The organism is Thalassospira sp., assembly GCF_040218635.1.
In the GTDB taxonomy this organism is placed as follows: Bacteria; Pseudomonadota; Alphaproteobacteria; order Rhodospirillales; family Thalassospiraceae; genus Thalassospira.
Map to the genome: position 1 here is coordinate 519,043 of NZ_JAVJRB010000011.1, position 57,671 is coordinate 576,713.

53 protein-coding genes (1 of these 53 running past the window's edge) are annotated in these 57,671 nt (G+C 52.6%); 28 read left to right on the forward strand and 25 right to left on the reverse strand.

Annotated elements, in window-relative coordinates; translation table 11 throughout:
- Nucleotides 1–51 precede the first annotated feature (51 nt).
- Genes RIC05_RS13600 through RIC05_RS13610 form a run of 3 tightly spaced genes read left to right on the forward strand, consistent with a single transcriptional unit; the run spans nt 52 to nt 1,972 of the window.
- Nucleotides 52–765 (forward strand): DUF6134 family protein, encoded by a 714-nt coding sequence (locus RIC05_RS13600; RefSeq protein WP_350048154.1) that lies wholly within the window; start codon nt 52–54, stop codon nt 763–765.
- Nucleotides 762–1,529 carry an SDR family NAD(P)-dependent oxidoreductase gene (locus RIC05_RS13605; protein ID WP_350048152.1) on the forward strand — a complete coding sequence of 256 codons (768 nt, stop codon included), beginning with the start codon at nt 762–764 and terminating at the stop codon, nt 1,527–1,529. Before RIC05_RS13600 ends, RIC05_RS13605 begins: the two co-directional genes overlap by 4 nt.
- Nucleotides 1,526–1,972 (forward strand): nuclear transport factor 2 family protein, encoded by a 447-nt coding sequence (locus tag RIC05_RS13610; RefSeq protein ID WP_350048150.1) that lies wholly within the window; start codon nt 1,526–1,528, stop codon nt 1,970–1,972. Before RIC05_RS13605 ends, RIC05_RS13610 begins: the two co-directional genes overlap by 4 nt.
- On the opposite strand, the gene RIC05_RS13615 is transcribed toward RIC05_RS13610, so the two are convergent.
- From RIC05_RS13615 to RIC05_RS13635, 5 genes are all read right to left on the reverse strand, one after another.
- On the reverse strand, nt 1,935–2,426 hold the full coding sequence (locus RIC05_RS13615; RefSeq protein ID WP_350048148.1) for a DUF3833 domain-containing protein: 492 nt from the start codon (nt 2,424–2,426) through the stop codon (nt 1,935–1,937). The genes RIC05_RS13610 and RIC05_RS13615 overlap by 38 nt on opposite strands.
- A gap of 85 nt (nt 2,427–2,511) precedes the next feature.
- Nucleotides 2,512–3,846, reverse strand: a complete 1,335-nt coding sequence (locus RIC05_RS13620; RefSeq protein WP_350048146.1) for an MFS transporter — start codon at nt 3,844–3,846, stop codon at nt 2,512–2,514.
- Nucleotides 3,833–5,110 carry a class I SAM-dependent methyltransferase gene (locus tag RIC05_RS13625; protein WP_350048144.1) on the reverse strand — a complete coding sequence of 426 codons (1,278 nt, stop codon included), beginning with the start codon at nt 5,108–5,110 and terminating at the stop codon, nt 3,833–3,835. The genes RIC05_RS13620 and RIC05_RS13625 overlap by 14 nt, the downstream gene beginning before the upstream one ends.
- A gap of 5 nt (nt 5,111–5,115) precedes the next feature.
- Complete coding sequence (locus tag RIC05_RS13630) at nt 5,116–5,952, reverse strand: DUF1365 domain-containing protein (RefSeq protein ID WP_350048142.1); 837 nt, start codon at nt 5,950–5,952, stop codon at nt 5,116–5,118.
- Nucleotides 5,949–7,292 (reverse strand): NAD(P)/FAD-dependent oxidoreductase, encoded by a 1,344-nt coding sequence (locus tag RIC05_RS13635; RefSeq protein ID WP_350048140.1) that lies wholly within the window; start codon nt 7,290–7,292, stop codon nt 5,949–5,951. The genes RIC05_RS13630 and RIC05_RS13635 overlap by 4 nt, the downstream gene beginning before the upstream one ends.
- 212 nt (nt 7,293–7,504) lie before the next feature.
- Between RIC05_RS13635 and RIC05_RS13640 the strand changes: the two genes are divergently transcribed.
- Nucleotides 7,505–8,095, forward strand: coding sequence for a sigma-70 family RNA polymerase sigma factor (locus RIC05_RS13640; RefSeq protein WP_350048138.1), 591 nt, complete (start codon nt 7,505–7,507; stop codon nt 8,093–8,095).
- Nucleotides 8,092–8,796, forward strand: coding sequence for a ChrR family anti-sigma-E factor (locus RIC05_RS13645; protein ID WP_350048136.1), 705 nt, complete (start codon nt 8,092–8,094; stop codon nt 8,794–8,796). The genes RIC05_RS13640 and RIC05_RS13645 overlap by 4 nt, the downstream gene beginning before the upstream one ends.
- Before the next feature lie 70 nt (nt 8,797–8,866).
- Here the strand turns inward: RIC05_RS13645 and RIC05_RS13650 are convergent, their stop codons facing one another.
- From RIC05_RS13650 to RIC05_RS13660, 3 genes are all read right to left on the reverse strand, one after another.
- Complete coding sequence (locus RIC05_RS13650) at nt 8,867–9,769, reverse strand: 23S rRNA (adenine(2030)-N(6))-methyltransferase RlmJ (RefSeq protein ID WP_350048134.1); 903 nt, start codon at nt 9,767–9,769, stop codon at nt 8,867–8,869.
- 6 nt (nt 9,770–9,775) lie between these two features.
- Nucleotides 9,776–10,660 (reverse strand): rRNA large subunit pseudouridine synthase E, encoded by an 885-nt coding sequence (locus RIC05_RS13655; protein WP_350048132.1) that lies wholly within the window; start codon nt 10,658–10,660, stop codon nt 9,776–9,778.
- A 73-nt stretch (nt 10,661–10,733) separates the two neighbouring features.
- Entirely contained in the window at nt 10,734–11,468 is a 735-nt protein-coding gene (locus tag RIC05_RS13660; protein WP_350041244.1) for an SIMPL domain-containing protein, read from the reverse strand.
- Nucleotides 11,469–11,738: 270 nt separating this feature from the next.
- On the opposite strand from RIC05_RS13660, the gene RIC05_RS13665 reads away from it, so the two are divergent.
- Nucleotides 11,739–12,416 (forward strand): D-lyxose/D-mannose family sugar isomerase, encoded by a 678-nt coding sequence (locus RIC05_RS13665; protein ID WP_350048130.1) that lies wholly within the window; start codon nt 11,739–11,741, stop codon nt 12,414–12,416.
- Between the two features lie 96 nt (nt 12,417–12,512).
- Here RIC05_RS13665 and RIC05_RS13670 read toward each other — a convergent pair whose 3' ends face one another.
- Nucleotides 12,513–13,475 (reverse strand): tetratricopeptide repeat protein, encoded by a 963-nt coding sequence (locus RIC05_RS13670; protein ID WP_350048128.1) that lies wholly within the window; start codon nt 13,473–13,475, stop codon nt 12,513–12,515.
- 213 nt (nt 13,476–13,688) lie between these two features.
- Between RIC05_RS13670 and RIC05_RS13675 the strand changes: the two genes are divergently transcribed.
- The 3 genes from RIC05_RS13675 (at nt 13,689) to RIC05_RS13685 (ending at nt 16,336) form a co-directional block, all read left to right on the forward strand.
- The gene (locus RIC05_RS13675; RefSeq protein WP_350048126.1) at nt 13,689–14,702 is read left to right on the forward strand and encodes a GGDEF domain-containing protein; all 1,014 of its coding nucleotides are present in this window, start codon (nt 13,689–13,691) and stop codon (nt 14,700–14,702) included.
- 119 nt (nt 14,703–14,821) lie between these two features.
- On the forward strand, nt 14,822–16,006 hold the full coding sequence (locus RIC05_RS13680) for a BaiN/RdsA family NAD(P)/FAD-dependent oxidoreductase (protein ID WP_350048124.1): 1,185 nt from the start codon (nt 14,822–14,824) through the stop codon (nt 16,004–16,006).
- A gap of 144 nt (nt 16,007–16,150) precedes the next feature.
- On the forward strand, nt 16,151–16,336 hold the full coding sequence (locus RIC05_RS13685) for a PLDc N-terminal domain-containing protein (RefSeq protein ID WP_350041239.1): 186 nt from the start codon (nt 16,151–16,153) through the stop codon (nt 16,334–16,336).
- A 99-nt stretch (nt 16,337–16,435) separates the two neighbouring features.
- On the opposite strand, the gene RIC05_RS13690 is transcribed toward RIC05_RS13685, so the two are convergent.
- Nucleotides 16,436–18,202 carry a TRAP transporter permease gene (locus tag RIC05_RS13690; protein ID WP_350048122.1) on the reverse strand — a complete coding sequence of 589 codons (1,767 nt, stop codon included), beginning with the start codon at nt 18,200–18,202 and terminating at the stop codon, nt 16,436–16,438.
- A 74-nt stretch (nt 18,203–18,276) separates the two neighbouring features.
- Nucleotides 18,277–19,239 carry a TAXI family TRAP transporter solute-binding subunit gene (locus tag RIC05_RS13695; protein ID WP_350048120.1) on the reverse strand — a complete coding sequence of 321 codons (963 nt, stop codon included), beginning with the start codon at nt 19,237–19,239 and terminating at the stop codon, nt 18,277–18,279.
- Between the two features lie 441 nt (nt 19,240–19,680).
- On the opposite strand from RIC05_RS13695, the gene RIC05_RS13700 reads away from it, so the two are divergent.
- The gene (locus tag RIC05_RS13700) at nt 19,681–21,096 is read left to right on the forward strand and encodes an MFS transporter (RefSeq protein WP_350048118.1); all 1,416 of its coding nucleotides are present in this window, start codon (nt 19,681–19,683) and stop codon (nt 21,094–21,096) included.
- Nucleotides 21,097–21,160: 64 nt separating this feature from the next.
- Here RIC05_RS13700 and RIC05_RS13705 read toward each other — a convergent pair whose 3' ends face one another.
- The gene (locus RIC05_RS13705; protein WP_350048116.1) at nt 21,161–22,132 is read right to left on the reverse strand and encodes an alpha/beta hydrolase family protein; all 972 of its coding nucleotides are present in this window, start codon (nt 22,130–22,132) and stop codon (nt 21,161–21,163) included.
- A gap of 224 nt (nt 22,133–22,356) precedes the next feature.
- On the opposite strand from RIC05_RS13705, the gene RIC05_RS13710 reads away from it, so the two are divergent.
- Complete coding sequence (locus RIC05_RS13710) at nt 22,357–22,935, forward strand: TetR/AcrR family transcriptional regulator (RefSeq protein WP_350048114.1); 579 nt, start codon at nt 22,357–22,359, stop codon at nt 22,933–22,935.
- A 253-nt stretch (nt 22,936–23,188) separates the two neighbouring features.
- Nucleotides 23,189–25,381, forward strand: a complete 2,193-nt coding sequence (locus tag RIC05_RS13715) for a malate synthase G (protein ID WP_350048112.1) — start codon at nt 23,189–23,191, stop codon at nt 25,379–25,381.
- Between the two features lie 106 nt (nt 25,382–25,487).
- Here the strand turns inward: RIC05_RS13715 and map are convergent, their stop codons facing one another.
- Both map and RIC05_RS13725 read right to left on the reverse strand, forming a co-directional pair.
- Nucleotides 25,488–26,237 (reverse strand): type I methionyl aminopeptidase, encoded by a 750-nt coding sequence (gene map, locus RIC05_RS13720; protein ID WP_350048110.1) that lies wholly within the window; start codon nt 26,235–26,237, stop codon nt 25,488–25,490.
- Between the two features lie 80 nt (nt 26,238–26,317).
- Complete coding sequence (locus tag RIC05_RS13725) at nt 26,318–27,988, reverse strand: diguanylate cyclase domain-containing protein (RefSeq protein ID WP_350048108.1); 1,671 nt, start codon at nt 27,986–27,988, stop codon at nt 26,318–26,320.
- A 330-nt stretch (nt 27,989–28,318) separates the two neighbouring features.
- Between RIC05_RS13725 and RIC05_RS13730 the strand changes: the two genes are divergently transcribed.
- Together RIC05_RS13730 and RIC05_RS13735 are read left to right on the forward strand one after the other, a co-directional pair.
- Entirely contained in the window at nt 28,319–28,954 is a 636-nt protein-coding gene (locus tag RIC05_RS13730) for a trimeric intracellular cation channel family protein (RefSeq protein WP_350048106.1), read from the forward strand.
- A 71-nt stretch (nt 28,955–29,025) separates the two neighbouring features.
- The gene (locus RIC05_RS13735; RefSeq protein WP_350048104.1) at nt 29,026–31,275 is read left to right on the forward strand and encodes a tetratricopeptide repeat protein; all 2,250 of its coding nucleotides are present in this window, start codon (nt 29,026–29,028) and stop codon (nt 31,273–31,275) included.
- A gap of 15 nt (nt 31,276–31,290) precedes the next feature.
- Here the strand turns inward: RIC05_RS13735 and phnF are convergent, their stop codons facing one another.
- Complete coding sequence (gene phnF / locus RIC05_RS13740) at nt 31,291–32,004, reverse strand: phosphonate metabolism transcriptional regulator PhnF (RefSeq protein WP_350048102.1); 714 nt, start codon at nt 32,002–32,004, stop codon at nt 31,291–31,293.
- 133 nt (nt 32,005–32,137) lie between these two features.
- On the opposite strand from phnF, the gene phnG reads away from it, so the two are divergent.
- The 8 genes from phnG to phnN are packed head-to-tail and all read left to right on the forward strand — an operon-like array spanning nt 32,138 to nt 38,549.
- Nucleotides 32,138–32,638: a phosphonate C-P lyase system protein PhnG gene (phnG, locus tag RIC05_RS13745; RefSeq protein WP_350048100.1), complete on the forward strand. Its 501-nt coding sequence runs from the start codon at nt 32,138–32,140 to the stop codon at nt 32,636–32,638.
- The gene (gene phnH / locus RIC05_RS13750; RefSeq protein ID WP_350048098.1) at nt 32,635–33,243 is read left to right on the forward strand and encodes a phosphonate C-P lyase system protein PhnH; all 609 of its coding nucleotides are present in this window, start codon (nt 32,635–32,637) and stop codon (nt 33,241–33,243) included. The genes phnG and phnH overlap by 4 nt, the downstream gene beginning before the upstream one ends.
- Nucleotides 33,244–33,245: 2 nt before the next feature.
- Nucleotides 33,246–34,379 (forward strand): carbon-phosphorus lyase complex subunit, encoded by a 1,134-nt coding sequence (locus RIC05_RS13755; RefSeq protein ID WP_350048096.1) that lies wholly within the window; start codon nt 33,246–33,248, stop codon nt 34,377–34,379.
- A 4-nt stretch (nt 34,380–34,383) separates the two neighbouring features.
- A complete protein-coding gene (locus tag RIC05_RS13760; RefSeq protein ID WP_350048094.1) occupies nt 34,384–35,310 on the forward strand; it encodes an alpha-D-ribose 1-methylphosphonate 5-phosphate C-P-lyase PhnJ in 927 nt (308 codons plus the stop codon).
- Nucleotides 35,310–36,092 (forward strand): phosphonate C-P lyase system protein PhnK, encoded by a 783-nt coding sequence (gene phnK, locus RIC05_RS13765; protein ID WP_350041223.1) that lies wholly within the window; start codon nt 35,310–35,312, stop codon nt 36,090–36,092. Before RIC05_RS13760 ends, phnK begins: the two co-directional genes overlap by 1 nt.
- Nucleotides 36,093–36,107: 15 nt before the next feature.
- Nucleotides 36,108–36,812: a phosphonate C-P lyase system protein PhnL gene (gene phnL, locus RIC05_RS13770; protein ID WP_350048092.1), complete on the forward strand. Its 705-nt coding sequence runs from the start codon at nt 36,108–36,110 to the stop codon at nt 36,810–36,812.
- Complete coding sequence (locus RIC05_RS13775) at nt 36,805–37,947, forward strand: alpha-D-ribose 1-methylphosphonate 5-triphosphate diphosphatase (protein ID WP_350048090.1); 1,143 nt, start codon at nt 36,805–36,807, stop codon at nt 37,945–37,947. Before phnL ends, RIC05_RS13775 begins: the two co-directional genes overlap by 8 nt.
- Entirely contained in the window at nt 37,944–38,549 is a 606-nt protein-coding gene (gene phnN / locus RIC05_RS13780; protein WP_350048088.1) for a phosphonate metabolism protein/1,5-bisphosphokinase (PRPP-forming) PhnN, read from the forward strand. The genes RIC05_RS13775 and phnN overlap by 4 nt, the downstream gene beginning before the upstream one ends.
- Nucleotides 38,550–38,611: 62 nt before the next feature.
- On the opposite strand, the gene RIC05_RS13785 is transcribed toward phnN, so the two are convergent.
- The 6 genes from RIC05_RS13785 to RIC05_RS13810 form a co-directional block, all read right to left on the reverse strand.
- Nucleotides 38,612–39,310, reverse strand: a complete 699-nt coding sequence (locus tag RIC05_RS13785) for a DUF1045 domain-containing protein (RefSeq protein WP_350048086.1) — start codon at nt 39,308–39,310, stop codon at nt 38,612–38,614.
- 146 nt (nt 39,311–39,456) lie between these two features.
- Nucleotides 39,457–40,104: an LbetaH domain-containing protein gene (locus tag RIC05_RS13790; protein ID WP_350048084.1), complete on the reverse strand. Its 648-nt coding sequence runs from the start codon at nt 40,102–40,104 to the stop codon at nt 39,457–39,459.
- Between the two features lie 3 nt (nt 40,105–40,107).
- Nucleotides 40,108–40,920, reverse strand: a complete 813-nt coding sequence (phnE, locus tag RIC05_RS13795) for a phosphonate ABC transporter, permease protein PhnE (RefSeq protein WP_350041217.1) — start codon at nt 40,918–40,920, stop codon at nt 40,108–40,110.
- Nucleotides 40,921–40,989: 69 nt separating this feature from the next.
- Nucleotides 40,990–42,006, reverse strand: coding sequence for a phosphonate ABC transporter substrate-binding protein (phnD, locus tag RIC05_RS13800; protein WP_350041216.1), 1,017 nt, complete (start codon nt 42,004–42,006; stop codon nt 40,990–40,992).
- A 70-nt stretch (nt 42,007–42,076) separates the two neighbouring features.
- Nucleotides 42,077–42,922, reverse strand: a complete 846-nt coding sequence (gene phnC, locus RIC05_RS13805) for a phosphonate ABC transporter ATP-binding protein (RefSeq protein ID WP_350041215.1) — start codon at nt 42,920–42,922, stop codon at nt 42,077–42,079.
- A 301-nt stretch (nt 42,923–43,223) separates the two neighbouring features.
- Nucleotides 43,224–44,303 (reverse strand): Ldh family oxidoreductase, encoded by a 1,080-nt coding sequence (locus RIC05_RS13810; RefSeq protein WP_350048082.1) that lies wholly within the window; start codon nt 44,301–44,303, stop codon nt 43,224–43,226.
- A gap of 226 nt (nt 44,304–44,529) precedes the next feature.
- On the opposite strand from RIC05_RS13810, the gene RIC05_RS13815 reads away from it, so the two are divergent.
- A complete protein-coding gene (locus tag RIC05_RS13815; protein ID WP_350048080.1) occupies nt 44,530–44,985 on the forward strand; it encodes an META domain-containing protein in 456 nt (151 codons plus the stop codon).
- Between the two features lie 97 nt (nt 44,986–45,082).
- Here the strand turns inward: RIC05_RS13815 and RIC05_RS13820 are convergent, their stop codons facing one another.
- Together RIC05_RS13820 and RIC05_RS13825 are read right to left on the reverse strand one after the other, a co-directional pair.
- Nucleotides 45,083–46,753, reverse strand: a complete 1,671-nt coding sequence (locus RIC05_RS13820) for a BCCT family transporter (RefSeq protein WP_350048078.1) — start codon at nt 46,751–46,753, stop codon at nt 45,083–45,085.
- Nucleotides 46,754–46,863: 110 nt separating this feature from the next.
- The gene (locus RIC05_RS13825; RefSeq protein WP_350048076.1) at nt 46,864–47,166 is read right to left on the reverse strand and encodes a universal stress protein; all 303 of its coding nucleotides are present in this window, start codon (nt 47,164–47,166) and stop codon (nt 46,864–46,866) included.
- Between the two features lie 864 nt (nt 47,167–48,030).
- Here RIC05_RS13825 and RIC05_RS13830 point away from each other — a divergent pair.
- From RIC05_RS13830 to RIC05_RS13850, 5 genes are all read left to right on the forward strand, one after another.
- Nucleotides 48,031–49,620 carry an ABC transporter substrate-binding protein gene (locus tag RIC05_RS13830; protein ID WP_350048074.1) on the forward strand — a complete coding sequence of 530 codons (1,590 nt, stop codon included), beginning with the start codon at nt 48,031–48,033 and terminating at the stop codon, nt 49,618–49,620.
- 200 nt (nt 49,621–49,820) lie between these two features.
- On the forward strand, nt 49,821–50,828 hold the full coding sequence (locus RIC05_RS13835) for an ABC transporter permease (protein WP_350048072.1): 1,008 nt from the start codon (nt 49,821–49,823) through the stop codon (nt 50,826–50,828).
- Entirely contained in the window at nt 50,825–51,652 is an 828-nt protein-coding gene (locus RIC05_RS13840) for an ABC transporter permease (RefSeq protein WP_350041208.1), read from the forward strand. Before RIC05_RS13835 ends, RIC05_RS13840 begins: the two co-directional genes overlap by 4 nt.
- Nucleotides 51,645–53,276, forward strand: coding sequence for an ABC transporter ATP-binding protein (locus RIC05_RS13845; RefSeq protein ID WP_350048070.1), 1,632 nt, complete (start codon nt 51,645–51,647; stop codon nt 53,274–53,276). Before RIC05_RS13840 ends, RIC05_RS13845 begins: the two co-directional genes overlap by 8 nt.
- A gap of 102 nt (nt 53,277–53,378) precedes the next feature.
- Entirely contained in the window at nt 53,379–55,385 is a 2,007-nt protein-coding gene (locus RIC05_RS13850) for a CocE/NonD family hydrolase (protein ID WP_350048068.1), read from the forward strand.
- Between the two features lie 90 nt (nt 55,386–55,475).
- Here the strand turns inward: RIC05_RS13850 and RIC05_RS13855 are convergent, their stop codons facing one another.
- Together RIC05_RS13855 and RIC05_RS13860 are read right to left on the reverse strand one after the other, a co-directional pair.
- Complete coding sequence (locus RIC05_RS13855; protein WP_350041205.1) at nt 55,476–56,420, reverse strand: alpha/beta hydrolase; 945 nt, start codon at nt 56,418–56,420, stop codon at nt 55,476–55,478.
- 114 nt (nt 56,421–56,534) lie between these two features.
- Nucleotides 56,535–57,671, reverse strand: partial view of a carnitine 3-dehydrogenase gene (locus RIC05_RS13860; RefSeq protein WP_350048066.1) — the 3' portion only. Its footprint extends 309 nt past the window's final position; 1,137 of the gene's 1,446 nt are visible here — the last part of the coding sequence; the start codon falls outside the window, past its right edge; its stop codon occupies nt 56,535–56,537.

The following is a 57,671-nucleotide window of genomic DNA, read 5'->3' on the forward strand; positions in this document are numbered from 1 at the left end:
GCAACAGTGGCCCTAACTTTGCCCCCACATGGGACCGCGAACGCCACCCCCATGAGCCAAAGCCATCCCGTTTCCTTGGAACATGAACCCAGCGACGTATCGGTTTTCCCCGCAGCATTTGGCGATCCTGCCACCTGTCAGGAATTTGATCCGATCAAACGATATGGCCCTGTTTTGCAGTTTCAAATCCGGCGGAATGATTCACCCGTTGGCAGCCACACCGTAAACTTTAACCGTGGCCGTGATGGACTTCAGGTAATTGCCCAAACTGCCATCGATATCAGTTTCTTTGGCTTTAACGCCTATAGCTTTCGCTATCGGTCAGAAAGCCTGTGGCGAGACGGCGAACTTAGCGCCCTTTCAGTGAAGGTTGATGATGACGGCGAAATGTCGAACGTAGAGGCCTCGCGCGATCAAAGCGGGCTTTTGGTAAGCGGCCCGGACGGCGAGGAAACATTACCGTCTGGCATTTTTCCAACAGATCATTGGCATTGCGGGGTTCTGGGCAGCACGTCGGTTCTCAATACCATCACTGGCAAGCCCAACGATGTTGATATCACGGCCAAACCCAGTGCAATGCTCAGCACAACGAACGGGGAGCTTCGTGCGACCCAGTTTACCTATGACGGCGAACTGCAAACCAATGCATGGTATGATCGTGATGGCCGTTGGGTCGGGTTGCAATTCAAGGCGCGTGATGGATCAGAAATCACCTATCGCTGCATGAATTGTATGGCCCAAACAGCATTTGAGGATCGCGGATGAAAAAGCAGTTCGAAACCATCTGGATCGTCGGTGCATCCGCCGGGATCGGCGCAGCATTGGCACAGAAATTTCACGAAAACCCGACATCACCCAATCAAAAAATCATCATTTCTGCCCGAAATGCCGATAAATTGCGCGCTTTCGCAGATGAAATGCCCGGAATCACCCCTGTTTCTGTCAATGTGACCGATCCAAATGCGGTTAAAATGGCCATAACTAGCATTGAAGATCAATTTGGCCTGCCTGACTTGGTGGTTTTGGCTGCTGGTATCTATTCACCGATGAAGGTTGCCGGGTTTTCGGCTGAAACCATCCGCAGTCACATGGATACCAATTACATGGGTATTGTGAATTGTCTGGAACCGTTACTGGCCAAAATGCGCGCGCGTAAATCGGGTGAAATTGCCGTTGTTGCCTCGGTCGCGGGGTATCGTGGCCTGCCCAATGCGGCGGCCTATGGCCCGACCAAGGCCGCTTTGATTAATCTGTGTGAAACGCTGCATACGGAATTAACCAACAGTGGTGTTTTGCTGCGCGTGATTAATCCGGGTTTCGTTAAAACCAGACTGACCGACAAGAACGATTTTGCCATGCCCTATTTACTTACCCCCGATGAGGCGGCCGGTTTCATGTACCGGAATTTATGCGGAAATAACGGGTTCGAGATTGCCTTTCCGCCACCCTTTGTCCGGCAGTTAAAACTGACGCGTATTTTGCCCTATGGGCTTTATTTCAAACTGATGCGCAAATTGGTGAGAGCATGAACGAAATTATCGACAGGCAGCAGAGTTTGCTTGCTGCATACGCCACTTATTTTGAAACGCTATCACCCGAAACAGTCGATCAGTTATCTTCAATGGTGAGTGATGATTTCGCGTTTCAGGATCCGTTTACGACATTGCATGGGCCAAGCGACGTTTGCGCCTATCTTGCCAAGGCCTTTAGCGATACAGAAAACCCCCGATTTATTGTCACGCACCGTGCAATTGATGGCGACATGGGTTTTTTGCGCTGGAAGTTCAGCGCAAAGGTCAAGGTCATCGGAAATTGGGAATTTACAGGAATGTCCGCAGTGACATTCACCGAAGATGGCGGTTTGCTGGCATCCCATATTGATCATTGGGATGCGGGGCAAAACTTTTATGGTAAATTACCCGTGCTGGGTTGGATTATTCGGCGGCTTGCGCGACGCGTGGGGACTTTGTGAAGAACAGGGTCACTTCACCAATTTCAAAGCCCCATTTTTTCACCCGTGCGCGATTGACCAGAACCCCGTCAGGTTGCAAAAACATCCAGTCGTTAAAGCCAACCCGCCAAGTCCCGTCACCAACCTTAAGGTCCATGTCATAGGACCAGTTCAGTGCATTGCCATACTGGCTTCCGACGGCACTGCCGACAATGTCATCTGCCTGACCGACATAGCTGTGCTCACCGGTTTTAGTAATCACCCAGACACGACGATCCGTTTCGCCATCGTCATAGATGAAATCTTCTTCAAGGGTCAGCACATCGTCCTGGATCGTGCCGGTGATATCGACGGTAAACTGCCGACGCAATTTACCAAACCGGTCTTCAAATATGCCCCACGCCCGACTGTTTCCTTCGAAATAATCAAAGACATCGAAGTAGGGTTCTTTTTGGGCAAAATCCTGCGGCTTCATCGACCCACATCCGGTTAAGACCATCAAAAAACACAACGCGATTAAGTTCCGCAGCATCAGCTTGCTCCTGCTTTCATGCCCAAGATCAAACGGTGCGGCGTGACAGGCGCCGACGAATGGCAACCTGATGCATGGCATCCAATGGAAACCGCCACATCATTCCGATTGCTCCTGCTTTTAATACGACGGGGATCACCGCATAGATCATTACAAGCACGACCAAAGCCGCAGAATTATCCGTTCCGGTTTCAGTGAGGCCAAAGGCCCCCAAAATCGGCAAGGCAATCCCGGCGGCAAGCGCCATGGCAAGCTTGTTGGCCATGTTCCAAAGGGCGAATAAAAGGGCGGTGCGTCTTTTGCCAAACCGGTAATGATCCCAGTCATCAACATCGGCCTGAATTGCGGGTGGCAGGGCAAGATCCGCGCCCAATGCCGCCCCGGTTACAAGACAAATGATCCCAAAGGCCATGGCATCGCCTGCCGCCAAAAACGGCACAAAGCAAAAGGCAATGATTGCCATCAGCATGGCACCACACCAAACCCGATGTTTCCCCATCCGCGCAGACAGAAACACCCACAACGGGATCGCCACAATTGCCGCAACGAAATACAAAAGGATCAATGTGTTTTCAGTGTCCTCATCGAGTTGCAGGTAGTAGCGAACAAAAAGCGGGAAACAGACCGCCGGAAATCCGGCAGCCAATCCATTGATCATCCAGGCTGAAAGCAAACGCACAAACAAACGGTTGTCGCGCAGGCTTCGCCACCCAAGGCGTACGTTTAGGGCAATGGTGTTTTTGTTTGATGCGATTGTGCGCTTTTGCTGCGCAACAGGATCTGGAACTTTCCAGATCAGAAGGCTTATGAAAACAGCGCCAAGAACAAGTGTAACCAAGGCAAGGGACCGGATTTCACCGGCCCGATCAGGCGCATTGATCAAAACCGGAATAGCCCCGGCAAGAACAATCCCGATCAACCCTGCCCCTTCACGAAGGGCGGTCAAGGATGTGCGTTTTTGATAGTCCCCTGACAGATCGGCACCCAAGGCCAGATAAGGCACCTGAAACATCGTCCAGCCCAGAAACAACACGCTGGCCCAGATAAAAAGGTAGCCCGCACTGGGTTGATCGGACGGTGTGAACAAATACCAAAGCCCGACCCCGGCAATCACCGCGCCAAACCCGATCCAGATTTTGCGCATGCCAGATTTATCAGACAGCCAGCCGATCAGCGGATCGGTCAGCATATCAATCATGCGGACCAGTAAAAGAACAACCCCCGTCAGCGCCAATCCAAGGCCAAGGTCATCACCATAATAACTTGGCAACAACACATAGGCCGGAATGGTCGGCACAGCCGCCGCCATTGCCGGAAGGGCGTAAAAAACCGTCGTGTTTGGGGGGTAATTAGGCGCTTGCATTTTGGGGATGTTCGATCACGAACAGTCCAACATCGATTGATCCATGATCAAATCCGATTTCACAATAGGCCAGATAATATTCCCACATACGCTTGAATCGAAGATCAAAGCCCTGTTTGGCAATGTCATCCCATCCATGCTGAAAACGGCGCTGCCATTCTGCCAATGTCCGGGCATAGGATTTGCCGAAAAACTCAGAATGTTGCAGATACAATCCGGCATTTGCCACCGCACCGGCCAAAGCAGTTGGCGATGGCAACATGCCACCCGGGAAGATATAGCGCTGGATGAAATCCGCACCCTTGCGATAGGTTTCAAACCGGTCATCATCAATTGTGATGATCTGCAAAACAGCTTTGCCGCCGGGTTTAAGACATTTGCGGATCATGTCGAAATAAGTCGGCCAATGTTCTTCGCCGACGGCTTCGAACATCTCGATCGAAACGATTTTGTCAAACTGGCCTTCCTGATCGCGATAATCGCGCAACACGATATCGGTGCGATCATTAAGCCCCTGCATCAGCAAACGGCGACGGGCAAGGGCATGCTGTTCTTGTGACAAGGTAAGCCCGGTCACATTACAGCGATAGGTTCCGGCTGCCAGTTCGGCAAAGCCACCCCATCCACAGCCAACTTCAAGAACCTTCTCACCGGGTTGAAGTTCTGCCAGATCGCAAATGCGTTGATATTTGGCGGCCTGTGCGGATTCCAAAGACATATTGGTGCGGCGATAATACCCCGACGAATAGGTCATGCTTGGATCAAGCCACGCGCTGTAAAACTCGTTCCCCAGATCATAGTGATAAGAGATATTTCGTTTTGATCCCTCAAGCGTATTGGCGTTACGAAGATGGCCGATCCGCGCAATCGTCCGGGCCAAAAATCCACCAGCCAGTCGCGCCTTGACGATGGCTTCGTTTAGCATCGCGATACGCATGATCCGGGTAATGTCCGGGCTGCTCCAACTGCCATTCATATAGGCCTCGGCAAAGGCAACGTCACCGCCGGTCGCCAGTTTTCGGATGGCCTGCCAATCATGAATGTGAATGGCCGCCTGAAGATCGGTTTCCTGTTCACCGGTTACATACAGATTGTCGCCATCGGGCAGCACAATTGTCAGGCGCCCGTAATGCAGATGCGACAGCACCCGGCGCAGCATCGATTTCAAAAGGCTGCGGCTACCCGTCATGCTGCCCAGCATCGGCACAAGACGATCACGCAGGGGATTTGCAGTTCCAGAAACAGTACGATTGCGGTCGGGCATTTTTGTTATCTCTTTCCTGCTTGGGCCGCTGCAGTCCCAGATTCGAGCACATAAGTTACCGCCTCAAGTGGCGGGGTTGGCCTTTTGTGGAATTTCATTCCCTTGCGCCACAGAAGAAGTGCTTCCCAATGGATGCCCGCGACAACTTTTAAGGTCATCAGCGGGTAGCGAATGAAGGCTCCTATCAGTTTACGGTCCGAAAGCACGTTTCGATCACCAACAAAGGCCGCATTTAAAAATGGGCCGTTTTCATCGGTTTCGCGGATGGTGACCGCAACAGTGTCGCCCGGCACCTTGATGCAGAAATGATAATCCGCAACCATGTCGACAAACGGGGAAACATAAAGTCCCTTCGCACAGGATTGGCGCAAAACACCCTTGTCATCGACCGCCGCATCGCCAACTGGAATGAGATAGCTGTGCCGGTCCCCAAAGGTGTTGGAAACTTCATACAGGACCGCACCAATTGCCCCGTCTGCGCGATAACAGAAATACACAGACAGCGGGTTGAACACGAAACCCAACAGGCGCGGATAGCACAGCAATTGAATATTGTGCGCACAATCGCCGAGATCATGCTGGGCCAAAATGGCTTCCAGCCGGGTGCGTAAATTTACAGCCCCGCCATCGGCGTGATCGCGATCATGAAAGGAAAACAGGTTAAACCGGTTGCGGCTGAACAGACGAAGCTTTGCCGCAAGGTCGTCAATCTCATCAAGATCAAGCAGAAAGGAAAATACAGAATAGCGCAGCTTGTGCTTTTTCGGGCGCAAGCGATGATGGGTAACCACCCCTTCATAAAGGGCTGATGCCCAATTGGCTGAGGCAGGCTGTTTGCTCATGCTGCCTCACTTGGATTTTGCGAAAGGCGTTCTGTCACATGGATACGACCACTTTCATCCTGGACATTCCAAGGACGACGGACACCGCCAAGTGCCTCTGCCACGGCAAGACCAGATTGGATGCCGTCTTCGTGGAAGCCATAGCCAAAGTAACTGCCGCAATACCAAATGTTATCAAGCCCCTGGATCGACCAAAGGTCTTTTTGCGCCGCCATGGCATCGGCATCAAACAGTGGATGGTCATACAGGAATGAACGGATGACGCTGCCTTCTTTGGGCTGGCGCGGCGGATTAAGTGTGACAAACAGCGGCTTATTTTCATCAAGATGCTGCAGACGGTTCATCCAGTACGTCACACAGACTTTCTGTTCACCGTCATGTTCTTCGGCCAGATAGTTCCAGCTTGACCAGACTTTGCGATTTTGCGGCATCAGGCTTTGATCATTGTGCAGGATCGCCAGATTGCGTTCGTATTTAAACGCCGAAAGCAATTCTTCCACACGCTTATTTGGCGTTTCCTGAAGGGCCAAGGCCTGATCACCGTGACAGGCTAGGACAACGTGATCAAACGCCTCACGCTTGCCATACCGGTCTTCGATATAGGCCCCACCTTGCGGGTTGCGCCCGACTTTTGTAATCGCGCGGTCCAACACAACCCCGCCGGAAATACCCGCCGTCATGCGTTTCACATATTCGCGTGATCCACCATCGACCGTGCGCCATTGCGGGCGGTCCTTGATCTGTAAAAGTCCATGGTTCTGACAAAACCGGACAAACGCCGCCAACGGATAGGCCATCATGGTATCAACAGGTGTTGACCAGATCGCGGCCCCCATCGGCAGTAAATGATCATTTATAAACGGCTTGGAATATCGATTATCGCGCAGATAGTCGCCAAGACTGACATGTTCGGCCGTGCCATCTTCAAGAGCGGCGGGCGCTTCGCGGTAGAACCGCAAAATATCACGCACCATCTTTAGAAACCGTGGACGGAAAATATTGCGTTTTTGGGCAAAAAGCGCGGCAAGATCACTTCCGCCATATTCCAGCCCGCCCTTATCCATCGAGGCGGCAAAGGACATATCCGTCGCACTGGTTTTGACATCAAGATGATCAAACAGCGCACACAGGTTGGGATAACAACGGGTGTTATAAACAATAAAGCCTGTATCAACCGGGGTATCGCCAGCATCGACTGTATTGGAATGCCCGCCGGGACGGTCATCCTTTTCAAACAGCGTCACATTATGTGATTTGCTGAGCAGCCAAGCAGCGGACAAGCCCGAAATACCCGACCCGACAACCGCGATGTTAAGTTTCCCCGTAGTGACATTGTTCATATGGGTCTGGCCTGCTTGCAGTTATGATTTCAGAACTACATATGAATACGCATGACATATCCGTACGGATCACCGGACATTCTTTTACTATTGTCATCGTAAGTATCTGACAGAACCATAAAATTTTATTTGATCCAAATGCAAGCGGCCGCCGTACGATCTGTATGATGAACATGATCTTGGCACGGCCCCAAAGGGGACCAGAAATCAGAATGAGCGGCACAACAACAAGACGCCCCGGACCGACGGACCCTGTCGAGGCGAAAAAGTGTGCCGACTGGATCGTTGCTGTTGCGACGTCCCGTGATCGGGACGCATTTGCGCAACTTTTCGCGCATTTTGCACCACGCGTGAAAGCCTACATGTTCCGGTTCGGGGGCAACTCCGAAACGGCCGAGGAACTGGCACAGGAAGCAATGATGCAGGTTTGGCGCAAAGCCCATCTGTATGATCCGGCGAAGGCCGCTGCCAGCACATGGATTTTTACCATTGCCAGGAACCTGCGCATTGACAGGTTCCGGCAACGCAAACATATCGAGGTGGATGATTCTGACCCGACTTTGATCATTGACGAGGATCCGTTGGCCGACGAAGTGGTCAATCGCGATCAGGAAGCCGTCTTGGTCAAAGCAGCGATGCAGGATTTGCCCGCCGATCAGAAGGTAGTTGTAGAATTGTCGTTTTTTGAAGATTGCTCTCACAGCGAGATTTCCGAGCGGCTTGATATCCCGCTGGGAACAGTAAAGTCCCGCTTGCGGCTTGCCCTTGGCAAGCTGCGTGGCGGGCTGGAAGGTGTCGCATGAATATTAAACATCATCCAACCGACCAGACATTGATGGACTATGCCGGTGGTTCGCTGTCACAGGCCATGGAACTTCTGGTCGCGACCCACATGACCGTTTGCCCGCATTGCCGCGGCAAGGTAAGCGGGTTTGAAACCATGGCGGGTGCCGCACTTGAAACCACCAAAACGATGGAAATGGCGGATCATTCGCTTGATCACGTGATGGCGATGCTTGAACGCGATACCGCCAATGAAAACATCGTCGCCGAAGAAGTTGTCACGCCGCGCAAGATTGCTGTTGGCGAAAGCATCACCGGAAGTGCGATGACCGCCATCCCGCGTCCATTGGCAGAACTGCTGCCGGTCGGGGTCACATCGCTTGAAGATATTCCGTGGAAAACGCTGGCACCGGGTGTGAAGCATTTCCAACTGAAATCGATTGAAAGCAAGGGCACCGTGCGCCTGATGAAGATCGCACCGGGGGTTTCAATCCCCGATCACGGGCATCACGGCCATGAAATGACCTTGCTGATCAAAGGATCCTATATCGATGAAATCGGCCGGTTCCGGGCCGGTGATGTTGCCGATCTGGACGATGATGTTGATCATCAGCCGATTGCCGATACCGCCGAAGAATGCATCTGTCTGATCGCGACCGATGCCCCTATGAGATTTAATCGACTGTTGCCAAAATTGCTGCAACCGTTCTTTGGCATCTAAGGTCGATCACGATTTACCCTGCGTCCCAACGCAGAAAGCCTCGAAGGTCACTGGCCTTCGGGGCTTTTCTTTATTCAGCAGCAACCAGCCATTTGATTGTGTGTTTGCCCGGTCCGGGTAACTTACAGGTCTTGGCCAACCAGTTCCCGATATCGCCAAGCTGCTGATCAAACTGCCAGGGCGGGTTGATCACAAGCAACCCTGCCCCTCGCATCCGGCCTTTTGCACCGCCTTGATCACAGGAAAGCTCGGCGGCAAGAACCCCGCCCGATGCCTTGATCGCGCCGAACGCATTGCGAATTTCGGCATCAAATCCGTCTTCAAGGATCGGATACCACAGGATGAAAGTCCCGGTCGGCCAGCGTTCCCACGCGCGTTGCGTTGCATTGATCGCCTTTTGATAGTCCTGCTTTACATCGTAACTCGGGTCCATCAAGACCAACCCGCGACGAATGGCAGGCGGCATCATCGCAACCAATCCTTCATAGCCATCGCGCTTATGCAGGTGGATGCGTCCATCGCGTTTCACCCGGTGATACAGGGCGTCATATTCGCGCGGATGAAGTTCTATCAGGATCAACTCGTCCTCTTCGCGCAGCATTTCACGCACAATAAACGGCGAGCCCGGATAAAACGGCCCGGTATAGTCGACTTCATCCCCCTCGCGCACACCGTAATCCCGTCCCTTGGCGATAGGATCAAACGCCGCAACATGATCCAGATATTGCTTTAGCATGTCGGGCACATCTGAGGATGAAGATGCTGCCTTTGCCAGGGCATAGCCGCCTTTCCACTCGCCGGTTTTTGCCGCCTGCGCACTGCCAAGATCGTACCAGCCCGATCCGGCGTGGCTATCAATCACGCAGAATGGTTTATTCTTTTTGCGAAGATGGTTCAGGACCAACCACAATGCGGCATGCTTATGCATGTCGGCAAAGTTCCCGGCATGAAAACCGTGCAAATAACTTAACATTGCGGCTTATCCTTTCTTTGGGCGCGAACGATTGCGGCCCGCCTTTCCGGCATTTTGTTTGGCATGTGCGACACCGGGCTTGGCATTTGCGTTGCCACGCGCACCGGCATGCCGCTTTTTCCGCCCCGATGGGCTTTGTTCGCCACTGGTTTCCGCAGTCATATTTTGTGATCTGCTGCGCAGACGTGCCGGTTTATAGCCGCCGTGACGGCGCGGCTTTCGCGGTTGATCTTCGCGATCTGTGCCACCCTCTTTTGCATCAAGCCCGGTCGCATCTGGCAACTCATCCTTGCGCGGCGGCTTGGCCGATCCGGGGGACAAACGGCGATGGGTTGCCGGCGGGGCGTCAACTTCAATGACTTTCCATTCACCCGGCGCCAAGCCATCCAGATCCCAATCCCCAATCGCATGGCGGATCAGGCGCAAGGTCGGAAAGCCAACAGCGGCTGTCATGCGCCGCACCTGACGGTTTTTACCTTCGGTGATGCTAAGTTCGATCCAACTGGTCGGGATGGCCTTACGATAGCGCACCGGCGGATCGCGTTCCCAAAGATTTTCCGGTTCATCAATCAGGCGCACCTTGGCCGGAAGGGTCATGCCGTCCTTTAACGCAACCCCGGACCTTAAGGCTTCGAGGGCCTCCTGGGTCGGCTCGCCATCGATCTGTACCAGATAGGTTTTGGGTTTCTTGTATTTCGGATGAGCAATCTGGGCATTGAGCGGCCCATGATCGGTCAGCAGCAAAAGACCTTCGCTATCGCGATCAAGGCGACCGGCGGCATAGACACCGGGCAGGTTGATATAATCAGCCAAAGTCTCCCGACCGTTTTCACGGTCGGTAAACTGGGTCAAAACGCCGTACGGCTTGTTAAACAGGATCAATTGCGCCATGGCGCGCATAAAACCAACTTTGACGCGACTGTCAACAAATCGGTCGCGTGATGATCAGGACAGCTTCCAGATTTTAATCGCGGATCAGATATTCCATGGTGGTCACAACCCGGACTGTTTTGTTGATCTGACCGGCCTCGTTCATGTTGGGCGCACCGTCCGCGGCCAAAATCTGAAACAGCCCCTGTGTCGCACGGCGAATTCCGCCAAGCTGCCCCCCCGAATCCGTCGCAAATTGTAAGGCCGCTTCACGGGCGTTTTCGGTCGCCGCCGCAATCATACCGGGCTTGATATCGTTCAATCCGGTGAACAGGTAACTTGGACCGGGATTGTACCCCTGCCCGCCCAGAACAATGCCACCTTGCAGCAATTTGCCAATATCCTGTGACGCGCCAACCACCGCATCGACGTCATCGGAACGGACCTGAATGGTTTGATTGACGATATAGCGGCTTTCAATCGGCCCTGATCGATAGGATTGGGCAAGTTGATCGGTTACTTGCAGGTTTTGTAATTCGGTCTGTTCGCGGGCAATCCCGTGGGTGGCCAAGAAATCAAGCAGGGTCTTGGTATCTGCATCGATTTTGGCCTGTGCTGTTTGCAACGAGTCATCGGTGGCAACAAAGGTAATCGGCCAAACCGCTTTATCGGCCTTCACATCGCGTTCCGACAATCCCTTGACCGTTACAAAGCGATCCAGGGACCGCATATTTTCAAGACCATTGCCGACCAGCCAGCCCGATGCGGCAAGCCCGCCTCCGACAAGAAGTGCAGCAACAACTTTTGCAAAGCCTGATGATTGCGTCATATGTGACCCCTTATCCTTACATCCGTTGGATGAAAATCGCTGTGATAAAGCTTATCCTTGATTTGACTGTATCAACAGAAAAAGCGGCGATAGAGAGGCAGAAGATGATCAGTTCACATTGATTGATCACATCATTTGAATGCATTCAAAAACTGTCGCATTGTTGATCGGCCCATGTTAAAACCGCCGCCATCGTTTACCATAGCTTAAAGGTCAGGACATTCTGACCCCAACACCCCATATGCCAGCAAACGTCACAAGAGGTCATCCATGCTGCGTTCTGAAATCAATGCCTGCATCACGCACGCCAAAGAACTTTACGCATCCATCGCGTTCAAGCTTCCTGAATGGGCGCACTACAGCCCGGAACAGTGGGATAGCGAACCTGATCTTGCGAAATGGTGCCGGGGCCATCAGATGGGCTGGGACGTGACCGATTATGGCGAAGGCAATTTCAAAACCCGTGGCCTGATCCTTTTTTGCCTGCGCAATGGCATCCTTCGTCAGCCGGGCGAAGTGCCCTATGCTGAAAAAATCATGATCGTTGGCGAAAATCAGGAATGCCCGTGGCATTACCACAAGGTCAAAATGGAAGACATTATCGTCCGTGGTGGTGGCAATCTGGTGATTGAACTTTGCAATCTGACCGAAGACGGCCAGATGGACCGCGTGAACGACGTTCATGTTCGAACCGATGGTAAGCTTAATATCCTGCCCGCTGGCGGCAAGGTTGTCTTGGAGCCGGGCCAAAGTGTGACCCTGCCGCGCACCCTTGTGCATCGGTTCTATGGCCAAGAAGGTAAAGGCCCGGTGATTGTCGGTGAAGTCTCACAGGTCAATGATGATCTGGCGGATAACTATTTCTTTGATTGCGATGCGCGCTTTACCAAAATCGACGAAGACGTTGCACCAATCCACCCGCTTTGGAACGAACTGCCTGCTGAATAATTCAGCCGCCGTTCCGTTGCCAGATTAAGAAAAGGCCCCGCAGATCATGCTGCGGGGCCTTTTCACTTTTCAGACGAGATTACGCGCAGCAAAGCTTTATTCCGCTGGCGGCACTTCAGTGTGGTCGCCAAGGATTTGTTCGAATTCGGGCATATCGCGCAATGGTTCAAATTCTTCTTCGGTCCAAGCTGGATGACGCATGGATTCCGAAAGTTCCACCGCACGCTGCAAATCGGCAAGAGCCGCCTCGCGGAAGCCAAGACCGGCATTGGCACAGGCACGCTGGTAGTGGCCATTGGCACTCTCGGGTGCCTCGGCCAGCAACCTGTTGCACAGGCTAAGCGCCCAGTCACGATCGCCTAATTGCAGGGCAGCATCGGCTTTATAAGCCATGACTTCCGGGTCACCCGGTGCCAATTCCAAAATCTTGTCATAGGTTTCAATTTTAGCACGCGGATTGGACACCTGATTTGCCTGAAGCCACAGCGCATGAATGGTTTGGGTTCGCTCGATCTCGTGCTGATGTTCATTGATCACTTTGGATTTCAGTCGCAATTCATCTTCAAGCGAAGAAAGCCGTGCTTCAAATTCATCAGACAAACGTTGCAATTCGGTATTGGCCAGATTACGCACGCTGCCTTTTAGCTCCCGCAGGGATTGCCATCCCAGCATGGTCAAAAGCGCACCGACTGCGGCAACAAAATAGAAGAAATAAGTGACGGTATTCGATGAATAGGAAATGGCCTTGTCGATTGCTTCAAGCTGCCGGTTGACCACTTCGCGCAGAAGCTCCGCCCGCATGCCCTGCATTTCGGTTCGCAGGTTTTTCAACTCATCCAAAACATACCGTTCCATCAAAGGCGGCATGTTGGAACGTTCCTCTGCGGATAATGCGCGAAACTCAATCTGCGGCGGCGTTGCCGGGTCAGTGTCAACAGATTGCACGGTTACATTGCTGTCAGAGGACAAGTTCTGTTCCTGTGCCGTTGCCGTGTTTCCACACAGGAGCAAGCCAATCATGGCCGTAGCAATTGCAACCAAGCTCAGTTGTTTTGGCATTTTTCCGCCTTCCCTATCCGCATCAAATCCGCCTCAAATCCGCTTCCTAACGGACGAAACTATCGGACAAGCTTGAACAAACCAATAAATTTGGCCGCCAACAATTCTATACGTTTGGATGAGTTTCTGATACAAACCGGCGAGAACGCACCTGAGATGTTCTATTTTCGGGCAAAAATGACGACAAGATAGCTCCTCTTTTAGATAGGGCCAATGACTCAGCAAGCTGAATATCAACAAAAATCGCGTGTTTTATCGCGGCAAACACTGTCTTTGATTGAGGAGCTGGGGATCAGCGCGAGTCCTGTCAATTTCTCCGTTTTTTATAGTTATTTCGAAGAGACAAACGATGATCTTGTGACGGCCATCGACATTCTGCGCAGTAATAATCGCGCCTTTGATGACTTGCAATGTCACGAGCTTCATCAACGCTATGTTCAACAGCCGCGCGAACAAGAAACCATTGAAACACTCACTGCTGACTTACGGGATCAGATCGATCATGTTCTTGATCAGTTTTCCAAAGACGGTGACCAAGCATATCTTGCTGATGTCAAAAATGCTTTGAACGCGGTTCTGAGCGCAGCCAATCATTCGGATGATGCAAATGATCATCTGGAAAATCGACTTGATGAAATATCAAGCGAAGTCACCAGATTGCGCGATGATCTAGAAAAAATGAAAAACGAAGCCCTGACAGATGGCTTGACCGGAATTGCCAACCGCAAAGCGTTTGACGAACAATTGCGCAATGCCGCGATGACCACGATGGAAAGCGGTCAGGAGCTGAGCATGCTTTTGGTTGATGTCGATTTCTTCAAAAGAATTAACGACAGTTTTGGCCATCAGGCCGGCGATCAGGTCATCCGTTTAATGGCCAACACACTGACGCAAAATGTCAAAGGTCGTGATATCACCGCCCGATATGGCGGCGAAGAATTTGCCGTGATTTTGCCCGACACCAAACTTGAAGATGCTGAAACTCTTGCCGAAAACATCCGTCATACGGTTGAGGCACTTGATGTGATAAGCGAAAATCGCAGCGAAGTTATCGGCAAGATCACGGTTTCGGTCGGTGTTGCATGTTACCAACTCGGCGAACCGCTTGCACGCATGATCGAACGGGCTGATCAGGCGCTTTATCTTGCCAAATCAGGCGGCCGCAATCTGGTCATGACCGAGAATGATCTGTTGGTGCCTCTTAAAAAATCTGCGGCAAAGGCCTAGGGGCAGGACCAAGGGTCTGTATGTGGCGCATAGGGCCTTGCATTGTCAGACGCTGACAAGTGCTGCGTTTATCCGTATAAGGCAGGCCAAGTTATCAAATTCAAACTGGTCTGGTTTACGTGAAAAAAATTGATGTCCTTGTCATCGGTGCCGGTGCTGCTGGCCTGATGTGCGCGATCGAAGCAGGCAAACGCGGTCGGTCCGTCGTGGTCGTTGACCATTCAACAAAGCCCGCAGAGAAAATCCGTATTTCCGGCGGCGGACGGTGCAATTTCACCAACATCCACACCAGCCCGGAAAACTTCATCTCGCAAAACAAGCGGTTCTGCGTTTCCGCCTTAAAACGCTATACCCAGCATGATTTTCTTGATCTGGTGAACCGCTACGACATTGCCTGGCACGAAAAAACACTGGGCCAATTGTTCTGTGATGACTCATCATTCCAGATCATCGATATGCTGCTCGATGAATGCGATGCATCCGATGTCGAAATTCGCCTGAACACGGAAATTTCCAACATCATCCGCCGCGATGACAGCGGGTTTGACATCACCACCCGAACCGGCGCGCAATGGACGTGCGAATCCCTTGTTGTTGCCTGTGGCGGCCTTTCGATCCCGAAGATCGGCGCCACCGGATTTGGTTATCAGATCGCCCGTCAGTTTGGCATTGAAGTCATTCCGACCAAGGCGGCCTTGGTGCCGTTGGTGTTTGATCCTGACCTTCGGGCAAAAACGGGGGAACTTTCGGGTATCTCGGTAGATGCCGTGGTTCAGTGCAACAAGAAACAGTTCCGCGAAGGAATGCTGTTTACCCATCGTGGTTTGTCAGGCCCGTCGATCTTGCAAATTTCATCCTACTGGGATGAAGGCGACAACATTACGGTCAATCTCAATCCTGAAGAAGACGCGTTTGACCTTTTGAAAACTGCCAAGGGTGAAAGCCCGAAACAGGCTGTTCATAATGTGCTATCGCGCATCCTGCCCAACCGTCTTGCCCAGATGATTACGGCGCGCCACGATCTGGAACGCCCGATTGGCGAAACCGGCGATAAGGCACTTCGCAAACTTGCGATGGATGTCAATCAATGGGCGGTGATGCCCAGTGGCACCGAAGGATATCGCACGGCCGAGGTCACGGCAGGCGGAGTTGATACCAACGCCCTGTCATCCAAAACCATGGAAGCCCGCGATGTGCCGGGTCTTTATTTCATCGGCGAAGTTGTCGATGTGACCGGCCATCTGGGCGGATTTAATTTCCAGTGGGCATGGTCATCGGGTTGGTCTGCGGGACAGGTTGCCTAAGCAAACAAAACCATACACAGAATATCCATATTTCATGCTGTATATTAATCCGTGCATTTCACCGCACGGGAACAACTATGTCCTTCAACCGTTTATGGTGAAACGCGGTCTTCAATACCGCTGCAACAAACACGAGGTTGGAACATGTTTGAATATGGTGGAATTATCGGTCTTTTGATCCTGATTGCCGATATCTGGGCAATCGTCAATATTATGGGCAGCGGGGCAAGCACCGGGTCAAAAGTACTTTGGACCGTTCTTGTTCTTGTCTTGCCGGTTCTGGGTTTGATCATTTGGTTCTTTGCCGGTCCACGAAGCGGACGGGTTTAAGTTTAAACCATCACGACAGTACGAATAAACACAAAGGCCGACAGAAATCTGTCGGCCTTTGTGTTGTGCGCAAAACTGTTTGTCTTCAAACCAAAGGGCCTAGATACCCGCCGCAAAAATCATGACAGCCCCGACTGCGGCAAGCCCGATCCGCACCCAAACCGGACGCGGTGAAATCAGACCAAAGGAAATGGCTGTCAAACCAACGGCGACCTTGATCCCCGCAGCAATTGCCCAAACCGGATCATTGCCAAGATCAATCAGTGACGCATTGGCCACCATGGCCAGCGGAACGATATAAAGCCCGATGCCAAGTGCCATGGCGGTTCCGGCAACCTTAAGCCAGTTTTCTTCAACCATGCCTGCAGCAATAAACACCGCCCCGCAGACCGGCGGGGTGATGGTCGAAAGCAAGGCAAACCAGAAAACAAACAAATGTGCCTGCAACGGATCAAGACCAAGTTCGATCAAGGCAGGCCCGGCGACCGAAACACAGATCACATATGCTGCTGTGGTCGGGACTTCCATGCCCAAGATCAGACAGGCAAGTGCGGTTAGCAGCAATGCAGGCCACAACATCCCGCCAGAGCCCGATAGCAAAAGCGAGGTGATCTTGACCCCGAGCCCGGTCAGGCCAAGCACACCAATCACGATGGAAGCACATAAAATGATCGATCCGATCATTGCCACCTGTCGCCCGGCATTCAGGCAGACATCAGAAAACCGCCCCTTGGCCCGCATCAGGCTAAAGCTCAGATTACCATCAAAAAACAACAAGGCCGCCCCGGCGACCAAGGCAAGGCAGGCGGCATATTGCGGCGTATATCCCCCGCCAAACATGCCCCATAGCAAAATGGTAAACGGCACAAGGAAAAAGCAAGATGTAATGACGACAGCTCGAACAGTCGGCCGATCATTTTCAGGCACACCCGGAAGATCATAACGCTGGGCAAAGGCATTAATGCCAACCCAGACCGCCAGAAAATACAGGATCGCGGGCAAGATTGCCGCCACCATAATATCGACATAGGGCCGACCGGTCAGCTCGACCATGACAAAGGCCCCGGCCCCCATCAAAGGTGGCATGATCTGGCCCCCTGATGACGCCACGGCTTCGACTGCAGCGGCAAGGCGTTTGGGATATCCAAGGCGTGTCATGGCAGGCAAGGTAATGGCACCGGTGGAGGCAACATTGGCCGATGCGGACCCGGAGATCGAGCCAAACAACGCCGATGAAATCACCGACACCTTGGCAGCCCCGCCTTTAAGGCGACCTGCCGCCGCACCGGCAACATTCATAAAGCCCTGCCCGGCTTCACCGCCATTCAGCACAGCACCAAAAATAACAAAGATCGCAACGATGCTGACCGAAACACCGGTCAAACTGCCCCAAAGGCCGCCTTCGGCAATCGTCAATGTGCCCAACATGCTTTCGACCGGAAGGCCCCCATGGCCAAACTCGCCGGGGACATATTCGCCAAACAGCGCATATAGGAGTGCGATGGCCGCAACCATTGGCAAAGGCCAGCCAATTGCCCGCCGGGCCATTTCCAGAACCACGATCAGCAACGCACTTGCCATTGCGATCTGCCCATACCCCGTCAGGAACCCGTATTGATCAGACAGGGCTGAATGGTTCCAGACAAGCCAGCTACACCCCAGCAAACCGATCATGGTCAGGATCAAGCCCGATATGTATTGCGGTCGGGTTTTGGCAACAAAGATCAGCGCCCATGGCAGGGCAAGCGCCATATGAATGGGACGACTGACAAGATTGGGGACGAGGCCTGAAAAAATCAGCCAAAGATGGAATGCAATCGAAATTGCACCAAGAATAATCCAGAAGGGGCGAGAAATGGCCGACATGTTTGTTCAGTTTGTTTGATAAAGAATGGCCCGGCAAAACTGCCGGGCCTGTCATTTTCTGGATGGATCAGGCCTTAACGCTGATCATCACGGACCGGGAAGCCTGACTCGGCGTAATAACGCAGGGCACCAGCGTGGATTTTCCCACCGATATTGCCCAGCATTTCCGGTGCAACACCGTTCCACCAGGACGAGCTTTCACCCATCTTTGCTTTTTGCTGCCAAAAGGTTTTGGTCAACTGATAAGCAGTTTCGTCGTCCATCTGGGTGGTGGCAAAGGCCACAACCGAAAGCGATGCCGTGGTGATATCGGAATCCTGTCCGCTATAGGTGCCCGCCGGAATAACCGTCTTGTCGCGTTTGGTCAGGGCAAGCTGTTCATCTGACAAGGACAGAACAGTCACATCCGTTCCAGCCGCAGCTTCGATCACGTTCGGCGCAGGCCATGAACCGGCCGTTACGAAACCATCGATCTGACCGTTTTTAAGGGCAGCAACCGCATTGGAAAGTTCGGCATCGGCCAGTTCGACCTTACCTTCAAGACCAAACAGGTTGAGGTATTTTTCACCTTCGCTTGCACCAAAGGAACCCTTGCCCAACAGAATGGTTTTGCCTTCAAGACCGGCGAAATCGGTTGCGCCGGAATCCGCACGCATCACGAAATGCATCGTCAAAGACGGGATCGGGAACAGGGCGCGCACTTCCTGAAACTTTTCGGTCGGGCGACCTTCAAACGGACCTTTGGCATTTTGGGCCAAACCAACCAGACCGGGGGGAGATGTGAAAACATAATTGCCCGAACGCACCATGGCTTCCATGACGTTCTGAACCGAACCCTGACTTTCTTCGACCGTGACGATCACGTCACCATCGGTGCCGGTTTTCATTGCTTCGGCGAACTGGGCGGCCATCTGATAATAAGATGAAGCTGCTTTGGCCGATTTCAGGGTAACACGGGTTTCGGCCTGTGCTGCTGTTGCAACAGACAGGGCCATGATGCCGGCAGTGAGAACGCCGAATGTACGTAAGATTTTCAAGGTTTCCTCCCCTTGTGTGGTGGCTCGCAGGTCGGCTTTGACTACCGAACTTGGGGGCGAACCGGTCCGCTGATGGCGATAAACGCAAAATCCAACCATGTTGCAGGAAGGTTTTGGCAAAAAGAACCAATTTCCCAGACATAGAAAGCATCAAGCTGCCCAAGGTCAAGCGGCTTGTACCGATTTGCACGAGCCCGATGGCATAAAATACCGCAAAGCGGTCCGGTTTTCACATGCCAGTTGTGCAAAACCGACGCTGTTCGCGGGCAAGGTTCGGGCCTAAAGGAAGCCTACGAATTCGAATGGAACTTCTTATGCAGGACGGCGTTAGAGCCAAGATGCACGGTTAATCCTTCCACATCAAAGTGTTGTAAGGATTGACAGGTTTCACGCCATTGCCGCAGGGTAGACCTGCTTTACCGAAAACCTGACGAGGAAGCCATGCCGCGTTCGCCGGTCGCCATGATTATTGCATTGTCTGCAACGCTTTTTGCCGCCTTTGCACTTAACACGGGCTCATCCCTGCAATCATCACTGCTGGCACTGCGCGCCTCGGCCGAGGGGTTTGCACCGATCTATACCGGTATCATCATGGCATCCTATTATGTCGGTTTTGTCGCCGGGATCATCTGGGGCGCAAGCCTTGTGAACCGGGTTGGTCATATCCGGACCTTTGCCGCTCTTGCATCGACCGGCTCTGCCATCACATTGCTGCATGCGGTATTTGTTGATCCAATCACCTGGTCGCTTTTCCGCGCCATGACGGGGCTTTGCCTGTCGGGTTTGTATCTGGTGGTGGAAAGCTGGCTGAATGCACAGTCTGACAATACGTCGCGCGGAAGCACGATTGCGATTTACATGACCGTCTCACTTGGCGGTCTTGCGATTGGTCAGTTGATGCTTAACGTCTCGCCGATCAGCGGGTTTGAGCTATTTACCGTCGCATCTGTTTTGCTGTCACTTTCATTGGTGCCACTTGCCCTGACCCGTCAGCCACCGCCTGCCGCTGTGAGTGGCGAGCGCATGACATTCCGGCGCCTTTATAAAATTTCCCCGCTTGGTTTTGTTGCCGCATCCGGTGCGGGTGTACTTTCCGGTGCGATTTATGGTGTTGGTCCGGTCTTTGCCGCTGACCTTGGCCTTGCGACCAATGACGTTGCCTATTTCATGTTCTTTGTCATTCTGGGCGGCATGATCATGCAGTTCCCGATTGGCAAACTTTCGGACATGGTACCGCGCCAATATGTCATGATTGTCGTTTTGCTGGGTCTTGGTGTCTGTGGTCTGATCCCGCTTGCCATCCCGGAAATTGCCCGTGAAAACCTGACCCTTTGGGGCGGCATCACAGGCGTTTTCATCATGCCGATCTATGGATTGGCTGTGGCCTATGTGAATGACTACCTTAATCCCGAAGACATCGTTCCGGCGTCGGGTGGTCTGTTGATCATTTACGGTGGGTCTGCCGCATCTGGCCCGCTTTTGGGCGGTACGGCGATTGGGTATTTCGGGCCGTGGGCGATGCCGGTCTTCTTTTCGATCGTCGGTATCTCTGTTGCAAGTTTTGCCATTTACCGTGCTGGCTTTGGCCGTCGTATCAGCATCGAAGAACAAGGGCAGTTCGTTGCCGTTCCGCGAACAACGCCAATGGCGTTCGAGCTGTCCCCGATCACGGATGAAACCGATGAAGACGGCAACCCGATCGTCGCGACCAGCACGACAGACGAAAACACAGCCGCTGACAATCCTGACGCGTTTCTGACCCCTGATGGCACTGCCCATCCCGATGATTTTGGCCAAGTCCCCGTCGATGAAACAGATGGTCCGAACGAAACGACCGAACGATCCAAAAAGAACTAGGATCAAGCATTCAGGTTGCGATCCCATAAGCGATGCAGCCTGAATGCTTTTGATCTGATCGATCTTATGGTTTCAGATCAACATACGCATGGGCGTTGGCATGATCTTTAAGTGCCGCACACGCCAAAGGCCAAGATTGATCGCCATCATAAAGGGCCGAACGCAAATAGGCCCATGTCATCCGCTGCACGATGGCAAGACGATCAGGATCTTCATCATCTGTTTCCTTTGCGTCATACCCTGCGACACCGCCAAGGCCGTGCTTCCCCCCAATTAAGGTCAATAGCGCATCCGCCCCCGGACCAAGATGATAGGGATCCGTATGCCAAGCCGCACCGCGCGTGGTCAGGTTCGGGTTCACATCACTGTCACCCACAACAACCAGTGTCTTTGTGCTTAGATGTGAATAATCCGGGTTCAGCGCTGTATAGTTTTCACGCGCAAAATCACTAAGGCTGTCACCGCCATTGCCCGGTGCCGCCAAAAGAACCCCCGCGGTAATGCGCGGTTCAATCACATTCACATCAATAGCCGTATCATCGGATATGTCGGTTAGTCGGGTGCCCAGCAACATACCAACCGTTTGGCCACCCATTGAATGTCCGATTGCCGCGATCCGGCCATGATCCAGACGCCCTGCAATCGCCGGGACAGCGGCCTCAATTTCGTCAAGCTGATCAATGATCTGTTTCATGTCCGCCACTCTTGATCGCCAGAATAACGGACCACCCGGCGCGCTTGGATCAAGACCAGCGACCTTTGAATTCGCATGCGTTGGCTGGATCACAACAAACCCATGCGCCGCATAAAAATCCACCAGCGGCCCATACCCATCCTTTGACGGAATATAAAGCGACGGTCCATGACCATGAGACAGCAAAATAATCGGAAGCCGATCACCCGTGACTGGTGCCGTAATCCGCAATGCGATCGGCAATCCACGATTCGGCGCGTCAAGAATGACCGGACTGACAGAGATCGTTTGGCATGGCTCTGAACAAGGAATATGCGTCGCTGCTTTGATAAGATTGTTCAAGGGGAACTCCTGGTTTTCGTGGCAAAGAAATATAATTTCGCCTATAACGTCGAAGCGGAACACTGATCCATAAATAAATGGAACATCGATCCGTTTGTAAAATTCATATATGGAACACTGATCCGTTTATCAAGAGATAATGCGGAATGATGGCTGTTTGACTGCGCATGGAGAAGCATTTGGCCGAGGCAGAAAAAGGGGAAGTAACCCCACACGACATTGATATGTCACAAAAAAAACGTGTCCGCGCTGACGCACAGCGTAATGAAGATGCCGTGCTTGAAGCCGCCAAAGAGATCTTTGCAAAATCGGGTGTGGATGCGCCTGTGCGGGAAATTTCTGCGAAGGCCGGGGTTGGAGTCGGCACACTTTACCGCCGCTTCCCCAAGCGATCTGACCTTGTCGCCGCCGTTTTCCGCCGTGAGGTTGATGCTTGCACCGCCGAAGCCGATACCTTGGCCGCGAACAACACGCCGGGCGATGCGCTCATACTGTGGCTTCGTCGTTACACCGCCTTCTTGACGACCAAACGTGGTCTTGCCAGCGCCCTGCATTCTGGGGATCCGGCTTTTGATGCCTTACCCGCCTATTTTCGGGCCAATTTTGAACCTGCGCTTGAGACATTACTTAACGCCGCCGTCAATGCCGGTGAAATTCGCGCAGGCATTGCCCCATTTGATTTGCTTCGCGCAATTGGCAATCTTTCCGTTGCGGCAGACGCCGATGGTGCGGACCATACACGACGTATGGTAGACCTTTTGATTGACGGGTTGCGTTACAGACCCGCGAGTCCCGCGAAATAGTCGGATTTGCGTTTGGTGTAAGAACGCGCGTTGATCGGGAAATTCAGCGATCTTTCGCATGTGCAGCGCTTAATGGACTTCGTTCCATAATGCGGAAAACATCCCAAAATAACAAAACCTGCTGTGGACCCACCGGCATTCCTGCCCATATGTTGGGTCAAATGATAGCGCGGAAAAGTTCTATGGATACGCACCCCGTCGGTTGGGTGCATCCAGTCCCCCCGCGAAGGTTCCAAGTCTGGTGAGAGAAAACATGACCCAACGTATTCAAAAAGGCGGCCTTCAGATTGCTGCAGTTCTGCATGATCTGGTTGCCAACGAAATCATTCCGGGAACGGAGATCAATGCTGATCAGTTCTGGGCGTCGTTTGAAAAACTCGTCACCGACCTTGGCCCACGTAACAAAGCGCTTCTGGCCAAACGTGATGATCTTCAGGCCAAAATTGATCAATGGCATCTGTCACGTCAGGACCAGCCCCGCGATCCGGCTGCCTACAAAGAATTCCTGACCGAGATCGGGTATCTTCTGCCAGAAGGCGATGATTTCTATATCGGCACCACCAATGTTGACCCGGAAGTTGCCCGGGTTGCTGGCCCGCAGCTTGTCGTGCCGGTGATGAATGCCCGCTATGCCCTTAACGCCGCCAATGCCCGCTGGGGCAGCCTGTATGACGCGCTCTATGGCACGGACGTCATTGATGATGCCGACGGAAAGGAAAAGACCAAGGGCTTTAACCCCAAACGCGGTGCTGCCGTGGTTGCCTATGCCGCGAACTTCCTTGATGAAGCCGCACCGCTTGCAACCGGGCATCATTCCGACGTCACCAAATATGAAGTCCGCGACGATGGTTCAGGATGGTGGACGTTGGTTGTGACCTTGTCCGATGGCAGTGAAAGTGCGCTGGCACAGCCATCCCAATTCATTGGTTACAATGAAAAGAACGGCGCGCTTTCTGAAATCCTGCTTCGGAAACACAGCCTGCATATCGAAATCTGCATTGATCCAACCCACCCGATTGGTAAGGAACATGCTGCGGGCGTTTGCGATGTGATCATGGAATCGGCTGTCACAACCATTCAGGATTGCGAAGATTCCGTCGCCGCAGTCGATGCCGAAGACAAGGTTCTTGCCTATCGCAACTGGCTTGGCCTGATGAAAGGTACGCTCGAAGAAAAATTCGAGAAAGGTGGCAAGACCGTCACCCGTCGCCTGAACCCGGACCGCACCTATAAGGGTGTTGATGGTCACGAAGTTGTTCTGCCGGGGCGTAGCCTGATGCTGGTGCGCAATGTCGGACATCTGATGACGTCCGATGCGATTCTCGATGCCAATGGCAATGAAGTCCCTGAAGGCTTCCTTGATGCCATGATCACGGGCCTGATTGCCAAGCATGACGTCGAAGGCAAGAACGAACTGGCCAACTCGCGCCATGGCAGCGTCTATATCGTTAAACCGAAAATGCACGGCCCCGAAGAAGTCGAACTGACCACTGACCTGTTCGCCTTTGTCGAAGGTGCGATCAATGTTCCGGAAAACACGCTTAAGGTCGGCATCATGGATGAGGAACGCCGCACCACAGTGAACCTTAAAGAATGCATCCGTGCGGCCAAGGACCGCGTTGTGTTTATCAATACAGGCTTCCTTGACCGTACCGGCGATGAAATCCACACCAGCATGGAAGCAGGCCCGGTTGTTCGCAAAGAAGCAATGAAAGACCAATACTGGATTTCAGCCTATGAAAACTGGAATGTGGATGTCGGTCTTCAATGCGGCATGAAAGGCGTTGCCCAGATCGGTAAAGGCATGTGGGCCAAACCGGACCGCATGGCCGAAATGATGCAAGTCAAGATTGGCCATCCCAAAGCCGGTGCGAAATGCGCATGGGTTCCGTCCCCAACGGCCGCCACCCTGCACGCCATTCACTATCATCAGGTTGATGTCCGTGCGGTTCAGGATGAAATCGGCAAACGCGAACGTGCCAGCCTTGATGACATTCTGGCAATCCCGCGCCTTGGCGATATCAAACCGATGCCAAGCGAAATTCAGGAAGAGCTCGACAACAACGCCCAAGGTATTCTTGGCTATGTTGTCCGCTGGATTGATAGCGGCGTTGGCTGTTCCAAAGTGCCCGACATCAATGATGTTGGCCTGATGGAAGACCGTGCAACACTTCGCATTTCCAGTCAGCATATTGCCAACTGGCTGCATCATGGGCTTTGCACCGAAGAACAGGTGATGGAAACCCTGAAACGCATGGCAGCGGTTGTTGATAAACAAAATGCCGGTGATCCGACCTATCGCAATATGGCACCGAATTTTGACGGCAATGTTGCCTTTGCGGCGGCCTGTGATCTTGTGTTCAAAGGACGCGAACAGCCAAACGGCTATACCGAACCGGTCTTGCACGCACGTCGTCGCGAAGCAAAGGCAAAATACGGCGTCTGATCGATCTGTCGATTAAACTGACCCGAAATAAAAGCCGTCCGGTTGATCCGGGCGGCTTTTTCTTTACAAAAAATGCTGCAACATAAAGCGCAGCATATTATTTGGCTTATCCAGCCAGCGTCATGATCTCATAGCCATTATTGGTGACGACAAGAGTGTGTTCATACTGAACGGTTGCATCGCCGGTATCGGCAAACAGCGTCCAGCCATCTTCACTATCGACCGCCCATTTCGCGCCATAGGACAGAAACGGCTCAATCGTGATCACCTGCCCCTTTTTAAGGACGCGACGTTCTTTGGGGTCATCCCATGTCGGGATGGTGTGGGGATGTTCATGCAGGGATTTGCCAATCCCATGACTGGCCAGATTGCGGATCAGGGTGTAGCCACCTTTGCGGGCGAAACTTTCAACCTTAAGGCCGATTTCACGGATTGGTGCTTTGTCGCGCACCACCTTGATCCCTGCCCACATGGCCTTTTTTCCATCATCGCAAAGCTTGGCAATTTCCGGCTTTGCCGTCCCGCAGATGAAACTGGCCCCGGTATCGGAAAAATACCCATCCAAAGACGCCGATACATCAATATTGACCAGATCACCATCGGCCAGAACCTGATCGCCGGGAATGCCATGCGCGACAGCTTCGTTCACGCTGATACATGTTGCACCGGGGAATTTATATTCACTTTCCGGTGCAGAAATTGCGCCGGCATCCTCAAGAATTTTGCGGCCAATATGATCAAGTTCCGCCGTGGTAATTCCCGGAACCGCAGCAGCCCCCATTACATCACGGACACGTGCACAAATGCGCCCAATCCGGCGCATGTGGTCGAGTTCTTTTTCCGATGAAATTGTCATAAACTGCTTATTACGATGCCGATCCTTAAAGTCAAGAAAACCTGTTTCTTCAGCAGTCAGTGATATCTCGACATCGCGGTTTATGCCCGTGATGAACTATCATGGGAAATCATGTCCGTTTCCGAATACATCACATAGCCGTTTTTACCGCGCGCCTTGGCCGCATAAAGCGCGGTGTCCGCCTGCTCAAGAAGTTCTTCTGGATTGGTACCGTGCGCTGGGTAAAGGCTGATGCCGATGCTCATCTGGATCGAAACCCGACTACCGCCGGTAATGAAGGGCATCAGGATTTCATGAAGAATCCGTTCGGCCAGCATGGTTGCCTCGGTCGCACCATCACGCTCAATATTGCAGACAATTACCATTTCATCGCCACCTTGGCGCGCCACAAGGTCACCACCGCGCACACAGCGGCGCAATCGTTTTGCAACTTCGCGCAACACATCATCACCAGCCCCGTGACCATATTTGTCATTGATTGGTTTGAAGTCATCCAGATCCATCATCAGGATGGCGACTTCGGTTTCTTCGCGGTTTGCACGGGCAATGGCATGTTCGAAATAGGCATCCAGCGCCAAACGGTTGCCAAGCCCCGTCAGTTTGTCGTGATGGGCGATATGTTCCATCTCGCCAAGTGCAACATCCTTTTCAGTCAGCTTGGCCAAAAGGGCTTGCAAACTTTTCGACAGAATATTGATTTCACGTGCGCCATGCACGTCAGGCAACTGATCAATTTCACCGCGTTTCATCGCCTCGATCGAATTGGCAATCTGGCCAATCGGCCCGACAAAGAAACCAGCCCCCCACCACGCGATAACACTAAACACCACCGCAAGCATCAGCCCCCAAATAAGAATATCCCGACGCAAATTATGAACGGGTGCAAGGGCTTCTTCAACATGTTGACGGACCAGGATCGACCAGTTCAGCCCGGGATAATCAAGATGTCCGTCCGCCGGTGCATAGCCTGTCAGATATTCATTGCCATCCGGCCATGTATTGATTTTCCAGCCAATATGGCCACGTTGAGCTTCCTGAAGTGCATCAATATTCAATGACGTTCCTGCCGATGCGTCGTCCTCGCCCAACAAAACAGTCCCGTTTTCCGCGATCACGAAAATATCGACATTCCGGTGGATGCCTTGACCACTAAACAAGGTCCGACGAACCGTATCAGCCCATTCCCAACTAAGATGCGTGGCGAAAACGCCGGTAAGTTCCTCATCGTCATTGATCAGCGGAACTGCGATATCAACGAACTGGATTGGCTCGCCATTATAAAGCGGGAATTTCTCGGCAAGAAGTTTGGCATCGTGGACATCCCCGATGAACTGCCCGTTCTTTCCATACTGGAAAACAGGGCGCTGGGAGATATTGGCACCAACCAGCAAATCGCCGGTCGCGGCAACGACAGTACCTTCATGATCAAGAATCCCGATCCATGTAAAGATGGGCAATTCTCGGCGCAGCCTGTTGATAATATTTGAAATTTCGTGGGTATCTTCAAGTTCACGTATGGTGCTTAGCGTACTGAGAACAGAAACTTCACCACGATGGGTCCACATCGTGCGGTCTAGCTCGTCTGCCATCTGCAAGGCAATATCAGACACACCAAGACCGATCTGCTCTTGCAAATCTGTCCCTGATCTTTTGCCAATCACGAAACTCATGAGAACGGCCAGGCCAACAACCAGCAACGCTGTTGCCAAAGCGATCTGCACGCGAATTCCCACCCGCAGCCAATTCTTCACAACGAATTCCCTCACTCTCCTGACCACGGCCCCTTATTATTTTCGGTGGAACCTGTGGCACACAGCAATTTACCTGCCGCGTATATGTTCGAGCATATAAGCATCACACAGACGGTTTTGAAGAAGTCTAAAAACAAAAATGCCAAGGCTCCCGAAACGAACGATGAATCTTTAAATCGCACCATATCCCGGTGTGTTGGGCAAAACCACAGGACTTGAACTTGATGAAATGCTTGAAAATCAGACGATTGATCGTAACATCGGTTTCCCGGCAGGTCGTTTTGCCAACGCCGCCACATTTTGTACAGCAGACAAGCCAGACAGGACATCATGACCATTATCCAGATCATCTATTGGCTTGAACTGGCCGGAGTTGCTGTCTTTGCCATTACAGGTGCACTTGAAGCATCTCGCCGACAGATGGATGTCGTTGGTTTTGTCCTGATCGCGACCTTTACCGGAATTGGCGGCGGCACTGTCCGTGATGTGATTACCGGGGCAACGCCGGTTTTCTGGATCAAGGACCCGACCTGGCTTGTGACCTGTATCGGGGCTGCGATCTTTACCTATTTCACCGCCCATCTGGTTGAACGGCGCTACGTTGCCCTGATTTGGCTTGATGCGCTGGGACTGTCCCTGTTTGGTGTCACCGGGGCAGCGATTGGCCTTAACCTTGGCGTTTCACCATTGGTTGCCATCATTCTTGGCATGATCACCGCAACATTTGGCGGCATGGTGCGTGACGTTGTCTGTAATGAAATTCCACTTATCCTGCGGCCGGAAATTTACATCAGCTGCGCATTATTGGGCGCCAGCATCTATGTGCTTGGCACCGCCATTCTGGAATTGCCGCGTGGTCCGGTTGGCGCAATCGCATTCTTTGCGTCATTCATACTGCGCGCCAGCGCGATCAAGTTCCGCATCAGCTTCCCGGTTTATAAAGCCCGCCCCGGTCGTGAATATTAACTTTCAGACCTTAGGCTGAACAAATAACCAACGGATTTCACATGCTTCAGAATTAAAATAAGGCGGACGTTATGACGCATGAAGGCACCGGTGGATCGATGAATACGGATAGCTCGAAAACAGCCGAAGAACTGTTTGAACTCGCCACAATTGCGCAGAAAACAGGCCGTCTGGAAGATGCTAAAGCACTGTATAAGTCGGTCCTTGGTAAAGATCCGAAACATGTGGATGCTTTGCATTACCTTGGCTTATGCCTACGTCAGCAGAATGCCTTGTCAGACGCCGCCGGCTATATTCAAAGGTCGCTGGAAATAAACCCGAACAATCCGTCGGCACAAAATAGTCTTGGGGCCACACTTTGTTCACTTAATCGGTTCGACGAAGCTGAAATACATTTTCAGGCCGCGATAAAGCAGAAACCTGACAATGTAGAAGCCTACCGAAATCTGGGATTAATTTGTTTTAACCGGCAGAAATTTTCTGAGGCAATTGGCTATTTTCAAACCGCCCTTTCGCATGCACCCAAGCACGTTGAAGTCTTGAAATCCTATGGAAATGCTTTGCTCCATATGGATCAACCAGACAAGGCGCTTTTGATTTTCGAAAAGGCACTTTCGATCAATGCCAGAGATGCCAATCTGCAAACCGATACTGGCATCGCATTTCAGTTCCAGAACCGTTTTCGCGAGGCAATGGAATTCAATAGCCTCGCAATCTGTATCGAACCGGGTGAAAACCGCCACTGGGCAGCCTTTTGTGCATGTATTAACGGGTTACTCCCGACACCTGCTGGCAATGTGGAAGACAAGCTTGAAATCATAATGGCGAAAGGTGATCACGCCCCGCATGACCTTATGATGCCGATCGCAGGCGCCTTATTCCATAAGCCTGCCTTTCGCGAGATCATTAGTCGATATGCCCGACATGTCACCGCAGAAACAATCCCTGTTGCAACGATATCAAAAGATATCAACCAACTTGTGCAAATGCCTTTGCTGCTGCGACTGCTTTCAGACTACCCGGTTACCAATATTCTGATCGAAAAAGTTCTCACAACCTTACGACAGCATATCTTGCTTAGCTCTACTCCAATTGACGAGATCAAGATTCCGTTTGTTTGCGCCCTTGCCCTGCAATGCTTCAATACGGAATATACTTATCTCGTTTCACAAGAAGAAGAAACGCAACTAGAAAAACTGAAACAGCATCTTCGCGACGAAATTAACGAAGGTCATTCAGTCGACCCTGCCAAACTCGCATTGCTTGGCTGTTACGAACCACTCTTTAAGGTATTTGAAGCCAACGATTTCTTAGACAGCGCTTTTTCACCAGACATGGAAAAAGTGCTTACCCGGCAAGTTCGAGAACCATGTGAAGAACAATCAATACGCAACAGCATTCCTGATTGGACAGGAAGCTCAAACGACGTTTCCAAAGCCGTCCGTTCCCAATATGAAGAAAACCCGTATCCACGCTGGATTCATACGACGACGGTCACCAATCCAAGATCCGTTTCTGAATGCCTCCAATCAGCGCCACTAAACATGAATTTGGCAGATTACAAAGCCCCTGCTTCCCCTGAGATTCTTGTTGCCGGATGCGGGACCGGGCAACACGCGCTTCAACCTGCAACGCGCCTTTCCAATGCGCGCGTTACAGCAATAGACCTAAGCACAAGCAGCCTTGCCTATGCGCAACGCCAAAGTAAAAAACTTGGTGTCACCAACATAGAATTTGGTCGTGCAGACATCCTTGAGCTTTCCGCCTTGAACCGAAGCTTTGACGTCGTCGAATGTGTTGGCGTTTTGCATCATCTGGAAGACCCTATGGCGGGTTGGCAAGTTTTGACCAAGCTGCTTCGTCCAGGTGGACTCATGAAAATTGGTCTATATAGCGAACTTGCACGCAAAGATGTCGTCGCAGGCCGACAAATTGTCAAAGAACAAGGTTTCTCCGCAACGACCGACGATATGCGCAAGTGTCGACAGTTTGTGATTGAAGAGGCTACCAAAGGAAACCCGGACTTGCAGCAGCTAAGCCGTCGCAGCGATTTCTTCAGCCTGAGCGCATTTCGCGACTTGATCTTTCATGTGCAAGAACACCGGTTCAGCCTTCCGATGGTCCAAAAGCATCTTGAAAAGCTACAGCTTGAATTTCTGGATTTTGAGATGGCCTTCGCCGGCGATCTGATCAGGTTCAGGGACTCAATTTCCGGCCGGCCATCAAATGAAAAGCTTCTGCTTTGGCACGATTACGAAACACAGCGCCCGGACACCTTCCGCGGCATGTATCAGTTCTGGTGCAGAAAACCGGCAAATTGACAACAAACCACCGACCTACTCGACGATCAACTGAACCCGGTCGCTTGAAAAGGCAGTCACGCCGTATTCAATTGGCACGCCTGCAGAATCAACATCGACACTTTCGGTCGAGATCACCGGGCGGTTCTTGGCCTGTTTAAGCAGGCTTGCCACCCGTGAAGACGGCAAGGTGGCCGAAATGCGCGTGGTTTTACGGCTATAGTCATCAATCCCGAAACGCTTCAATGCCTCGGTCAGTGATTTGGTTTCCATGAAAATCTCGACAATGCCGTCAAATCGCCCCGCAGGCAGATAGCTTGTCGACACGGCAAGGGGCACGCCATCAGCTTCGGAAACGGAAAAAAGCTCGATCACACGCGTGCCGGGTTTAACATCAAGATGTTGCGCAACGGCGGCACTGGCTTTTAGCACTTCGTGCGACACCAATCTTTTGTCTGGCAAACGATGACGACCTGAAACGATCTGGGAAAACCGTGTTTTTGAACCCAGCGGATAATCAAGGATCTGTTCCTGTACAAAGGCACCGCGGCCCTGTTCGACCCGGACAACGTTCGAATCGACAAGTGCGGACATGGCGCGTCGCACTGTGTGGCGGTTTACCCCAAAGCGCCGGACCATTTCCATTTCGGTCGGCATCTTGTCACCGGGGGCAAACACACCTTCCGAGATGTCGCTTAGAAGCTGCTTTTCAATTTGCTTCCAGATAGATAGCCCCGGTTCCCAATCCATTACATTCCCCGTTCACAAAACTTTCACCGCAAGACCTTTGCCAAGGTCGATGGATCGTCTTATAACGTCAATATGTATAGATGTCTAGACAAATTTAACATTTGTCGAGTTGTAGGAAAGAAGGATCAGATTGATGACGGTGCAAACCGCCCCGACCGACCGGCCCGGCCAAGGTCAAAACCCAAATGAGACTACCGATGCAGCAACTGTCGCGCGGCAACGCTGGATGTCTGTTCTTGGCCGCACACCACGCATCACTCTTGAAACCCAGTGGTCTGCGCAATACGGCAACGAGAACTGGACCCATCTGCGTGAGCCCCAGATCGGTATGGTGATGGTTCGCGGTCGTGCCGGCGGGGCCGGACAACGTTTTAACCTTGGCGAAATGACCGTGACACGCTGTGCCGTCACATTATCAGACGGAACAGTCGGCCATTCCTATGTCAAAGGTCGCGACCGGGTGCAGGCGCAATATGCCGCCCTGTTTGACGCGATCATGTTGCGTGATGGATCGGCAAGCAATTTCATCGATGATCTGGCCGAAACACAGGCAAACGCCAAACGCGATCATGCCCGCAAGGTTGCCGCCACCAAAGTTGATTTCTTTACCCTTGTCCGCGGAGAAGACGAATGACCGTACAGCTCCAGACAACTGAAGTGCTCCCGGGTTTTGAACACGCAGCATTTGATTCAAACGCGGTATTTCGGATCCTGCTTGATGCCATGTCGCGTCCGGGCCGCATTTATGACCTGCCACTTACAATTGCGTCCCCTGACGGGTTGAACGCAACCACCACGGCAACCCTGCTTGCCATGGCCGACATGGACACCACCATCTGGCTGTCTCCATCCTGCGCGGGCAAACCGGCAACCAGTCATTTGAAATTCCATTGCGGCTGTCCGATTACAACCGACGTCACACAGGCTGATTTTGCCGTCGCAAAGATTGAGGACGATTTATCTTTCATCACCGATCTTTCGGTGGGGAATGCCGAATATCCCGATCAATCCGCCACTTTGATCCTGATGGTCGACGATATCACCAATGCCCCCTCCATGACGCTTATGGGTCCGGGCATCAAAGACAGCCATGATCTTGAGGTCAAAGGTCTTACGGCAGATTTCCATGCCTGGCGGGCCGATAACCATCATCTTTTCCCCTGCGGTGTTGATGTGATCTTCGCAAGTCCCACCAAGATCGCCGCCCTTTCGCGCACCACCAAGGTTGAGGTCAATTAATCATGTATGTTGCCGTTAAAGGTGGCGAACGTGCCATCAACAATGCCCACCGGTTGCTGGCAGAACAGCGCCGGGGCGATAAAGACGTCACGGAAATCCAAACCGTTCAGATCGAACAACAACTTTCACTGTCGGTAACGCGCGTTATGGCCGAAGGGTCGCTTTATGACCGCGATCTTGCCGCCCTTGCCATCAAACAGGGCCGCGGTGACTTGATCGAGGCCATCTTCCTGATGCGTGCCTATCGCACGACCTTGCCGCGCTTTGCCTTTTCAAAGCCGATCAAAACCGCAGAAATGGACATATCGCGCCGTATTTCCGCAACCTTTAAAGACCTTCCGGGTGGGCAGATTTTGGGCCCGACCTTTGACTATACCCACCGACTTTTGGACTTCACCCTGATGGCCAATGGCCAAGAACCGGCCGACGCACCAAGCGGTGATTTCCCGGTTGATGAAAACATGCCGCGTGTTCTGGATGACATCCTGAATTACGAAGGCCTGATTCAGGATGAACCGACCCCGGTTGATGAAAATGCCCCGGTTGCCGATCTAACCCGTGAACCGGTTAAGTTCCCGGCAGGTCGCGATTTGCGCCTGCAAAACCTGTCGCGTGGCGACGAAGGGTTTGTTCTGGCATTGGGGTATTCCACCCAGCGCGGCTATGCCAACAGCCACGCCTTTGTCGGTGAAATCCGCTATGGCACGGTGTCGGTGGAAATCGAGCCCGAAGAACTGGGCTTTGCGATTGATATTGGCGATATCGAACTGACCGAATGTGAAACGGTCAACAAGTTCAAAGGATCGAAAACCAAACTGCCGCAATTCACCCGTGGATACGGGCTTGTATTTGGTCAAAACGAACGCAAATCCATTTCGATGGCACTGGTTGACCGGGCCATGCGCGCCAATGAAATGGGCGAACAGATCATGGGTCCGGCACAGGATAGCGAGTTCGTTATGGAACACAGCGACAATGTGCAATCCACCGGCTTTGTCGAACATATCAAGCTGCCACACTATGTCGATTTCCAGGGTGAACTTGAACTGGTGCGCCGCATGCGGGCCGAAGTCGAAGAACGCCTTGCCAAGCTTGACGACGAAGACGCCAAATCCCAACCCAAAGCCGCGGAGTAACCCCATGGAACAAACTGCACATAGTCCGGCGGATCGGGCAACGGCCTATAATTTCGCCTATCTTGATGAACAAACAAAACGCATGATCCGGCGTGCACTGCTTAAAGCCGTTGCAATTCCGGGATATCAGGTGCCGTTCGCGGGCCGCGAAATGCCAATGCCCTATGGCTGGGGCACCGGTGGCGTTCAAGTGACTGCCGCCGTCATTGGCCCGAATGATACATTGAAGGTGATTGATCAGGGTGCAGATGACACCACCAATGCAGTATCAATCCGCCAGTTTTTTGCCAAGACCGCCAATGTTGCCACCACGGAAAAAACCGCCGAGGCATCGATCATTCAGACCCGTCACCGCATTCCGGAAAAGGAACTGCGCGAAGATCAGATTCTTGTCTATCAGGTGCCAATCCCTGAACCGCTTCGTTTTCTGGAGCCGCGTGAAACCGAAACGCGCAAAATGCACGCGCTTGAAGAATATGGCCTGATGCATGTGAAATTGTATGAAGACATCGCGCGTCATGGCCACATCGCCACCACCTATGCCTATCCGGTGATGGTTGATGATCGCTATGTCATGGATCCGTCCCCGACACCCAAATTCGACAACCCGAAAATGAACGATATGGCGGCCTTGCAGTTATTTGGTGCCGGGCGTGAAAAACGCATCTATGCCCTCCCACCTTACACCAAGGTCAAAAGCCTCGATTTCGAAGATCATCCGTTTGACGTCCAGACCTGGGAAGATGAATGCGGCATGTGCGGTGCGCGTGACAGTTACCTTGATGAAGTCATCCTCGATGACAAGGGCAACCGCATGTTTGTCTGTTCCGACACCGATTACTGCGCAGAACGCCAGGAAGCAGGCCATCGCGGCCCGCAACATCATGACCAACCCCTTGGCAGCTCCCAGAGCGGAAAGGCAGCAGAATAATGACCAGCATGAATGATCCGCTTCTGCGTGTTGACAACCTGACCATGATGTATGGCGATCGGGTTGGCTGTAAGGATGTCAGCTTTGAACTCCGTCCGGGTGAAGTTCTTGGCATTGTTGGAGAATCCGGTTCAGGCAAGTCAACTTTGCTGCGCAGCATTTCCGCCCAGCAGGAACCGACCAAAGGCGTTGTTGAATATCAAACCCGCATTGATGGCACCCGCGATGTCTATCAGATGTCCGAAGCCCAGCGCCGCCTTTTGATGCGCACCGACTGGGCGTTCGTGCATCAGAACCCGCGCGACGGTCTTCGGATGAATGTCAGTGCCGGGGCCAATATCGGTGAACGCCTGATGGCCATCGGCGATCGTCATTACGGCAATATTCGCCAAAATGCCGATAACTGGCTGGGCAAGGTCGAAATCGCGTCAGAACGTCTTGATGATTTGCCGTCAACTTTTTCGGGGGGAATGCAGCAACGTCTGCAAATTGCCCGCAACCTCGTAACCAGCCCGCGCCTCGTCTTCATGGACGAACCCACGGGTGGCCTGGATGTTTCTGTTCAGGCCAGATTGCTCGATCTGCTGCGCGGGCTGGTTCACGACCTTAATCTGGCGGTGATTATTGTGACCCATGATTTGGCGGTCGCACGTCTTCTGTCGCACCGGCTGATGGTGATGCAACAGGGCAAGGTCATTGAACATGGCCTGACCGATCAGGTCCTTGATGACCCGCAGCATGCCTATACCCAGCTGCTTGTTTCTTCCATTCTTCAGAATTAGACCGGGGCGCAGAAAATGTCTGAAATGCTTCATGCTCATAACGTCGCCAAAAGCTTTACGCTCCATACCCAAGGCAGCGTGACAATTCCGGTTTTTGAAGGCGTGGAATTTGGCCTGTCGGCCGGGGAATGCATCGCGCTGACCGGGGAATCCGGATCGGGAAAAAGTACCTTCATGCGCATGCTTTATGCCAATTACACATGTTCACAAGGCTCCATCAAGGTTCTTCATGATGGCGGCTGGCTTGACCTAACGACCGCCAACCCGCATTCGATCCTTGATGTTCGCAAACGCACATTGGGCTATGTCAGCCAGTTCTTGCGCGTGATCCCGCGTGTTCCGACCCTTGAAATTGTCGCTGAACCGCTTGTCGCATTGGGCACATCACGCGAAGCGGCGATGGACAAGGCGCGTGATCTTTTAACCCGCCTGCGTATCCCCGAACGTCTGTGGCAGCTTTCCCCATTGACCTTTTCCGGTGGGGAGCAGCAACGTGTGAACATTGCACGCGGCTTCATTGCCGATTATCCCATCATGCTGCTTGATGAACCGACCGCATCGCTTGACGCCCAAAATCGTGCCACTGTTCTGGAATTGATTGAAGAAGCCAAGAAACGCGGTGCTGCCATTGCCGGCATTTTCCATGACCACGAGACCCGTGATGCCGTTTGCACCGGGTCGTTTGATGTGACTTCGTTTAAAGTTGGGGCCAATGACTGAACAGATTTTTACCAACGCCAAACTTGTTCTGGCCAATGAAGTCATTGACGGTTCGGTTCAGGTCAAAGACGGCCTGATCACGGATGTTTCCGACCGGCCCTCGAACCTTCCGGGAGCGGAAGACATGGGCGGGGATTACCTCATGCCCGGTCTGGTCGAACTTCATACCGATAATCTCGACAAACACCTGACCCCGCGCCCCAAAACCCGCTGGCCCGCAACGGCCGCCGTGGTTGCCCATGACAATCAGGTTGCCAGTGCCGGGATCACAACGGTGTTTGATGCTGTATCGATTGGTGATGTCAATGAAGGGTCCGAGCGGATTGTTCGGTTGGTTGAATCGGTCGAGGCCCTTGGCCATGCCCAGGACAATGATCTTTTGCGTGCCGACCATAAATTGCATCTGCGCTGTGAAACATCTTTCCCCGGCATGATCGAGGCCCTTGGCAAACTTGTCGATATGCCATTGGTCAAAATGCTGTCGGTGATGGATCACACCCCGGGCCAACGCCAGTTTGTCAGTCTGGATGCCTATTACACCTATTATCAGGGGAAATACGGCCTCAGCGACGATGATATGCGCAAATTCATTGCGACGCGCAAACGCGATGCCGAACTTTATTCGGTAAAGCATCGCCGTCATGTTGTCGAAACCGCCCATGCCAAGGGTCTTGCCCTTGCAAGTCATGATGACGCGACGACGGCCCATGTCGCCGAGGCCGTTGAAGATAAAATGACCGTGGCAGAGTTCCCGACAACCCTTGAAGCTGCCAAGGCATCTCATGAAGGAGGGCTTGGCGTCATGATGGGCGGACCGAACCTTGTGCGTGGCGGATCTCATAGCGGCAATGTTGCCGCCGGTGATCTGGCCAAAAACGGCTATCTTGACATTATTTCCAGCGACTATGTCCCGCACAGCTTGCTGCATGGCGCGATGAAGCTGTTTGATGACTTTGACGGGTATGATTTACCCCGCGCCATTCGCACCATTTCCCTCAACCCGGCAACCCATGTTGGCCTGACCGATCGCGGCGAAATTGCGATTGGCAAACGCGGCGATCTGATCCGGGTGCATCATTCACCGCATCACCCGATCGTGCGCGGTGTCTGGCGTCAAGGCCGGCGCGTATCATGACGGGGCGCCATGCAAAAGATGGCGCCCTCCAATCTGGACTTCTTGTCCTCGTTGTCGGCCCCAGCGGGGTCGGCAAGGACACGCTTCTTGATGCAGCGCGCGATCGTCTGAGCAACACCCCCCATATTTGCTTTCCGCGCCGCTGCATCACCCGTCCAGCTGGCGCAATTGGGGAAGCCCATATTCCCGTAAGACCGGAAGATTTCGGTCAGATGGCACGACAAGGTGCCTTTCTGCTAAGCTGGAAGGCACATAGTCTGTGCTATGGCATTCCGCGCCATGTTCAGGATGATGTCGCATCGGGCAAGACCGTCATCGTCAATGTATCGCGCAGCGTGATTGACGATGCCCATAGTCTTGTCGGTCGGGACAATGTCCGGGTGGTCAGCATCCGCGCCAATATTGATGTGTTGCGCCAACGCCTTCATGCCCGCAGGCGTGAAGATGCCCTTGATATCGAACGCCGCTTGGCCCGTGCATCCGCCTATCATGTGGATGGCGACAATATCGTTCATGTCGATAATGACGGGGATTTGGAAACCGGGATTACGCGGTTCATCGAGGCTATTGAAATGCCCATGCCGATTGCCAATCGGGCGTAACGTCGGATCCGGGCCACTCTATTTCACAAAAAATGCTGCAGTGTTTTGCTGCAGCATTTTTGTTATCCCGTCAGGGCGAACCGGCTTAAAAGCCGGAAAGGTTTACCGCCCCCCGGATCACCAAACAGGCAGACATCCGCGATTGCAAATGGCTCTTTGCACAGTGGTGCGACAACCGGTTTAAGGGCGCTTTCAAACCGGTCGACCTGATCGGTTTCAAGCTTGTTGGTCAGGGTCAGGTGGAAACGGAATTCTTCCATCACATAAGGATAACCCCACCGGGTCAGATAAGCTTCCTGCCGATCTGTCAGCCCCACCGCACGGCGTTTATTCATCGCCGCTTCATCTTCTGGTTTCCGAAAATCATCAAGACCCCGGACCAAAGACGCCGCCAGACCACCCGATGGCGCAACCGGATCGGTCGGCACCAACGCCAAGAAACGCCCGATGGCTTTCAACATCAAAGGTCCGCACAAAACCGGCGAAACTTTTGCACAACATGTGTTGATCGCCGCTTCCAGATCAGAACGACTGTAACCGGGCCGCAGGGCAAAAGGGGGTTTTAGGGTGCCGTGGAAACCATACCGCACCGGCGATGTTGTCGCCGTGGCAATCTCGCCGGGATCAAGACCATCGACGTTCAGTCGCGCAACATCAGCACCACTGATGCAATCCCGGCCAAGCCAGGCATCCCCAAACTGCCCAAGAGCACTTTGCGGGTTTGGGGCAAAATAGATCGCGTAACGTTGAAAATCGGTCATGAAAACTCTTTGAAAGGCTGGCTTTGAACAACGTAAATGCAGTTTGGGAAGCCTGGTGATGCAACGCAACTTTGAAATTGATGAAAAATGCCGGAGGTCACTTTACCTCCGGCATATGTTTCAGCGCATCCACGAAATATGATCCCTTAGATCGTATCGTATTTCAGGCAAAATTCCCGGACTGGCAGGGCGCGAAAATCGTTCAGACTTTCGCGCAGCATTTCATGGTTCCAGTCCCACCATCGAATGCGCAACAGGGCATCGATGATATCGGCCTCAAACCGTGGTCGCAGCGGTGCGGCCGGAACACCCGTTACAATCGTGTAGGGGGCGACGTCTTTCGTCACCACCGCACCGGATCCAACGACCGATCCAATCCCGATCGTTACCCCGCCTTGAACAATCGCCCCGTGACCAATCCATACATCATGATCAAGCTTCACCCGCTTTTCCCGACGCCAGTCGAAAAAGCTTGGGTCATCGTCCCCAAGTTCATAGGCACTGGAACGATATTGAAAGTGATGCATCGATGCCCGGTCCATCGGATGTTGCCCCGGATTGATCCGGGTATGGGCCGCGATATTTACAAACTTGCCAATGTCGGAATAGATGATTTCGCTGTCATTCACGACATAGGAATAATCATCCATTTTTGTTTCCCGGACCGAGGTACGCGGACCAACTTCGGTCCACATCCCCATGTCGCAATCTACTACGATGGCCGTCTGATCAATGGTCGGTTCTTGTGACAGTGCCTTCATGGCCGGTTTGGCCTGCGTGATATGAAAGCCCATGGATCAGGTCACCAGTTTACGCAGACGCTGTGAAACCATATCGAGCAAACTGACCGAAATGATGATGATGATCATGACAGCAGCCGTTTCCGCATAATAGAACCCGCGGATATATTCCCACAGAACCATGCCGATACCACCCGCACCAACGATGCCAAGAACGGTTGCCGAACGGACATTGGATTCAAACCGATAAAGCGAATAGGAAATCCAAAGTGGCAAGACCTGCGGGATAACGCCAAAGATCACTTCCTGCAGCGCGTTGGCACCGGTTGCCCGAATACCTTCAACCGGTTCAGGGTCAATGGCCTCAACCGCCTCGGAAAACAGTTTGGCCAAAACACCGGTTGTATGAATCCAAAGCGCAAGAACACCGGCAAACGGACCAAGACCGACGGCCACCACGAACAGCATGGCAAAGACCATTTCGTTGATCGCGCGGAAGGAATCCATCAGGCGACGTACCGGCTGATATACCCAGACCGGGACGATATTTTCCGAACTTAGAATGCCAAACGGAATGGAACAGACGATGGACAATGCCGTTCCCCAGATCGCGATCTGGATGGTGATCCACATTTCTTCGACATACATCTTCCACATCAGAAAATCAGGTGGGAAGAAGCCATCGGCAAAGTCGACCATGTTGCCGCTGTTTTCAATCAGCGACATCGGGCGCATATCCGCCCCTTCCCATGACCAGGCCAGAAGGCCAAGAACAATCGCCCAAAGCAGGAAGCTCATTGCCGACCGTTTAAGGTCACGCGGCGGAAGTTCCGTTGCGGCAGATGATGCGGAAGATATGCTGCTATTCATCGTGTTAATCCCGGATGGTAAATGCAAACAGGGAGCGCACTTGTGGTGCACTCCCTGTCGAAAGGCCGATTACTGGTAAGAAACCAGAACGTCGAGTTCAGCCAGTTTCTTGTCAATCTCAGCAACACGCTCTGCTTTTTCTTCAGCAGAAAGCTCTTCGGTGTTCTGGATTTTCAACTTGTCTTTGAACAGGGCAAGCTGACGGATCGGGTAAAGCTGCGCGTTGGAGCTTTCCATGAATTTACCCATGCCATCCTGAATACCCGACAGAACTTTTTCCGCAGCAACCGTGTCGCCCATACGGCCGTAACCAAGGAAGAACGCCTTGATTTCGGATTTCAGGTCACGCGACATGTCTTTACGATAAACCATCGGGTCAGACGGGATCAGCGGCGAGGTCCAGATAACACGAACTTTATCGGTAACTTCCGGTTTGACCATCTTGGTACGTGCAAGCTGCTCGGAATTGTTGGCAGCAACATCAACCTGACTGTTGGCAGTCGCCATCAGGTTGGTTTCGTGGTTCGCGTTACGAACGGTTTTGAAGCATTCTTTCGGGTCAACACCGTTTTTGGCGAACACATAGTAAGACGGAACCAGGAAGCCCGAGGTCGAGTTCGGATCACCAATACCGAAATTCAGCGAACCATCACATTTGAGCATGTCTTCAAGGGTTTTGACCTTGTCGTTACTTGCCTGGGTGATGATGTGGGAAAAATAGCCGTCAGTGCCATCTGCCTTCGTCGTCTGAACGAAAACTTCACCGCCTGCACGGTCAACAGCTTCCATTGCCGACTTGTTGCCGAACCAGCCAACGTGAACCTTGCCAAAACGCATGCCTTCGATGATACCGGCATAATCTGGTGCGAAGAATGCCTCGATTTCCATACCGAGTGCTTCTTCCATGTCGTCAATCATCGGCTGCCATTGGGCTTTCAGATTGGAACTGGACTCAGTCGAGATGAAACCGAAAACGAGGGTTTCCGGGTCTTTTTCAAGCGGCTTGAATTCAACATCGGCTTTGGCAACAACAGATGCCAGCATCGTGGCTGCAAATGCTGCGGATGCAATTGTCTTAACGTTCATAAGAAGTCCCCTGTCAGATTTGGTTAGACATGATTTCAAAGAGGTAAGGCAGTCATGAAAACTGGCCCGGCTAGCTCATTGCTTTAGCCAGTGCCTTTTCTGCGACGGCTTCCTTCACCGGCATGTCGGTGTCATCAGAACCATCCGCAAAAAGCTCGGAAGAATATTCGCCGTAAAGTTCGTGCAGGAATTCCGGCGTCAACTGGGTTGAAGGCCCGTCAAATACGACTTCACCATCGCGCATGGCGATGGTGCGTTTGCAGTAATCCTTGGCGTAATCAACCTGATGAAGAGAAACGATAACGGTCACGTTGTCTTCGCGGTTTACGCGATCAAGTGTGTTCATCACCTTGCGCGAGGATGCCGGGTCAAGCGACGCAATCGGCTCATCCGCAAGGATCAGACGCGCACCCTGTGTGATGGTCCGCGCAATCGCCGCACGCTGTTGCTGACCACCGGAGAGATTACGGGCCTTTTTGCTGGCATGGCCATCAATGCCCACACGATGAAGTGCGTTCATCGCGCGCATTTTTTCCGCCTTGGTAAACAGGCAAAGTGACCCGCGCCATGACGGCACACGGCCCAACAGGCCCATCAGCACATTGGTCATAACCGTCAAACGGCTTACAAGGTTGAATTGTTGGAAAACAACGCCAATTTCCGCCCGGACTTTGCGTGCCCCGCGGGAAATTTTGCCGTTTTCCTGAATGGTTTCGCCAAACACGACAATTTTGCCGCCATCACGATCGCCACGCAGCAAACCTGCAATGTGACGGATAAGCGTGGATTTTCCTGAACCCGATGCACCAATCAGCGCCACCATTTCGCCTTCCCGCACCTGCAGCTTGACGCCATTCAGCGCACGCTTGTCACGGGTAAAGCTTTTGTTCAGTCCAGAGATATCTACAACCAGCATCAAAGAATCGCCTGCATGTGTTTCGCTGGAAGATGAAACTACGCATGAACGGCGACTCTACGATGACATTGATGTTACAGTTCGATGATTAAGGGGGATCAATTTGCCGGACAACAATTAAACTTGTCTATACATCAAGTATTTCTATAAATATTTAAATGCATTATTCAAATAACAATTGTAACAAAACACGGTAATCTCAAAAATACTATGTCAAAACATTCACAATTTAAACGCAGAAGCAAATTGCACACCCGATTTCGAGTGCACATTGCAAACTTTTTACCTTGAAAATGAGATATTACTTAATTTCTTCGATTGCTGCGATCACATCGTCTTCGACTTCTATTCCATCCGCTTCCGCCGCAAGACGTGCCAACTTCCCCCGACGCCCCGGAAGACGAACGCCCTCTTCCGCAGCAAGTTCGTTGGCAATTTCAGCAAGATGTTCACTCACCCCCGGCCCGCCCGATGCAGCGGGATCAATTGCAATGATCATTTGCCCCAATGCCGGTGGCTTGCCTTTATCATCGAACAATGACGATGACTGATGACCAAACTGTGCACCCGTCAGTCCGGCAGCAAGAAGTTCAACCATCATGGCAAGCGCAGCACCCTTTACCCCGCCCGCAGGAACCATTGTGCCGTCCAATGCCTTGACCGGGTCCGTTGTTGGATTGCCATCCGGGTCGAACGCCCAGTCATCAGGAATGGCCACGCCCTTTTGCTTGGCTGCCATGATCTTGCCCCGCGCCACTTTTGACAGCGCCAAATCAATAATGATCGGATCACCGGCAGTACCGACCGGCACACCAAAGGCAATCGGATTGGTGCCAAACATTGGTCGCCGCCCGCCCCATGCCGCCATCGCGGCCGGCGCATTGGCAAACATCATCGCGGCCAGACCCTGTTGCGCAAGACGCTCCACCGTCAGGCCCATCACCCCCGCATGATGCGACTTATATATAGAGGCAATCGCAATCCCCTGCTTGCGGGCCATATCGGGTAAGTGATCCATCATCAGATCAAGTGCCGGATAGGCAAACCCATGCTGCGCATCAATCCGCAAAACACCCGGTGCGGGCTTTTCCGCCTGCGGCACGGCAACCCCGTCAACTTTACCAGCCCGGGCTTGCGCGGAATATGCCGGAACGCGCCTGAAACCATGCCCGCCCTGCCCGGATGCCTCAGCCGCAACCAGCGCGGTTGCAACCGAGGCCGCGTTATCCTGACTTACATTGCAGCGCATCAAGGTTTTGCTGACAAGCGCGTGGGCATCAGACAGGGAAATCTTCATCGTGACGGGACCTTGGTTTGGATAATGCGGGATTTTGGCAAAGGATGGCAGGTGGATCAGGGCCTGTTGCAAACATAGTCCCATGACCGGCCATCAGGCAAAGATGTTTTCATCTGCGCCTTCGGTTTCACACCACATAACCGCCCCTTAAAAATATATGACACTGTGCTAAAATCTCGCCCTAAACATGCATCACCCTGCCCGAACCTTACTTAAACGTGCTGTCAAAAGGCTGCTTGGCTTAATGTGAAGCACACAAGATTGATTTCAATGATCGTATGGGACTGCGATCAAACACAGGAATTCAAATATGTTCAGCGTTCAACCGATGATGCTTTCGTCCGTCGCACTTTCAACCGCCCTGTTGCTGGCGGCGTGCAACACCACCGGCCAAACCGATATGGCAAGTGACTGGTCATCTGTCACCGGCAAGGACTGGCAACTCACGATGGTGGTGGATGGGGATAAAATGCTCAGCCCGACGGCACCTGTGGTTGCCAGTGCCAATTTTGCCGATGACGGGAAGGTCAGCGGGTCAAACGGCTGTAACAGCTATTTTGGCACTTATACCCAAAACGCAGAGAACCTGACATTCTCGCCACTTGGTGCAACCAGAATGGCCTGCATCAACACCGGCATGGATGTCGAGAATGCCTTTAACAATGCGACCGGACAAGTTGCCAACTGGCAGATTTCAGACGGTATGCTGGTGCTTAGCGATAGCAACGGCAAAGCTGTGATGAAATTTGCTCCAAGCGCACCTTAAGTTTCTGGCCACCGAAATCACGCTGTGACTGAACATAAAGAAGGGCGCCATATGGCGCCCTTCTTTGATCTGTTATGCATCTGCACAACACGTAAATCTAGTCTTTGCTGTCGGATATTTCCGCACCTGCACCAACGGCCTTTGGCTCGCTGCGCAGGCCCTGAATGATCGAATAACAGGCCAGCAGCAAAATGATTGCAAACGGGAAGCCGGTTGACACCGCCATTGCCTGCAATGCCCCAAGACCACCGCCCAAAAGCAATGCAATTGCAACCAGGCCTTCGAATGTGCACCAGAAGATACGCTGAGGAACCGGCGCATCGACCTTACCGCCCGCGGTAATGGTATCAATCACAAGTGACCCGGAATCCGATGACGTCACAAAGAAGACAATCACCAAAACGATGCCAATGAACGATGTGATCTCATGCAGGGGCAATTGTTCAAGCATGGTGAACAGTTTGATAGGAAGCCCCGCCTCGGCAATTGCCGTGACACCTTCGGTCACCATGTGAACAGCCGTGCCACCAAATGCCGTCATCCACAACACGCATACCAGCGACGGAATGATCAAAACGCAGGTGATGAATTCACGGACTGTACGACCACGCGATACACGCGCAATGAACATGCCGACAAACGGTGACCAGGAAATCCACCAGGCCCAATAGAACGATGTCCAACCCTGACTGAAGTTGGCATCTTCGCGACCAACCGGGTTTGAAAGTGCTGGCAGATATTCAACATAGGCCACAAGCGATGTGAAGAAGCCCTTGATGATATCCATGGTCGGTCCGACCAGAATAACAAACAGCAACAGAACGGCTGCAAGCACCATGTTGATTTCCGACAGGCGTTTAACCCCGGCATCAAGACCGGCCAGAACCGAAATCAAGGCAACACCGGTAATCGCGATAATCAGGACGACTTTGGAGCCATCCGTCACCGGAATACCAAACAGGAAATCAAGACCGGCATTGGCCTGTTCTGCACCAAACCCAAGTGACGTTGCCAAACCAAACAAGGTCGCAAACACCGCCAGAATATCAATAACGTGACCGGTCCAGCCCCAGACACGCTCGCCAAAGATCGGATAAAATACCGACCGCATGGTCAGCGGCAGGCCCTTGTTAAAGGAAAACAGGGCCAAGGCCAGCGCCACCGTGGCATAGATCGCCCATGGATGAAGTCCCCAGTGGAAGATGGTTGCGGCCATGCCAAGATCAAATGCGGCATCCGCATCACCAGCAGCGCCACCTAACGGCGCCCAGTCTGTCCGCATACCGTTTTCGCCAAGTGCCCTTCCACCAATAGAGGATGAGAAATGCGAAATTGGCTCGGACACACCATAGAACATCAAGCCAATGCCCATACCGGCCGCAAACAGCATCGCAAACCAGCCGGAATAGGAATAATCAGGTTTTGCATCCACCCCGCCAAGACGCACCCGCCCAAGGGGGGATACAATCAGGAACAGACACAATAAAACGAACACATTTGCTGCAGACAGGAAGAACCAGTCCAGACTTGATGTCAGCCAACCCCGAAGGTCGTTGAACATCGGACCGACACTTTCCTGAAAAGCGAGCGTTAAGAAAACAAAGGCAACGATCGACAATCCCGAAATCAAAAAGACCGGGTTGTGAACATCAAGACCAAACGGCCCGATTTCTGTTTTGAAATTGTCTTGCCCGATTTCATATTCTGTATCAATCGGGTTGGCAGCACCATCCGGGCTTTCAATCCCGGTATCAGTTTCTGACCCCATTTCAAACTCCCAAAGGTTATATGATTTACGGCTACCCCTAGCCGAAATTTCGATAAGGCACCTGCTTAACGCACTGGGAACACTGAATGATCCGAGTGAGAAGCAACATATCAGCCATGCGAGGTAAAAGTTTGACCGGTAACGCCGGGAACATGGCCCGCCATTACGTTCAGATCGGTATTGAGTTGACCGGCCTTTGCCACCGGCACCTTAAGAAGACGGTCAATGGCCGGCTCGGCTGAAACATGCGCACGTGTTGTCACAAACTTCGCCGATTTCTCCCCAAGTTCTTTGGGTGAATGTACCACGACCGAAAGCGCGTTTATGTCCGCCCTGTTTCGCAAAGCTAAATCGATCACCGTTTGAATATCAATGTGGGCCAAATCGACAGGCACGAGCATCTTTTGATACATTCATTCCTCCGTTATGTGCACCACCCCTGCAATCAGATTTCTTGCGATCAACAGGACAGGTGTAAAAGCGTAACACTGACGGCCACTTAAAGCAAAATCACCGTTTAAAAGTCTGAATTTCACTTTTACAAAAGAGCCCATAAAAACTAGACACCGGATGTCTGATGACAGTTCTTTACAAGGTCTGACTGAATGTCATTTGAACTCTGCAAACAGGTCCGAATCGCAATTTCGAATATTTTTTGATCCCTCCTCCTGACTTTTGTCAGCTATTTGCGATCTTTTTTCCGTTCGAACGTGAAAATTTCAATTTTTTTTCGACCTGATATTTTCCTCATATACCAACTTATACCCACATGATGGCAATCCCTTAGATACCAAGGCCTTGGACGCAGAAATCCATCGATTTTCTATACTATTTTTCAGAGATATTGGCTGGCTGAATATCAATTTTCAGGTGTGAAAATCACCTGACGGTTCTTGCCAACGGGTTGATGCATACAAGGTACCCGTGTCACGATGTTGCGGATTTGTGCACTGTCTGTCCCACACAACAAGTGCTGCAGCGCTGAGACATTCATTGGTCTTTGCGACGTAGACCTGTTGGGTGCTTTTCCGTTTCGGAATTGCATCCATGGCAATGCACGTACCCACAGGGGATCAATTTTGTGGCCAAAGGGGGGCTCATCAACTGCACAATCGCAGTGGCATGACACAAAAAGCAGGACTTGAAACTGCACCATGCCCCATGTGCCGAAACGGTACCAAGACCGGACCTAGAACAACCAATATCAATCAATAGGCCGGACTAGCCACACCATTACATAATTCAACAAGTTAAGATGTATCAGAGAAGGAACAGGGATGACTGACCCTATCAAACATTTTGCGTCACGTGTCAGCGAACATGAAATGAACCGCCGTGAATTTATCGGCCGTTCCATGGCAGCGGGCTTGACCCTTGCAGCCGCCACCACCCTTTATGGCACATCCGCCATGGCACAGGAGCCAAAGCGCGGCGGCCATCTGAAGCTTGGTCTTCAGGGGGGGGCTTCGACCGACGTTATTGATCCTGCCAAATCGGCATCGCAATTCACCTTCGCCATGAACCGCAACTGGGGCGACACCCTGGTTGAGTCACATCCGACCACCGGTCTGGCTGTTCCGGCCCTTGCAGAATCCTGGGAGCCGAATGCAGATGCCTCTGTCTGGACCTTCAAAATTCGGAAGGGTGTTGAATTCCACAATGGCGCTGAACTGACCATTGATGATGTTGTCAAAACCCTGAACCGTCACACCGACGAAAAATCCGAATCTGGTGCGCTTGGTGTAATGGGTTCGATCAAAGGCATTGAAAACAAGGGCGGTGATCTTGTCCTGACCCTGTCGGAAGGCAATGCCGATCTTCCGCTTCTGCTGAGCGATTATCACCTTGTGATCCAGCCCGGTGGTGGCTTTGACAACCCGAATGCTGGTATCGGTACCGGTCCGTTCAAGGTTGATAACTTCGAAGCCGGTGTTCGCGCGACCTTCGTAAAGAACGAAAACGACTGGCGCAGCGACCGTGGCTTTGTTGACTCGGTTGAAATGATCGTCATGAACGATGCCACCGCCCGTATGGCAGCCCTGTCATCGGGTCAGGTGCATTTCATCAACCGTGTTGATCCAAAGACCGTCGGCCTGCTGAAACGCGCGCCGAATGTCGAGATTCAGACCACATCAGGCCGTGGCCACTATGTCTTCATCATGCATTGCAACACCGCACCGTTTGATAATAACGACCTGCGTCTGGCGCTGAAATATGCGATGGACCGTGAAACCATGGTTGAAAAGATCCTTGGTGGTTACGGCAAGGTCGGGAATGACTTCCCGATCAACGAAACCTATGCCCTGTTCCCGCAAGACATCGAACAGCGTGCCTACGATCCGGACAAAGCGGCCTTCCATTTCAAGAAGTCCGGCCATGATGGATCGGTTCTGCTGCGCACATCCGATGTTGCCTTCCCGGGGGCGGTTGACGCCGCAGTCCTGTATCAGGAAACCGCGAAAAAAGCCGGTATCGATATCGAAATCAAACGTGAACCGGGCGATGGCTACTGGTCGAACGTCTGGAATGCCCAGCCGTTCTCCACGTCTTACTGGGGTGGTCGTCCAACCCAGGATCAGATGTATTCCACCGCGTATCTGTCATCTGCAGACTGGAACGATACCCGCTTCTTCAACACCGGCTTTGACAAGATCCTTCTCGAAGCCCGTGCCGAGCTTGACCAGAACAAGCGTAAGGACATGTATCGTGACATGGCACTGATGGTGCGTGACACGGGTGGCCTTATTCTTCCGATGTTCAACGACTTCGTAAATGCCACAACCAACAATGTCTCGGGCTTTGTCCAGGACATCGGTAACGACATGTCCAACGGTTATGTCGCAACCCGTCTGTGGCTGAACAGCTGATCGGGCCGGGATGCCAAACATCCCGATACGATACCTGAAGAATTGCGGGATCACGGTTTTAACCGTGATCCCCGTTCTTGTTGTTCACTTGTTCGTTTGTGCAACGGCCTGATCGACAATTCCAGATGGTTTCGGAGCAGACCTCCGATGTCCCACCCGTCTTGAATTCCCGCTCAGGCCTGTTTTGGGAGAAAGTGTTCATGGCCAACCCTTTGGCCGGCGTGCACGCCGTGCGACACAGACTAAAAGAAACCCATCCATTGACGGTCCTGATCGTCGAACGACTGGGTTTGAGTTTGATGTTGCTTTGGGCTGTTTCAGTCCTGATTTTCGCAGGGGTAGAAGCCCTGCCGGGCGACTTTGCCCAAACCTATCTTGGTCAATCTGCCACACCGCAGGCAATTGCCAATATCCGGGCCGACCTTGGCCTTGATCGCCCGATCACCACCCGATATTTCGAATGGCTTGGCGGTGTTGTGCAGGGTGATTTCGGCAATAGCTGGGCCAGTGGCGCGCCGGTTACCGAACAAATCACCAAGCGCCTTGGCAATTCGTTGTTCCTGGCATTCTTTGCCGCAGCAATCTCTGTCCCGCTTGCCGTTGGCCTTGGCATGGTTGCCGTTCACTATCGCAACCGCATCCCCGACCGGGTCATCAACATCATCTCGCTTGCGGCAATCTCGCTGCCGGAATTCTTCATCGGCTATATTCTGATTGTGTTCTTCGCCGTGCAGCTGGGTGTCGCGACCTTCCCGTCGACTGTGTATGACGGCATGACATGGTCCGAACGCATGGCCGCCATTGCCCTTCCGACCGCAACACTGGTTCTGGTGGTTCTTGCCCATATGATGCGCATGACCCGTGCCGCAATCATAAGCGTGATGTCATCGGCCTATATGGAAACGGCCGAACTTAAAGGCCTTGGCGCGTTCAAGGCGATTGTCAAACATGCTGCGCCGAATGCCATCGCCCCGATCGTCAATGTGGTTGCGCTTAATCTGGCCTATCTGGTCGTCGGTGTTGTCGTGGTCGAGGTTGTCTTTGTCTATCCCGGCATGGGCCAATATATGGTCGATGCCGTGACGGTACGTGACATGCCCGTGGTTCAGGCCTGCGGCCTGATCTTTGCTGCGGTGTATATTCTGCTTAACATGGTGGCCGATCTTGTCGCCATTGTCGCCAATCCGAGACTGAGGCACCCGCGATGAGATTACGTGAAATCCCGCTGACTGCCTGGATCGGAATTCTGGGCATTGCATTTGCATTTTTCTGTGCTGTGTTCGCATCCCTGATCGCGCCCTTCGGGGAACGCGAAATTGTTGCGGGTGTTTGGGAACCGGCCAGTGACCTTTATCTTCTGGGTACTGACAATCTGGGTCGCGATTTGTTGTCGCGTCTTATTTACGGTGCACAGACAACCCTGTTCGTCTCGCTTGCGGCATCCATCCTGTCATTCTCGATCGGGATATTCCTAAGCTTCACGGCAGCCGTTTCCGGCGGTCCGATTGATCAGGGCCTGTCGCGATTAAACGACTTGATGATGTCGATCCCGACATTGATCTTTGCCCTCGTGGTTTTGGCTGTTCTGCCGCAAAACCTGTTCATCCTGATTTCCGTGATGGCCATTCTGGATTCCACCCGTGTCTATCGACTGGGGCGTGCTGTTGCACTTGATGTAGCCGTGATGGAATTTGTCGAAGCCGCCAAACTGCGCGGTGAAGGCAAAATGTGGATCATCTTCCGCGAAATTTTGCCCAATACTCTATCGCCGCTTTTGGCAGAGTTCGGGCTGCGTTTCGCATTCTCGATCCTGTTCCTCTCCACGCTTTCCTTCCTTGGCCTTGGCATTCAACCGCCTGCAGCCGATTGGGGTGGCATGGTCAAAGACAACAAGGACGGCATCATTTTCGGTATTCAGGCGGCCCTTATTCCCGGCGGTGCAATTGCCGCTTTGGCTGTCTGTGTGAATATGGTGGTCGACTGGTTGCTTAAACGTACGTCCAGCCTGAAAGGAGGACGCGGCGATGTCTGATCTTTTATCGGTACGCGATCTGCGCATTGGCGCGACCATCTTTCCACCGGGTGAAGACCCGCAGGATATCGAGATTGTCCATGGCATTTCCTTTGATCTGCAACGGGGCAAAGTCCTTGGCCTGATCGGGGAATCTGGTGCGGGCAAATCAACCATCGGCCTTGCCGCCCTTGCCTATGGCCGGGGTGGTGTTCGCATCACCGGCGGTCAGGTGATGCTGGATGGCAAAGATATCCTGACACTGAACAAAAAGGGTATCCGCAGCATTCGTGGTGCCCGCGTTTGCTATGTTGCACAATCAGCCGCAGCATCCTTTAACCCGGCGCACAAGCTGGGCGATCAGGTTATCGAAGGCGCGCTTGAACACGGTCTTATGACCCGCGAAGAAGCCCGTGAACGGGCCAATTACCTGTTTGAAATCCTCGGCCTTCCCGATCCCCATAACTTTGGCAGCCGCTATCCCCATCAGGTATCAGGTGGGCAGTTGCAACGTGCGATGACGGCAATGGCGCTTTGTTCCAACCCGGAACTGATCGTCTTTGATGAACCGACCACGGCCCTTGATGTCACGACCCAGATTGACGTTTTGGCCGCGATCAAAAACGCCATTGAAAAAACCGGAACAGCAGCCCTTTACATCACCCATGATCTGGCCGTTGTTGCGCAGATTTCCGACGACATCATGGTGCTGCGCAACGGGGATACCATCGAATATGGTCCGGTCGAACAGATCATTGAAAACCCGCGTCAGGAATACACCAAGGCGTTGGTCAATGTGCGTCAGACCAAATTGGCCGAAGCCCGCGATCAGACGGATGCTTTGCTTAAAGTCGAAAATATCTCGGCCGCCTATGGCAATGGTGTTCAGGTTCTTCATGATGTGTCGTTGCATGTCCCGCGTGGTCAAACCTTGGCCGTGGTCGGGGAATCCGGATCGGGAAAATCAACACTGGCCCGCGTGATTACCGGTCTTTTGCCGCCATTCGAAGGCAAAGTAACCTTTGGCGACGAAGAATTATCAAACGCGCAAAAGCACCGTTCGCGCGATCATTTGCGCCGCATTCAGCTGATCTATCAAATGGCCGATACCGCCATGAACCCGCGTCAAACCGTGGGGCAGATTATTGGCCGTCCGTTGCAATTCTATTTCGGAATGCGCGGGGCGCAGCGCAAAGCAAAAGTCATCGAACTTCTCAATGAAATCGAGATGGGCGAGACTTTCTATGATCGTTATCCGGCCGAGCTTTCCGGTGGTCAAAAACAGCGCGTTGCAATTGCGCGTGCCTTGGCGGCCAAGCCGGAATTGATCTTGTGCGATGAACCGACCTCGGCCCTTGATCCGTTGGTGGCCGAAGGCATTCTTGATTTGCTGATGCGCCTGCAAAAGAACTATCAGGTGTCCTATCTGTTCATCACCCATGACATTGCAATTGTCCGCGCGATTGCCGATTCTGTTGCCGTCATGCTGCAGGGCAAGCTGGTCGATTTCGGGCCACGCTCCGAAGTCCTTAACCCGCCATTTGACGATTACACCGACCTTCTGTTGAAATCGGTGCCGGAAATGGAATTGGGATGGCTGGAAAAGGTTCTTGCCACACGTAAAATGGAAAGTGCCGGGCACTAAAACCGGCCCCAACATAGATAAAAGGCGGCCCCCTCAAACCGGCCGCCTTTTCTGATAACCCACCATAATACAGTCAACATCAGCCCCAAAGGACGCCCCACAATGTCCGGACGCGACTATCACGTTATTGAAAACACCTTCATCACACTTGCCGATGGCACCCGCCTTGCGGCCCGCATATGGATGCCAGACGGCACAGAAACCGACCCGGTTCCCGCCGTTTTTGAATTCCTGCCCTATCGCAAGGGCGATGGCACCTGTGCGCGCGACGAAGCAACCTATCCTGAATTTGCCAAGGCCGGCATTGCCGGTGTGCGGATTGATATCCGTGGATCAGGTGAATCCGATGGTGTGATTGACGGCGAATACAGCGAACTTGAACTGGCCAATGCGTGCGAGTTGATCGCATGGATCGCCGATCAGTCATGGTGCAACGGATCGGTCGGGATGATGGGAATTTCCTGGGGTGGGTTTAACTGCCTTCAGGTAGCCGCCCTGAACCCGCCCGCCCTTAAGGCCGTGATTTCAATCGCCTCGACCGTCGATCGTTACAACGATGACATTCATTATAAAAATGGCTGTCAGCTGGCTGTGCAATTGTCATGGGCGGCCACGATGCTGGCCTATCAATCGCGCACACCTGACCCGGATCTGGTTGGTGATGACTGGCGGGCAATGTGGTTGCATCGCCTCAAGGAAGAGCCGTTCTTTATGGAAGAATGGCTCGCCCACCAAACCCGCGATGAATTCTGGAAACATGCTTCAATCTGCGAAGATTTTGACGCGGTAAAAATCCCCTCCATGGTTCTGGCCGGATGGGCGGATGGCTATCGCAACACCCCGATGCGGGCGATTGAAGGCATGCCAGACCGTGCCAAGGCGCTGATTGGTCCGTGGGTGCATAAATACCCGCACTTCGCCTGGCCCAAGCCGCGCGCAGACTTCACGGGCGAGGCCATCAAATGGTGGAACAAATGGCTGCGTGGTGAGGACAATGGGGTTGAAAACCTGCCTCAGATGCGCGCCTATATCCTTGACGGGGTTAAACCTGCCCCCCGCCGTGATTTTGATCCGGGCTTCTGGATTGCCAAGGACAACTGGACCGCACCGGAAACAAGCACGCTTTATGTTTCAGATGGCAAGCTGTCCTTTGATGCCGGGGATGAAACAAACCCTGCGGCGGACATGTATCTGAAATCACCGCTCGATACCGGGACATCTTCAGGGGAGTATTTCACCCTGAAACCCGATGCTGAAATGGCGATTGACCAGCGCAGTGACGATGCCGGATCACTGGTCTTTGAAACCAACCCGCTTGACGCCGAAATTGATCTTTTGGGTCGCCCGGTTCTAAACATTGATCTGGCATGTGATGCCGATTGGTCAAACCTGTGCGCCCGTCTGGTTGATGTCCATCCCGATGGCACAGCAACCCGTGTGTCATTCGGGGTCTTAAACCTTGCCCATCGTGATCTGGATGCGAATTACGCCGATCCCAAACCGATGCCGCGCGATCAGAAAGCAACCATCACGCTGACCCTTGATGCCTGCGGATACCGTTTTAAGCCCGGACATCGTATTCGTTTATCCCTCTCGACATCCTATTGGCCAATGATCTTGCCACCACCCTTTGATGCGGGGCTTAGCATTGCACCATCCTCAATCCGTTTTGATCTGCCCTTGCTTGGCGACCACCAAAAGATCACGGTCAAAGAACCTGATAACCCTGATCCGCTGCCACGCTATATCGAACATAAACCCAGCCGGACCGAACGCAGTGTTCAGCACAATCTGACGCAAAACGAAACGCGCTATCGGATCTATGAAGATACCGGCCTGTTCGAACATCCCGGTTCACGCCTTGCAACCCGCAAAGTCCGCAGTGAAACATGGGAAATCAATCCGCTTGATCCCAATTCGATGCGCGGTGCAGCCGCATGGACATGCGATCTGGAACGTGATGACTGGTCTGTCAGAACCGACTGTCACGCCGAACTAAGCTGTGATCGCGATAATTGGTATGTATCGGCATGGGTGATTGCCTATGAAGGCAGTGATCCGATTTTTGAAAAGAAATGGGAAAAAGCCATTCCCCGCAATTTCATGTAATCCGCCAAACGATCCTCAGAACAGAACAAAACAAGGGCCGGTTATCCGGCCCTTGTGTTTTCTTGTCCGCATTTTGGGTCGGTCAGGACGTTAATCCTGTGCTGCCATCGCCGTGATCGCATCACAAAGATGTTTAAAGCCTTCTCTGGCACCGTCACTCATATGGCGCGCACGAAGCCACCCATGGATCATTTGCGGTTCTTCGCGGTACTGAACCCAGATACCCGCCCGTGCAAGCTGGGCTGCAAATTCCCGCCCGTCATCGCGCAACGGATCAAAATACGCCGCCGTAATATAGGTTGGCGGAAGCCCGCGCAAATCATCAACGGACAGCACATGGGCAAAAGGATCATCCATCGGTGCTTTCAGCACATCGCGATAATAAATCACGTCATCGGTGCTAAGCCCCGGTGCATTGGCCATCTGACCATAGCTGGGCCAGTTCAAATCACCGCCAAGGGCCGGATAAATAAGCGCCTGCCCCAATATCCGATCGCCAAAGCCATCTTCGCGTGCCCGCACCGCAAGACCCGATGCCAACATGCCCCCTGCACTATCGCCGACCAGCACAAGCTTCTTGCCCGATGACAGCAAACTTTGCGCAACCCGATGGCAATCTTCGTGCTGGGCGGGCCAGACATGCTCAGGGGCCAGACGATAATCAATGGCTATCAATTCTGCATGGGCGGCCTCGGCGATTTCGGCACAGATCGCATCATGGCTATCGCGGGAGCCGACAACAAACCCGCCACCATGCATATAGACAATCTTGTGGGCTGTTTTGACATCCGCCGGGCGATAATGGCGGACGGGGACATCGGCAATCACGTCGTCTTCGACCTGCATCCCGTCCGGATGGGGAAAGGCAAATTCAGCACACAGCGCATCATACCATTTGCGCTGTTGATCTATCCCCGCTGCAACCGCATCCGGGGGATAAAAACTGTCGCATCTGGCAATGAAGGATCGAATGCCTTCTTCGTCGGGCATTGGATCATACACAAGGTCTGAGGAAACCTGATCGGAATTGGCCATCAACGGGTCCTTTATGGAAAGGAATATCATCTCAACGTAGCGCGGATACCCCCGCAGTTAAAGACTACAGGGGTAATCATGGCATTATTATTGACGATATTTCCCGCCGACCACTTAGCCGATAGCGCGTCCAAGCTGTTCGGGCTTGGCAAAGCCATCGTGTCGAAGGCTCATTTCAGCCAAATTGGTCGCGACCAGCCCACCGGGCTCAGACGTGCGACGGGATTTTAAATCAACATGCAAAAGCAGGGTTTCAACTGTCGCTGCGACCTTGCCTTGTTCTGTCATCAAGCGATGGAACAGATGCAGCTTTTTACCAGCCCCTTTGATCAATTGCGTGCTCACCGTGATCCGGTCGCCCGCATTGATTTCATCAAGATAACAAACATGGTTTTCAACCGTGAAATAGCTCCCGCCCGCAGCAACGTAATCGGCATCTGCGCCAATCATTTCCATGAAACAATCGCTGGCCTGCGCGCTGATTTCGACATAATGGGCTTCGTTCATATGCCCGTTATAATCCGTCCAGCTTTGCGGGATTTGCCGATCAACCGTCACAGGCAACGCATCAATCGCGTCTGCTTTTGGCAAAGATGCCTCATGATCATTGATCGTCCCACCCGCACCGCTACCGGATTTTTTCAGTGCACGCATCATGCCGACCAGATTGTCATCGCGCAGGCGTTCCAATTCACGTATCGACATATGACCCGATTGATCATCAGATTGCTGCGCAATACGCGCGGTCAATTCGGGGGTGAGTTCGGGCACATCCATCAACTTGGTCCAGGGCCATTTCAAAGCCGGACCGAACTGACCAATGAAATGTTCCATTCCCGCTTCGCCGCCGGCAATGCGATATGTCTCAAACAATCCCATCTGCGCCCAACGCAAACCAAATCCAAACCGGATGGCATCATCAATTTCTTCGGTGGTGGCAACACCGTCATGCACCAACCAAAGCCCTTCACGCCAAACCGCCTCAAGCAACCGGTCTGCGATATGCGCATCGATTTCTTTGCGCACGACAAGCGGCTTTAACCCGACGGAACGTAACAAATCGCATCCTGCTTCAAGCACTTTGGCATCCGTTGCCGCAGACGGCACGACTTCGATTAGTGGCAGCAAATAAACCGGGTTAAACGGATGGGCGACAACGATCTGCCCCGGATAGATTGATCCTTGTTGAAGCTCGCTTGGCCTAAACCCGGACGTCGATGACCCGATCATGCAGTCACTGGGGGCATGGGT

Excerpts from the sequence above, each read along its gene's own strand:
- RIC05_RS13615 (WP_350048148.1), bottom strand. The coding sequence starts at position 2,426 with ATGAAGCCGCAGGATTTTGCCCAAAAAGAACCCTACTTCGATGTCTTT.
- RIC05_RS13790 (WP_350048084.1), bottom strand. The coding sequence starts at position 40,104 with ATGGGCTTTCATATCACGCAGGCCAAACCGGCCATGAAGGCACTGTCA.
- RIC05_RS13600 (WP_350048154.1), top strand. The coding sequence starts at position 52 with ATGAGCCAAAGCCATCCCGTTTCCTTGGAACATGAACCCAGCGACGTA.
- RIC05_RS13820 (WP_350048078.1), bottom strand. The coding sequence starts at position 46,753 with ATGGGGTCAGAAACTGATACCGGGATTGAAAGCCCGGATGGTGCTGCC.
- RIC05_RS13630 (WP_350048142.1), bottom strand. The coding sequence starts at position 5,952 with ATGAGCAAACAGCCTGCCTCAGCCAATTGGGCATCAGCCCTTTATGAA.
- RIC05_RS13685 (WP_350041239.1), top strand. The coding sequence starts at position 16,151 with ATGTTTGAATATGGTGGAATTATCGGTCTTTTGATCCTGATTGCCGAT.
- RIC05_RS13760 (WP_350048094.1), top strand. The coding sequence starts at position 34,384 with ATGGAACAAACTGCACATAGTCCGGCGGATCGGGCAACGGCCTATAAT.
- RIC05_RS13830 (WP_350048074.1), top strand. The coding sequence starts at position 48,031 with ATGACTGACCCTATCAAACATTTTGCGTCACGTGTCAGCGAACATGAA.
- phnE (WP_350041217.1), bottom strand. The coding sequence starts at position 40,920 with ATGAATAGCAGCATATCTTCCGCATCATCTGCCGCAACGGAACTTCCG.
- RIC05_RS13640 (WP_350048138.1), top strand. The coding sequence starts at position 7,505 with ATGAGCGGCACAACAACAAGACGCCCCGGACCGACGGACCCTGTCGAG.
- RIC05_RS13605 (WP_350048152.1), top strand. The coding sequence starts at position 762 with ATGAAAAAGCAGTTCGAAACCATCTGGATCGTCGGTGCATCCGCCGGG.
- phnH (WP_350048098.1), top strand. The coding sequence starts at position 32,635 with ATGACCGTACAGCTCCAGACAACTGAAGTGCTCCCGGGTTTTGAACAC.
- RIC05_RS13710 (WP_350048114.1), top strand. The coding sequence starts at position 22,357 with ATGTCACAAAAAAAACGTGTCCGCGCTGACGCACAGCGTAATGAAGAT.
- RIC05_RS13855 (WP_350041205.1), bottom strand. The coding sequence starts at position 56,420 with ATGGCCAATTCCGATCAGGTTTCCTCAGACCTTGTGTATGATCCAATG.
- RIC05_RS13635 (WP_350048140.1), bottom strand. The coding sequence starts at position 7,292 with ATGAACAATGTCACTACGGGGAAACTTAACATCGCGGTTGTCGGGTCG.
- RIC05_RS13785 (WP_350048086.1), bottom strand. The coding sequence starts at position 39,310 with ATGACCGATTTTCAACGTTACGCGATCTATTTTGCCCCAAACCCGCAA.
- RIC05_RS13620 (WP_350048146.1), bottom strand. The coding sequence starts at position 3,846 with ATGCAAGCGCCTAATTACCCCCCAAACACGACGGTTTTTTACGCCCTT.
- RIC05_RS13735 (WP_350048104.1), top strand. The coding sequence starts at position 29,026 with ATGACGCATGAAGGCACCGGTGGATCGATGAATACGGATAGCTCGAAA.
- RIC05_RS13700 (WP_350048118.1), top strand. The coding sequence starts at position 19,681 with ATGCCGCGTTCGCCGGTCGCCATGATTATTGCATTGTCTGCAACGCTT.
- phnK (WP_350041223.1), top strand. The coding sequence starts at position 35,310 with ATGACCAGCATGAATGATCCGCTTCTGCGTGTTGACAACCTGACCATG.
- RIC05_RS13610 (WP_350048150.1), top strand. The coding sequence starts at position 1,526 with ATGAACGAAATTATCGACAGGCAGCAGAGTTTGCTTGCTGCATACGCC.
- RIC05_RS13670 (WP_350048128.1), bottom strand. The coding sequence starts at position 13,475 with ATGCCAAAACAACTGAGCTTGGTTGCAATTGCTACGGCCATGATTGGC.
- RIC05_RS13840 (WP_350041208.1), top strand. The coding sequence starts at position 50,825 with ATGAGATTACGTGAAATCCCGCTGACTGCCTGGATCGGAATTCTGGGC.
- RIC05_RS13775 (WP_350048090.1), top strand. The coding sequence starts at position 36,805 with ATGACTGAACAGATTTTTACCAACGCCAAACTTGTTCTGGCCAATGAA.
- RIC05_RS13815 (WP_350048080.1), top strand. The coding sequence starts at position 44,530 with ATGTTCAGCGTTCAACCGATGATGCTTTCGTCCGTCGCACTTTCAACC.
- RIC05_RS13835 (WP_350048072.1), top strand. The coding sequence starts at position 49,821 with ATGGCCAACCCTTTGGCCGGCGTGCACGCCGTGCGACACAGACTAAAA.
- RIC05_RS13645 (WP_350048136.1), top strand. The coding sequence starts at position 8,092 with ATGAATATTAAACATCATCCAACCGACCAGACATTGATGGACTATGCC.
- RIC05_RS13665 (WP_350048130.1), top strand. The coding sequence starts at position 11,739 with ATGCTGCGTTCTGAAATCAATGCCTGCATCACGCACGCCAAAGAACTT.
- phnF (WP_350048102.1), bottom strand. The coding sequence starts at position 32,004 with ATGGATTGGGAACCGGGGCTATCTATCTGGAAGCAAATTGAAAAGCAG.
- RIC05_RS13690 (WP_350048122.1), bottom strand. The coding sequence starts at position 18,202 with ATGTCGGCCATTTCTCGCCCCTTCTGGATTATTCTTGGTGCAATTTCG.
- RIC05_RS13810 (WP_350048082.1), bottom strand. The coding sequence starts at position 44,303 with ATGGGACTATGTTTGCAACAGGCCCTGATCCACCTGCCATCCTTTGCC.
- RIC05_RS13755 (WP_350048096.1), top strand. The coding sequence starts at position 33,246 with ATGTATGTTGCCGTTAAAGGTGGCGAACGTGCCATCAACAATGCCCAC.
- RIC05_RS13675 (WP_350048126.1), top strand. The coding sequence starts at position 13,689 with ATGACTCAGCAAGCTGAATATCAACAAAAATCGCGTGTTTTATCGCGG.
- RIC05_RS13845 (WP_350048070.1), top strand. The coding sequence starts at position 51,645 with ATGTCTGATCTTTTATCGGTACGCGATCTGCGCATTGGCGCGACCATC.
- RIC05_RS13850 (WP_350048068.1), top strand. The coding sequence starts at position 53,379 with ATGTCCGGACGCGACTATCACGTTATTGAAAACACCTTCATCACACTT.
- RIC05_RS13625 (WP_350048144.1), bottom strand. The coding sequence starts at position 5,110 with ATGCCCGACCGCAATCGTACTGTTTCTGGAACTGCAAATCCCCTGCGT.
- phnD (WP_350041216.1), bottom strand. The coding sequence starts at position 42,006 with ATGAACGTTAAGACAATTGCATCCGCAGCATTTGCAGCCACGATGCTG.
- RIC05_RS13650 (WP_350048134.1), bottom strand. The coding sequence starts at position 9,769 with ATGTTAAGTTATTTGCACGGTTTTCATGCCGGGAACTTTGCCGACATG.
- RIC05_RS13715 (WP_350048112.1), top strand. The coding sequence starts at position 23,189 with ATGACCCAACGTATTCAAAAAGGCGGCCTTCAGATTGCTGCAGTTCTG.
- RIC05_RS13655 (WP_350048132.1), bottom strand. The coding sequence starts at position 10,660 with ATGGCGCAATTGATCCTGTTTAACAAGCCGTACGGCGTTTTGACCCAG.
- map (WP_350048110.1), bottom strand. The coding sequence starts at position 26,237 with ATGACAATTTCATCGGAAAAAGAACTCGACCACATGCGCCGGATTGGG.
- RIC05_RS13660 (WP_350041244.1), bottom strand. The coding sequence starts at position 11,468 with ATGACGCAATCATCAGGCTTTGCAAAAGTTGTTGCTGCACTTCTTGTC.
- phnL (WP_350048092.1), top strand. The coding sequence starts at position 36,108 with ATGTCTGAAATGCTTCATGCTCATAACGTCGCCAAAAGCTTTACGCTC.
- phnN (WP_350048088.1), top strand. The coding sequence starts at position 37,944 with ATGACGGGGCGCCATGCAAAAGATGGCGCCCTCCAATCTGGACTTCTT.
- phnG (WP_350048100.1), top strand. The coding sequence starts at position 32,138 with ATGACGGTGCAAACCGCCCCGACCGACCGGCCCGGCCAAGGTCAAAAC.
- RIC05_RS13730 (WP_350048106.1), top strand. The coding sequence starts at position 28,319 with ATGACCATTATCCAGATCATCTATTGGCTTGAACTGGCCGGAGTTGCT.
- phnC (WP_350041215.1), bottom strand. The coding sequence starts at position 42,922 with ATGCTGGTTGTAGATATCTCTGGACTGAACAAAAGCTTTACCCGTGAC.
- RIC05_RS13825 (WP_350048076.1), bottom strand. The coding sequence starts at position 47,166 with ATGTATCAAAAGATGCTCGTGCCTGTCGATTTGGCCCACATTGATATT.